Origin of the sequence: Lachnospira pectinoschiza, assembly GCF_900103815.1 — a bacterium.
Lineage (GTDB): Bacteria > Bacillota > Clostridia > Lachnospirales > Lachnospiraceae > Lachnospira > Lachnospira pectinoschiza_B.
Window position 1 is genome coordinate 115,344 of record NZ_FNHZ01000002.1, and the last position, 57,496, is coordinate 172,839.

Below are 57,496 nucleotides of genomic sequence, written 5' to 3' on the forward strand. Positions count from 1 at the left end.
TATTAACGGAGACGAGATTCCAACTGCCTTTCTTAGACATGCCACTAGTAAGATAAAGTCTATTGAAGATTTAATTAGCGTATCTTCTCTTGGCTTTAGAGGTGAGGCTCTTGCAAGTATTGCAGCGGTTGCCCAAGTGGAACTAATTACAAAGACTAAGGATAAGTTAAATGGTTATCGTTATGTAATTGAAGGCGGTAAGGAGAAGAGTCTAGAGGAGGTTGGCGCCCCTGATGGTACAACTATTGTTGTAAGAAATTTATTCTACAATACTCCAGTTCGTCGTAAATTTTTAAAATCTGCCAACACAGAAGGGGGCTATATTAACTCTCTTATGCAGTACCTAGCCCTTTCACATCCAGATGTTTCTTTTAGATTTATTGCTAATAATAACAATAAATTGCACACTTCTGGTAACACTAATTTAAAGGACATTATTTATAGTGTTTATGGCAGGGAGATTACTGCAAACCTTTATGAAATTAATGCAAAGACTATGGATATTTCCATGAAGGGTTTTATATGTAAGCCTTTTATTTGTAGAGGTAATAGAAGCTACGAGAATTATTACATCAACGGCCGTTACATTAAAAGTAACATTATTAATAAGGCCATTGAGGATGCTTATAAGGGCTTTGTAATGCCAAAGAATTATCCATTTACAGCGATACATTTTACAATTAATTCTGAAATTATTGATGTAAATGTGCATCCTTCAAAGATGGAGCTTCGCTTTGCAAACAATGATTATGTCTATAATTTTGTATATGCAAGCGTGCTTTCTTGCTTAAAGGATCAGGAGCTTGCAGCAAATGTTTCTGTGGGTCCTAATAGTGAGAAGGAAGAAAGGACTGTGGCACAGCCAAGTCTTACAGCACAAGCAACAAATCCTACTGATAGAAGACCTGAGCCTGCTAGTCTAAATCAGCATGATAAGAAGGATACTGAAGTTAAATTTGGTATGGCAAGCTATAATGGACTTAGTTCACAAAATTCAGCTCCTAAATATCAAGAGAGAAGAATCGATAAGGTATCTGCTGCAGAGATTGAAAATCAGGTTAAGCCAAACATTAATAAGGAAAGACTTCCTGAGCCTTTTGAAATCAAGCGTTCTAATGAAATGATTAAAGAGGACTTAAAGGAGTATGAGGCTGTTAATGATAAGCTAAAGACTTCAGAGCAGATGTCCATTTTTGATGATAAATTATTAGCCCAGACTAATAAGCCAAAGTATAGGATTATTGGCCAGCTCTTTGAGACTTACTGGTTATTTGAGCTAGGAGATAAGTTTTATATGATGGATCAGCACGCAGCTCACGAGAAGGTGCTATATGAGCGTTTTATGAAACATTTGCATGAAAAGGAAATGTCTTCACAGATGATTATGCCTCCGGTTATTCTTACTCTTAACATGAGAGAAGAGGAGTTATTAAAAGAAAATATGAAGCGCTTTAAGGATTTGGGCTATGAAATTGAGGAGTTTGGTGGCAATGAATATAAGCTTACAGGAATTCCTGCAGGCCTTCCAACTCTTGATTATAAGGCGCTTTTTATAGAAATTTTGGATAACTTAACTGAGGATTATAAGTCTGGTGAGGCAGAAATTTTTACGGATAGAGTGGCGACCATGTCTTGTAAGGCGGCAGTTAAGGGTAATAATAAGTTGTCTATTAATGAGGTTGAGGAGCTTATGCAAGAGCTTATGACTCTTGATAATCCTTACAATTGTCCTCATGGCAGACCAACTTTGATTATTATGACTAAGTATGATATTGAAAGAAAGTTTAAGAGAATAGTAGGTTAATAAATTTATGGAAAATAAAGACAAACAACCTTTAATAATTATATCTGGACCAACAGCGGTTGGTAAAACTTCTAGTTCTATAAAGCTTGCAAAGGCCATTAACGGTTCTATTATTAGTGCTGATTCCATGCAGGTTTATAAGGGCATGGATATTGGTACTGCAAAGATTACAAAGGAAGAGATGGAGGGAGTTAAGCACTACTTAATTGACTGTCTTGATCCTAAGGATGAGTTTAATGTTATGGTTTTTAAGGAAATGGCTCTAAAGGCGATTGAAGAAATCAGACATGAAGGAAAGATTCCTATTGTAGTTGGTGGTACTGGCTTTTATGTGCAGGCTCTTTTATATGACGTGGAATTTACTAAGACGGAGGATGATAATAGTGAGTATAGAAATTCTTTATATGAATATGCTGATAAATTTGGTAATGAGGCTCTTCATGATAGGTTAAAAGAGGTGGATCCAGATTCTGCGGCGACTATACATGCTAATAATGTAAAGAGAGTTGCTAGGGCTTTGGAATATTTTCATCAGACAGGGGAGCTTTTCTCTAAGCATAATGAGACTCAAAAGCAGAGATCTTCTCCTTTTAATTATGTTTATTTCGTATTAAATGATGATAGAGATGCTCTTTATGAAAGAATTGACAAAAGAGTGGACAAGATGTTTTTAGATGGCCTTGTTGGTGAAGTTGAAAAATTAGCTAAAATGGGGTACACTAAAGACCTTGTGTCTATGCAGGGCATAGGTTACAAAGAGATTCTTGACTATTTAGATGGCAAGTATTCTTTGGAGGAAGCTAAGGAAATAATTAAGCGTGATACAAGAAGATTTGCAAAGAGACAGCTTACTTGGTTTAGACGAGAGAAGGACTGTCTTTGGCTAGATATTGGAAAGCTTGATTACGACTTTAGTAGAATAATTGATTTTATGATGCTTGAAATTAAGAATAGAGAATTAATTTAAAGGCATTAGTTGGAGGAATATCGTGAAATTAGCATATTGTAATGAATTTAACATCGACCCAAAGGTCTATGACTTTTGCGAAAGTGTAGAAAAATGTTTAAAGGCTAGATTTGAGAAAATCGATAAGGTCGCAGAATTTAACCAGTTAAAGGTTATTAGTGCTATGCAAAAGGCAAAGGTTTCAGAGGCACATTTATCTGGAACAACAGGTTATGGCTATAATGACTTAGGTAGAGATACATTAGAGGAGATTTATGCTGACATTTTCAAAGCAGAAGATGCTCTTGTAAGACCACAGATTACTTGCGGTACACATGCCTTAAATGTAGCACTTGCTTCCCAGCTTCGTCCAGGAGATGAGCTTTTATCACCTGTTGGAAAGCCTTATGATACTATGGATGAAATCATTGGTATTAGAGAATCTAAGGGAAGTCTTGCTGAATACGGCATTAGCTATAGACAGGTGGATCTACTCGAGGATGGTAGTTTTGATTTTGATGGAATTAAGGCCGCAATTAATGAAAAGACTAAGTTAGTTACAATTCAGCGTTCAAAGGGCTATGCTACAAGACCTACATTATCTGTTGAGCAAATCGGCGAGCTTATTAGCTTTATTAAGTCTATTAAGCCAGAGCTTATTTGTATGGTAGATAACTGTTATGGTGAATTTGTAGAAGAGATTGAGCCAACTGAGGTTGGAGCTGATATGTGCGTTGGTTCTTTAATTAAGAACCCAGGTGGCGGACTTGCTCCTTGTGGCGGTTATATCGTTGGTAAGAAGGAATGCATCGAGCAGGCAGCTTACAGATTAACTAGTCCGGGTCTTGGTAAGGAAGTTGGTGCTTCCCTTACTCTTAATCAAAGCTTCTATCAGGGCTTATTCCTTGCTCCAACAGTAGTAGCAGGCGCTCTTAAAGGTGCGATTTTTGCTGCAAATGTTTACGAGAAGGCAGGCTTTAAGTGTAGACCGACAGCAAGCGAAGATAGATACGATATTATTCAGAATGTAGAGCTTGGTTCTAAGGAAGGCTTACTTGCTTTCTGTAAGGGTATTCAGATGGCTGCTCCAGTAGATAGCTTCTTAACACCAGAGCCATGGGCAATGCCAGGTTATGATTCAGATGTTATTATGGCTGCCGGCGCTTTCGTTCAGGGTTCATCTATTGAACTTAGTGCAGATGGCCCATTAAAGGAACCATACCTTGTATTTTTCCAGGGTGGCTTAACATGGTATCATGCTAAACTTGGTATTATGATGAGTGCTAATGAGATGTTTAAGGCTGGTCTTTTTAACATTTAAATAAGTTTTAAATTAGTATTGTGCTTGAAAATCCCCCTATTTATGCTAAAATAGTTCTGTGCTATAATTTTAAGTGATTTTGTAATCAAGAAAATTATTCTAAAGAGGGGGATATAATGGCTAAGTATAAAAATGGCTGGTTATTGTTACTGTTTATTATTATTGGGATAGTACTTGGCGGTTTGGTAGCTGAAGCTGCAAAAGGGGTTTCTGGAATTTCTTGGCTAAGCTACGGACAAACAATTGGAACAGTAGATGGAAATTTAACTACTATTGATTTAGGGGTTATAATTTTTACTATTGCTCTTCAGATTAAACTGACAGTTGCAAGTATTATTGGCATTATTCTTGCAATTATTGTTTTTAAGGTTATTTAAGACGGGGTATTCTGTAATTTAATTACATGAATAGTATGTTTAACAACGGGGGCATTGACATTGAATTGATGCCTTATGAGAAGGCTTTAAGATATGGAATAGAGACTTTAACGGATGTGGAGATTTTAGCAGTGATTTTACGAACGGGAGTTGGTAAGATTAAGGTGCTAGACTTAGCTAAGTTATTATATGAGACAGCGGGAAATAAGGGCTTAGTTGGCCTTGCTTCTCTTGAAATTGATGATTTAGTTAAGATAAAGGGCATTGGTAGAGTTAAGGCTATTCAGATTAAATCTATAATAGAGCTTTCAAAGAGACTAGCTAAGTTAAAGGCCAATGAGAAGTTAGATTTTTCTAGGTCTGAGACGGTGGCTAAGTTTTATATGCAGGATTTAAGACATTTACAGCAGGAGCATCTAATTCTTGTTTTATTAGATAGTAAGTGCTGTTTAATTAAAGATATGGTCTTGACAGTTGGCACGGTTAATAGTTCCTTAATAGATACGAGAGACATTTTCATTAAGGCACTTAAAAGCGGGGCTGTACAGATTATGTTAATCCATAATCATCCAAGTGGAGATCCTACACCTAGCAAGGCAGACATTAATGTGACTAAAGAGATTTATGAGGCTGGTAAAATTCTTGGAGTTAATTTAACTGACCATATTGTTATAGGTGACAATACCTATGTTAGTCTCAAGGCTATTGGGATTTTTTAATTAAAGGAAAGGGTTTTATAACCTAAAGGAAAGGAATACGACATGTCTAACGTATACGGAATTGATATTGGAACAAGTAATTTTAAAATGTGCACTAAGGATAACGAGATTCTTAATGAGAAGAACATTATTGCCATCGTTAATAAGAACGAATTATTAGCTTTTGGTGATGAAGCATACGAGATGTATGAGAAGACACCTGAGAATATTGAGGTTTCTTTCCCAGTTAAGTTTGGCGTAATCGCTGACATCGAGAATATGCAGACACTTCTTTATAGTTTCTATGAGAAGATTAATAAGGAAAAGAAAACTGGTAATACAGAATTTTATATAGCAGTACCAACTGATGTTACAGAAGTTGAGAAGAGAGCTTTCTATGAATTAGTAGTAGAGTCTAAGGTTAAGGCTAAGAACGTATTCGTAGTGGACAAGCCAGTAGCTGATGCAATCGGTGCAGGTATTGACGTTACAAAGTCAAAGGGTGTTATGGTTGTTAACATCGGTGCTGAGACAACAGAAATTTCAGTATTATCTCTTGGTGGTATTGTAATTTCTAAGTCAGTTAAGATTGGTGGTAATAAGCTTGATGAGTGCATTATTTCTGCAGTAAGAAAGGCTTATAACTTAGTAATTGGTTCTAAGACTGCTGAAGGTTTAAAGAAGGAACTTGGTAGTGCGGTTAAGACAGAGGAGAAGTTTGCTCCTGGCTTTGGTCGTAACATTTTATCAGGTCTTCCAGTAAGCGTTCAGATTTCTTCAGATGTTATCTATGATGCTATTGTTGATCCGCTTCATTCAATTATGGATTCAATAAAAGTTATCTTAGAGAGAACTCCACCAGAACTTGCTGCTGATATTATTAAGGATGGCGTATACTTCACAGGTGGTACATCTATGATTAATAATTTAGAGAATTTCATTAAGAGCGAGACAAATCTTAATGTTACAATAGTAGAAAATCCTTCAGAATCTGTTGTAAGAGGTCTTATGGGAGTTGTAACAAATCCTGATTTTGCTAAGATTCCTTATACTCCTCAGGATAGAACTTTTGAGTAAATATAAGAAACGAGGTAATAAGGTATATGAGAAAGAAATTTGAATCTTTTCTTACATCTAAATATATTCTTATTGGCTTAACTGTTATTTGTTTATTCTTTATTGGAACTTCCTTTTTTACGGATTCCCTAACAAAGCCTTTACAGACTGCAGTTTCTTATGTTGTCGTTCCTTTACAAAAGGGTATGAACAATTTAGGACTTTGGGTTTCTGATAAGCTTGATAACCTACAGGAAATTTCTGATGTTTTGGCAAAGAATGAAGAATTACAAAGTCAAGTTGATGCATTGACAGAAGAGAACAATTTACTTAAGCAAGAGACATATGAATTAGACAGACTAAGAGAACTTTATGAACTTGATAATCAGTATTCTCAATATTCAAAAGTAGGTGCTAATGTTATTGGTATTTCATCAGATAACTGGTATTCTTCACTTACTATAGATAAGGGATCAGATGATGGAATTCAAGTAGATATGAACGTAGTTGCTAGCGGTGGTTTAGTTGGAATTGTAACTGAGGTGGGATCTAATTACGCTATTGTAAAGACTATTGTTGAAGATAATAGTTATGTAAGTGGCATGATTATTGATACTAACGAAACTTGTATAGTTCAGGGTGATGTGGAACTTATGGATTCTGGCATGGTACATCTTGGATATTTTGCAAGTGATGTTACAGTTAATGATGGCGATAAGATCGTTACATCAAACGTTAGCGATAAATATTTGCAAGGTATATTAATTGGATATGCAACAAATGTAACAGCTGACTCAAATAACCTAACTCAGTCAGGTTATTTAATACCTGCAGTTGATTTTAATAACTTACAGGAAGTTTTAGTTATTACTGATTTAAAAACAACTACGGATTAATTTGTACTTTAAAAGGGGGAAGGCTTTTATAGTCTTTCCCTATTTTGCATGAGGTGGACATATGAAAAGAAAAGTTTGTGAACTTGTATTAATAGTTATTTTTTATTTATTACAAGTGTCAGTTGGTAGAGTAATCGCAGTTGCAAATATAGTACCGAATTTTCTTATTATTTTACCAATCATTTTTGGTTTCTTAAAGGGAAGAAACGAAGGTATGTTTGTTGGATTCTTTGCTGGAGTTATGTACGATTTATATTTCTCTAGCTTATTTGGATTTACTGCTTTGTGCTTTGTTTATATTGGTTATTATGCAGGATTTTTCTATGAGAAATATGAAAAATACGAAATCCTAATCCCAATGGCTATGGTCTTGGTTTTTGATTTTGTCTATGAATTTTTATGTTATATAGGTAACTTCTTGTTACATAATAGATTAAATGCAGGATTTTTTATTTCGCGAATTATAATACCAGAAGTGGTTTATACTTGCCTTTGTACTTTAATTTTGTATAAATTATTAGCTTATATAAATGACAAACTAGACACTGTTAAAACAAAGAAAAGGGGCGTGAATTTCGATGAAGGAAGTATTTGATTATATTTTAAGTATTATTAAATCAAGAATCTTTCCTGTAGTTTTAATCTTTATTATTTTAATTTGTGTTCTTGTAAACAGATTGTTTAGTTTACAGATTATGAATGGATCAAGTTATGCTACTAATCTTAATAGTTCCATTCAAAAGAAGATGAGTGTAACTGCAACTAGAGGTAGAATTTTTGATAAGAATGGTGTATTGCTTGCTTATAATGATTTAGCGTACGCTGTAACAATTAGTGATAGCGGTACATATTCTAGTAATGATGTTAAAAATGCTACAATTAATGAAAGTATAGATAAGACTTTAAATATTATTGAAGAGAATGGTGATACATATTCTAACGATTTTCCAATCATTTATGAAAATGGCACATACTCTTATAATATTGAGTCAACTACACTTTTAAGATTTATTAGAGATAGCTACGGTGTTAGTAGTATTGCAGAATTAACTGATGAACAAAAGGATGTTTCAGCAGAGGAATTATTTAATTATTATCTTGATAAATACGCTGTTTCTCTTGATGACTACTCAGTTGAGCATGCTTTAATGATTGTAAATTTAAGACGTTATATGTCAGCTAATTCATATAACAGATACTTATCTTTTACAATCGCTAATGAAGTTTCAGATGCTACAATGGCAGCTATTTTAGAGAATTCTGGAGATTTAGTAGGTGTTCAGGTAGAAGAGAAGTATATTAGAAGATACACTTATGGAAAATATATGTCACAGATTCTTGGCTACACAGGTACGGTTTCTTCTTCAGAGCTTGAAGAGCTTGGAGATTCTTATGAAAGTAATGATGTAGTTGGTAAGTCTGGTATTGAGTCTTCTATGGAAAGCGTTTTAGCTGGTACTAAGGGCTCTCAGACAGTTTATGTTGATACTGTTGGCCGAATTACTGAAGTGATTTCAGAGGAAGAGGCAACAGCTGGTTACGATGTATATTTGACTATTGATGTAAATCTTCAAAAGACTATCTATGATGATATTGAAGATGAGCTTGTAACAATTCTTGCAAGTCACCTTACATCTGGCTCTACAAAATATACTTATGACTCTGACGGTGATGTAGATGATATTTATATTACAGCCCAAGAGGTTTATTATGCATTTATTGATAACAATTTGTTGTCTTTAAGCCAGATAGCAAGTTCAGATAGTTCGGTAGCTCAAAGCGTTTATCAGTCTTTCTTAGCTAAGAAGAGTGAAGTTCTTGACTGGGTTAAGGAGGAATTGGTTTCTGGTAATACAGGCTATAGTTCTTTGACTTCTGAACAGCAGGTTTACATTTGGTACATTTACACCTTACTTAAAACTGAAGGTATTTTTGATACTTCAAATGTAGACACATCAGATGAGACTTATGCAAACTGGACAGGTACGGATAGTACTGTAAGTTTACAGACACTCCTTACATATGGTATTTCTCAAAACTGGATTGATATGTCATCTCTTACAGATGAGCAGTATACTTCTTTACAGGAGTCCTACGATGTTTTAGTCGACTATATCATTTCTGCACTTGATACAGATTCTTCATTTTTTAAGAAAATCTACAAATACCTTATAGAGGATGGCTCGGTTTCAGGTTCACAGCTCTGCATTCTTTTATATGAGCAGGGTTATCTTGATCCTAATGCTGAGAATTCAAAGTACACAGAGCTTGTAAACGGTAGCATGGGTGCTTATGAATTTATAAATTATGTAATCACTAATAAGATTATTACACCGGGTGAGTTAGCGCTTGAGCCTTGTTCTGGTTCAGCAGTAGTAACAGATCCAAACTCTGGTGATATCCTAGCTTTGGTTTCTTATCCAAGTTATGATAACAACAAGTTATCTGGTTCTATTGATGCGACTTACTATAGTCAGTTGGTTTCAGATAATGCTAGTCCGCTTCTTAATAGAGCGACTCAGTCATTTATTGCGCCAGGTTCAACATATAAGCCTTGTTCAGCAATTGCTGGTTTAAGTACTGGTATTATTTCTACATCAACAGGCTTTTATTGTTCTGGTTCTTTTGATTTGGTTACTCCATCTCCTAAGTGTTGGAAAACTTCAGGACATGGTACTGAAACAGTAACAACTGCCATTAGAGATTCATGTAACGTTTATTTTTATAATGTTGGTTATCAGTTGGCTATGAAAAATGGATCTTACAACAGTACCTATGGCACAAGCATTTTACAAAACTACTCAGATATGCTAGGTCTTTCAACAACGGTGGGTGTTGAGATTGAAGAGGGTACACCACAGGCTTCAACAACTAATGCTATTGCATCTGCAATTGGACAGGGTACTCACAAGTATTCAACTCTAAATCTTGCTCGTTATGTAACAACTCTTGCAACATCTGGTACTGTTTATAATTTAACTTTAATTGATAAGATTACAGATTCTGATGGAAATGTAATCGAGGACAATTCAGCAGAGGTTAACAACCAGGTTGAGCTTGATTCAAGTATTTGGGATGCAGTTCATACTGGTATGCAGCTTGCCGGTTCTACTTATTCAGCAGTTAATGCACTTAACTTAAAGATTGCTGCAAAAACTGGTACAGCGCAGGAAAAAACAACTTCTCCTGACCACGCTCAGATGATAAGTTACGCACCTTATGATAATCCTGAGGTTTGCGTGGCAGTTACAATTCAAAATGGTTATACTTCATCTAATGCCATTGCGTTATCGGCTGAGATTTATAAGTGTTACTATGGAGTGGAGTAAACATACGAAGTATAAAATATATAAAACTTTAAAAGATTATAAATTAGCTGGGAGACTGGCTAATTTATAATTTTTTTTCTTAATTATTTTAAAAATCTATGGTTATTTAATGGTTTTTAGAATATAATATTTAATTGTGGGGATTTATTGATAACAGTTATTTTGCTTTTATTTGGCGCATTTGTTATCGTTTTGATCTAATATGATTTATGAGGTGAGACATTGGATAATTCAGTAATTATTAAAGGTGGAAAGAAGGGCATCACTGTAGTTTTAGATAAGGACTGCGCATTTTTAGAATTAAAAAAGAAGCTTGAGGAGAAGTTTGAAGCTTCTGCTAAGTTCTTTAATGATGCTAATTTAGCTTTAACATTTGAAGGTAGAAACCTTAGTTCAAGAGAGGAAAACGAACTTATTGAAGTTATTAACAAGGTTTCTGATTTAAACATTCTTTGTGTCATCAACAATAACCAAACAAGAGTTATGGAAGATAAAATTGATGAAATCGTGGAATCACAGATTGCATCAAGACTTAATTCTATTGATAAGCCTTGTCATTTCTATAAGGGAACACTTCGTTCCGGACAGGTTTTTGAGACAGAAGGCAGTGCCGTCATTTTAGGGGATGTTAATCCAGGCGGTAAGGTTATTGCAGGTGACAATGTTGTTATTCTTGGTAGTTTAAAGGGTTATATTACAGCTGGTTGTAATGATAATTCTAATGCTTTTGTATATGCGCTTGAAATGAAGCCTATGCAGATTCAGATTGGTGATATTATTGCTAGAAGTCAGGATTCTGAACCTAGTCCTAAGAGAAGATTCAGAAAAGATGAGGCAACAATAGAGCCAAAGATTGCTTATGTTTATGATAATAACATTTATATTGAGGACTTTTCCCAGGACGTTTTAGCTGATATTAATCTTTAAAAAAATAGATAAAATGCTTGAAAAATAGCGGATTTTCATACATAATTATATATGTTAAGTTTGTGGTTAATTGAACATTTTAGCTTTTTAGAGGGGCGTGTGAAAAGTTACACAGATTAATTTTTAATAATTTTCTAGGGAGGAAATAATAAAATGAGCGAAGTTATCGTTGTTACATCAGGTAAGGGTGGAGTAGGTAAAACTACTACAACTGCTAATGTAGGTACAGGCCTTGCAAAGTTAGGCAAGAAAGTTGTTATGATTGATACAGATACAGGACTTAGAAATCTTGACGTTGTATTAGGTTTGGAGAATAGAATTGTTTATAATTTAGTAGATGTTGCTGAAGGTAGCGTATCCGCAAGAAAGGCTATGATTAGTGATAAGAGATGTCCTAATCTTTACCTTTTACCAACAGCACAGACAAGAGATAAGGATGCTGTAACACCTGAACAGATGCTTAAGGTGTTAGATGAGATTAAGAAGGATCCAGAGAATTTCGATTATATTATTCTTGATTGTCCTGCTGGTATTGAACAGGGCTTTAAGAATGCTATTGTTGGTGCAGATAGAGCATTAGTTGTAACTACACCAGAGATTTCAGCTATTCGTGATGCTGATAGAATCGTTGGTTTATTAGATGCTAATGGATTAAGAGATAAGGAAGACTTAATCGTTAACAGAATCAGAGTTGACATGGTTAAAAGTGGAGATATGATGTCAATTGATGATGTAAATGATATTTTACACCTTAATTTAATTGGTGCAGTTCCAGATGATGAGAACATTGTTGTTGCTACTAACAAGGGACAGCCACTTGTAGGTGATGAATCATTACCAGGTCAGGCTTATCTTAATATCTGTAAGAGAATTTTAGGTGAGCAGGTTCCTTTCCTTGACCTTACTAAGCAAAGTGGTTTCTTTAAGAAGTTGGTTTCAGCATTCAAGAAGTAATTACTTTAAAAAATAATAGTGGGAGGGAATATTATGAGTTTATTAGATTTATTTAAGAAAAAAGGATCTTCTGAAGTCGCTAAGGATAGATTACAGTTTTTATTAGTTTCTGATAGAACTAACTGTTCTCCAGAGACAATGGAAAAAATCAAAAACGAAATTATTGCAGTTATATCTAAATATATGGATATTGATACAGATGGTTTGGATATTCAGATTACTTCAACACCACTTGAGGGCGATGCTGGTAATGTTCCAACTTTATTTGCCAATATTCCAATTAAGGATATGAGAGGCGGCTCAAGAGAAGTTAAATAAGAGGTATATTTATGATTTTTAAAAAATATCAACTTCGATCTTATAATTTCAGACTTGTAGCTTTAATTATAATAACATGCGTTTACGCTATATTAATTGTTAATAGTGCGAATTCGGCATATACATTAAGACAGGGCGCTGGTATGCTTCTGTCTTTTGTTATGATGATAGTAATATCATTTATTGATTACAATTGGATATTAAAATATTATTGGCTTTGGTATGCTATATCAACAATCCTTTTACTTGCTGTAAAGCTTGTTGGTTCAAGCGCTAAGGGTGCGCAAAGATGGATTTCTTTTGGTGGATTTTCAGTGCAGCCTTCAGAGTTTACAAAGTTGATATTAATTTTAGTGCTTTCAAAGATGATTTCTATGTATAAGGATAGACTTAATACATTTAAATTCTTAGGAGTTTTAGCAGTTACAGTAGGTTTCCAGCTCTTACTTATTTTGGCTCAGCCTGACCTTTCTACAACACTTCTTACCTTTGTAATTTGTGTTGTTATCATTTACTGTGCGGGTCTTGAGTATAAGATGATTGGTAAGATTTTAATGGTTGTAATCCCAGTAATTGTGGTTTTACTTGCCTATGTTATTCTTGATGAGAATCAGGTAATTTTAAAGAAATATCAAAGAAATCGTATTATGACTTACATCGATAGTAATTATTCAACAGACGATGATGACGAGGACGATGGCTCTGATGATGACACATATCAGCAGTATTATGCTGTTCAGGCTATTGGATCAGGTCAGCTAACGGGTAAGGGCTTAAATAATGATGATTCTTCTTCTTTAAAAAATGCAGGCTATATCGCCGAGGCACAAAATGACTTTATTTTTGCTGTTATCGGTGAGGAACTTGGATTTGTAGGTTCGGTATTTACTATATTCTTAATTTTTGCCATAGTGGCAGAGTGCCTAATAACGGCTGTGAAAGCGCAAAATTTCGCCGGGCGACTGATTTGCTGCGGTGTAGCTGCCTATATAGGTTTCCAGTCCTTTTTTAATATAGGTGTTGTTACTTGGATTTTGCCTAATACAGGTATTCCACTTCCTTTCTTTAGTTGTGGTATTACATCGCTTATTACGGTATTTACATCAATGGGTATAGTACTTAATGTTGGCTTACATACTAAGGTAGAAAGAGACGAGGATTTATTTGCCCCAGACTTTAAAGGTTAATATTAATTGAACGCAGTGTAAGCAATCCCCCGCTTCAAAAGCGTAAGCTTTAAGCGGGGGTATAAAGCTTACTAGTGTCAGAAGGGGTTAAAGCCCCTTCTGACAGGTGGCACAAAGTGCCACTGCGTTCATGAGGAAGTAGCGAAGCGGATTCCGAATGTCCGCTTTACCATCAATAATTTTTTAATTACAAATTAATGTATAATTTTAAATTTAGGGATGAAATATCTTTAAAAAATTGGTATAATGTATATAAAATAAAAAGTCATGAGGTAGTAGTATGAATATTGGATTAATAGCACACAATTCCAAGAAAAAGTTAATGCAGAATTTTTGTATTGCATATAAGGGAATCTTAAATAAGAATCAGTTATTTGCGACAGGTACAACGGGAAGATTAATAGAAGAAGCTACTAACCTTTCGGTTCATAAATTTTTAGCTGGACACTTAGGTGGTGATCAGCAGCTATGTTCTCAGATAGAACATAATCAGTTGGACTTAGTTATTTTCTTAAGAGAAGTAGAAGGTCCTTTAATGCATGAACCAGATCCTAATAATATATGCGAATTGTGCGATATGTATAACATTCCTTTAGCAACTAATCTTGCAACAGCAGAGTTGCTTATTAAGTCACTTGAACGAGGTGATATGGAATGGAGACAGATTTATCAATAAGAGAATATTAAAATTAAAGGCTTGCTAGGAAACTAGCAAGCCTTTTTATTTGTTTAGTTCATGAGTTTATGTATATGTTTAGTTATAGCAACTATTTAGCATTACTAAATAGTTGCTTTTATTATAGATCATTGTATTGGCTATATTAGCTTTATAATCTTATTTTTCTTTACGTAATCTTACCATATTCCTTGCAGCACGTTTATTTTCGTCAATAAGGTCTGCATAATGCTTACGTGTAGTATTTACGTCCTTATGACCTAAAACGTCCGCTACGAGGTAAATATCGCCGCTTTCCTGGTAAAGGTTTGTACCGTAAGTACTTCTAAGTTTATGAGGAGTAATATGCTTTACTGTTGTAACAGTACGAGAGTACTTCTTTACAAGCAGCTCCACAGAACGGACGCAAAGGCGACTGTTCTTACTTGAGATAAACAGTGCATTTTCATGGCCCTCCTTAGGAGTTAATTGCTTTCTTTCCTCCATATAATCAAGGAGAGCTTCTCTAGCCTCATCACCAAAGTAAACAAAGCTTTCAGCGCCACCTTTTCGGTAAATGTGGATTCTGTCATTGTCAAAATCTACATCGTCTATATCTAAGCCAACACACTCAGATACACGGATTCCCGTGCCAAGCATGAGAGTAAGAAGAGCTAAATCTCTTGTCTTTAGCTTTTCATGTTTAGCAAGCTGGTTCTTAGTTAATTTATTACCTGATTCCACGTTATCAAGGAATTCTGCAACCTCGTTTGGCTCCATTCGAACAATTGGTTTGTCGTGGATTACAGGCATGTCTACTTTAAGGCTTGGATTAGTCTTAATAAACTCATATCGGAAGTAGTAGTTGTAGAAGCGGCGTAGGGCGCAGAGCTTTCTCTTAGCTGAGGAAGCTGAGTTTGAAACATCCTTGCCGTGTCTATTGTAGGATTTAATATATCTAAGGTAATTAGAAATGTCCTGACCAGTTATCTTATCAAGATCTTCAACCCTAAAATCCTTTATATCATAATTTGCAAATTTCTTTGTATCGTCAATTAAATATTCAAAGAAGCCTTTAATATCAAGAGCATATGCAATCTTAGTTCTTGCCTGCTTATTAAATTCTAAGCTATCAAAATACTCAACACAAAAGTCTGGCATCTCATCTAAAAGACCCTTTAATTGCTTTGCATATTTATTATTCATTTGCTCAACGTAATTCTTATTAGTAGCCATAAAAACCTCCTTTAAATCTAATTAGAATCTGTATAAAATTAGCTGTTAGATTAATACTTCAGGCTTAAATACAGAAAAGAGCACTAGTTATCTTCATAGTTATCTATTCGCTAAAGTCCAGTTTAACGAAGTTAACCCCTTAAAATAATTATATCAAAGCTCAGTTCTTATTGCAAGTAAAATAAAAGAAAAAGCTGATAAAATCTAGATTCCAGGATAATTCATATCCTGATCTTCATTTACCAGCTAATCTTTCTTTTATATTTATTTCGTAATTTAAATCTGTAATCACTTCATCAGTAATTAGTTTATTTATAATTACTTTGCAACAATCTTACCTTGATATAATTTCTTTGCTATAAAGTTTATGTTAAAGGCCTTCTGATACTTTTTAATTTTAGAGACTTCATTCTCTGTAATTATAGATATGCATGTGCCCTTATTGCCATTACGGCCACATCTTCCAGCTCTATGGATGTATTCTTCATTCTCCTCTGGTAGATTAACATTAATAACTGTATCTATATTATCAATCTGTAAACCACGTGCTGCAATGTCTGTTGCAATTAAAATGTTGTATTTACCAGTTTTAAAGCCTTCAATTGTGTTCTTCTTTTGAAGTGAATCCTGATTACTTGATAAACAAGCTACATTGTAATTATGATATTGAAGCTTCTGGTAGCTTTCATCTAGATCATACTTTGTATTAATGAAAATAATGCATTTCTCTGGTTTTGCAGCCTTAATGATTTTTCTCAAATTCTCAATTCTTTCTCTACGATCTGAGAAAAAGTAAAAATGTTTAATAGTTTTAGGTACCTGAGATTCATTGGCTGTATTGGCATTAATATCTAGATAAATTGGGTTAAAGCAAAGTTCCTTAGCTTCATTCTTAGTCTTCTTATTAATGCTTGCAGAAAGTAATAAAACCTGAGTTCTCTTCATTAAAGACTTACGAATATTCTTAATTGTAGTTTCAAAAGTCTTATTAAGAAGTCTATCTGATTCATCAAGTACAAAAGTCTTTACCTCATGAACCTTAATCTTTTTAGAAGAAATAAGTTCTAGCGCTCTAGCTGGTGTAGCAACTAAAATAGCAGGCTTCGTCTTCTTTAAATGCTCAATCTGACGCTTAATATTAGCCTCTCCCACTACAAACTGCGCATTAAGCTTCTCATCATACTCTAAAAGCTCATTAGCAACCTTTGCAATCTGAGAAGCAAGTTCTCCAGTAGGTGCTAAAATTAAGGCCTGTATATTGTTAGATTTAGCGTCTAATCTAGCAATTATAGGTAAAAGATATGCTAAAGTCTTACCTGTAGCTGTATTAGAGCAAATAATCATATCCTTATTGTTGTAAATGTGTTTAAATGACTGTGCCTGGACAGCTGTCATATCAGTAATCTTATTGCTATTTAAATAGCTAACAATATGCTCATTGATTTCTTTAATTTCGTTGAATTTCATACTATAACCTTCTTATAATTTTATCTAGTTTATTATATCAATCCCCTAGGGAAAAGTCCATATAACAAAGGCGTTAAAACTGGCTTAAAGCTAGAATTTAAGCTAATTTCCAATGCATAATCTAATCTAATTATGCATTGGAAATAGTTTGGAAAATAAGTAGAAATTATATATCTTAGAAAGTGAAAAACACTTACTAGGGCTATGTAAAAATTATTCGTTATGGTTACTGCCATAATAATACACAATTAAACTCTCACCAGAATAAATTGTCTCTGAGTTTAGGTTGTTGAGTTCCATAATGTTGTTAATGTAGTTTTTCTTGCTTTCATTGCCATTATTATACTGGTCTTCAAGATTCCATAAAGTATCATTGTTCTTAATTTCAATGCTTGTATAGTACTTAGTTGTCATCTTAGCTTCATTAGTTTCTGAAGCCTTAGCATTGATATTAAAAAATGCTACGATAGTAACAACAGTTATCATAAGAACAGCAAAGGATATTAAAGAAAGCTTAATACCAAAGATAGTTCTTAATCTTCTAGCTCTTCTCTTTCTTCTTTCTATAGTTCTTTTCGATAATGCTGCCTCTCTAGTATTGATATAATTATTAGGTCTAATTTTCTTTAAGTTTCTTCTTGTCATATTCATAAATTTAACCCCCATTTAGATCGATTAAAACGCTTGTTTGGAACAACTGTTCTGTTGTTCTATAATTGGATTATATTATTCGAACAGTCGTTTGTCAATAAAATTCGAACAAAAATTTCGAACATTTTTTCCGAATTTCTGTTTGTAATTTTTATGAACGTGTGATACAATTATTTAAAAGATTAATGAAAACTATTAGATAGGAGGCTTATTATGGCATACGGGAGAATAACTGCTAAGCAGACAGAGATACTTGAGTATATCAAGAGCCAGATACTTAATAAGGGATATCCACCTTCAGTACGTGATATATGTGCTGCGGTTAATTTAAAGTCAACATCATCAGTACATGCTCATTTAGAGACATTAGAGAAGAACGGTTATATTAGACGAGATCCATCTAAATCAAGAACTATTGAGATTATTGATGACAATTTTAATTTAGTTAGACGTGAGGTTGTTAACGTTCCAATTCTTGGACAGGTAGCTGCAGGTCAGCCATTACTTGCTGTTGAGAATGTATCTAATTACTTCCCTATTCCATCTGAATATTTGCCTAACGAAGAGACATTTATGCTCACTGTTAAGGGTGAAAGTATGGTTAATATGGGAATTTATGAAGGGGATCAGATTATTGTTAAGAAGCAAAGCACAGCTGCTAATGGAGAAGTTGTTGTTGCTTTAGTAGATGATTCTGCTACAGTTAAGAGATTTTATAAGGAGTACGGCCATATAAGACTTCAGCCAGAGAATGATTTTATGGATCCAATTATTGTTGATGATTGCGAAATTCTTGGTAAAGTAATTGGCCTTATTAGAATGAATATAGTTTAATGATTATTGATTATTAATTGATTATTCTTTATATTCTTTAGATTGTTTTGTAACTTAAAGGAGACTATTTAGTAATACTAAATAGTCTCCTTTTTATTCATATTAAATTTATCAAGAATTATAAACTAGCAGGATCTAATTCCTTGCCGTCCTTCCAAATTCTCTCAAGATTATAGAAAGCTCTATCCTCTTCTGAGAAAACGTGAACGATAATATCATCAAAATCCATTAAAACCCATGTTGAATTACCATGACCTTCAACTCTTGGGTCCTTGTAGTTAGCTAAATGCATCTGTTCTTCTACATTATCAACTAAAGCCTGAACCTGGTTGATGTTTGTGGCACTACCAATTACAAAGTAATCAGCAATTACAGAAACATTACTTATATCAATGATTTTTACATCGCTAGCCTTCTTATCAGCTAAGGCATTAGCAGCGATTTTAGCCATTTCTTTAGAACTATTTGAACTCATAATTACCTCTCTTTTATTCTCTAATTTAACTCATATAAGTTACTATTAATCTTCCACTCTATTACTAGCATAGAAAGCATAAGCTTTGCTTGTCATTTCATCAATTGTCTTATTCTTGCTTTCAAGATATTCTAGTGTGTCCTTTAAGCAAAAATATACTGCTTCATTAATATCTTCAAAGGCAAGGCCTCTAATTATATCCACATCCCAAGCCTTATTTCTATAAGGTTCAATGTAATCAGCAATAAATACAATCTTTTCTAGTAAAGACATATTAGGCTTTCCTGTAGTATGAAATTCAATGGCAGAGCATATCTCTGGATCTTCTATTCCATATTTAGTTCTAGCATAAAGTGCACCAAGTTTAGAGTGCAATAAATAAGGGCTTTCAAGCTCAGTCTGACTAACACTTAGATTAGCCTCCCTGCACTCTTTTATCTTTAAATCGTCATCTACACATTTTGCGCAATCATGTAATAAGCCTGTGATATAAGCCTTCTCCATGTCAGAGTTATAGCGCATAGCAAGGCAAGCTGCAGTATCTGCAACTCCTATAGAATGTTTAAAACGCATAGGATCCTTTTCAAGTGCTATTTCTACTTTGTTTCTGATTTCTTCGATATAAGCATTATTCATTTATACTCCAATCTAGTCTAAATATACAAGTTGTTATCTTTAATGTAATTTTCAACTTCGCGACCAACCATATCAGTAATTGATTTGTTTTCCTTAACTCTATTTCTGATTTCTGTTGAACTAAAAGGAATAGAATCACATTTTATAAAGTCAATTTTAGCATCGTATTTAGAAACTAATAATTTCTTTTGACGATTAAGCTCTTCCACCTCATATTCATCTCTGTTGGCACATAATAGATGGCAATGTGCGCAAATGTACTGAGGCTTATACCAATCAGTTATGGCAAATAAAGAATCTGCCCCGATAATAAAATAAATCTTATCGTAATCTGAGGCAATTTCTCGTAATGTATCAGCGGTATAAGTATTACCCTTTCTATCGATTTCGATAGTAGATAATTCCATATAATCATAATCCTTAATTGCAAGCTCTACCATATTGCAACGGTGCTTTGCATCCACAATTTCAGATTGATTCTTATAAACTGGTGTGCCGCTAGGCATAACTAAAATCTTATCAAGATTGAACTGCTCATGTGCAGCCTTAATTAATTCTAGATGTCCAAGATGAATTGGATTAAAAGTTCCACCCATTATACCAATAACATTATCAGTTGCCATTATTTTGCCTCTTTTCTTGCCTTTGGAAGCTCAATTTTTTTGTGATCCTTAGATTCCTTGTAAAGAACAATCTTCTTTCCAATAACCTGAACAACTTCAGATCTAGTTCTTTCAGCAACAATAGCTGCAATGGCCTTAGGGTCATCAGCACAGTTTTGAAGAACATGAATCTTAATTAATTCACGCTTTTCAAGGGCTTCAGCAATAGCTGCTGTATTCTCAGGTGTAAGGCTATTCTTACCAAACTGGAAAATAGGATCGATATTCATAGCAAGACCTTTAAGGTAAGCTCTTTGTTTACTTGTCATAATCATTTTAACTAAGATAATCTTAGCTAATCCTCCTAATTTAAATATAGTCTATTAAAAATGTATTAGTTACTTAAGCTCTATAATAATCAAATTGTAGGTAATCGCCGACTCTTACAGTCTCGCCTTCTTCAATACCTAATTCCTCTAACTTATCAATAGCGCCGCTTGTCTTCATAAACTTCTGGAAGAAGTCGAAGCCCTTTTCAGATTCAAGGTTAGTATAACCAAGCATCTTATCAATACGTGGGCCTTCAATGATGTACATATTCTCTTCCTCGTTAAAGTATACTTCAAATGCTTCATTAGGATTATCAAACATTTCTTCTTCAGAGATTTCTCTTTCAAATACAACTGGTTCATCCTTGAAGTTATCAAGTAATTCTCTAACAGCCCAGAGAAGGTCCTTAACACCCTTACCAGTTACTGCAGACATAGGATACACCTTAATACCTGCCGGTTCGAATTCATCCTTTAAAGTCTTGATTGGGTCATTCTCACCATCATCAAAGATAACATCAATCTTATTAGCAGCAATAACCTGTGGACGCTTTAAAAGATCTGGATTGTAGTTCTCTAATTCCTTATTAATTGCCTTAATATCAGCAATAGGATCACGTCCTTCAGTAGATGCAGCATCTACGATGTGAATAATAACCTTAGTTCTTTCAATGTGACGTAAGAACTCATGACCTAAACCAATACCCTCTGAAGCTCCTTCAATAAGTCCAGGAATATCAGCGATTACAAAACCACGACCACCCTCTACATCAACAACACCAAGGTTTGGATTAAGAGTTGTGAAATGGTAATTAGCAATCTTTGGTCTAGCATTAGTTACTCTTGAAAGGAATGTAGACTTACCTACATTAGGGAAACCTACTAAACCTACATCAGCAATACACTTAAGCTCAAGTCTTACCCATAATTCCTGGGCATCCTGACCTGGCTGAGCGTACTGAGGAGCCTGCATTGTAGCAGTTGCGTAATTCATATTACCCTTACCGCCACGACCACCTCTAAGAATAGTCTCACATTGATTATCACCTGACATATCAGCAATTACCTTGCCTGATGCGTCATCATATATTACAGTACCTTCTGGAACCTTGATTACTAAATTCTCTCCGTCCTTTCCAGTACATCTTTTCTTTCCACCTTCTTGACCACTTTCAGCCACGTATTTAGCATTGTGTCTGAAATCACCAAGAGTATTTAAACCCTTGTCAACTTGAAAAATAATGTCTCCACCATGGCCGCCGTTACCACCATCTGGTCCGCCGGCAGGAACGTATAACTCACGTCTAAAAGAAACGTGACCATCGCCACCCTTACCTGATTTGATGAAGATTCTAACTCTGTCAGCAAACATATATAACCTCCACGTGCATTCAATTAATAAGAATGCTTACTGGCTTAAAACCTGATATAAAAATACCACGTTACAAACAATATATCAAATGTATAAAAATCAAATAAAAAGCTCCAAATCCGAAGACTTGGAGCCACTTTATTTACGCTTATAATAATAATATTATTCAGCAACTGGGTAAACAGAAACCTGCTTCTTATCTCTACCCTTTCTTTCGAACTTAACACGTCCATCAACAAGTGCGAATAATGTATCATCGTTACCACGACCTACGTTAACACCTGGATGAATCTTAGTTCCGCGCTGTCTGTAAAGAATATTACCAGCTAAAACAAACTGTCCATCAGCTCTCTTAGCACCTAATCTCTTAGATTCTGAATCTCTACCGTTCTTTGTAGAACCAACACCCTTTTTATGAGCGAAGTACTGAAGGTTCAAATTCATCATAGTCATTACACCTCCTTGATATTAATCAATAAGTATTGGGCATTGTCACTAGCTATTGAATTCATACCTAACTCAAATGCCTGTAATAAAATTCTTGTCTCATTACTGATAGAGGACATCTTTAATTCAATTAAAGCACCGTCTTCATCAGTATTTAAATCGAATTTATCAGTAGTAAATGCCTCAATGGAATTTACTGTATTAATTGTAAGTGTTGAAATTGCTGCACAAACTATATCTTCACCTGCATCGGCAAAACCAGCATGTCCAGAAACCTTAAAACCTACAATCTCCTGAGATTTACCATCTCTGTATAAGTCTACTAAAGTCATGGATAAACACCCTCAACTAATTAAGCATTGATCTTTTCGATCTTAACCTTAGTAAATGGCTGTCTGTGACCATTCTTCTTGTGATATCCAGTCTTTCTCTTGTACTTGTAAACTACGACCTTAGCTTCTTTACCTTCTTCAATAACTGAAGCAGTAACTGTAGCGCCTGCTACTGTTGGCTCGCCAACCTTAGCCTCACCGTTGTTAACGAAAAGAACCTGGTCAAATGTTACAGTATCACCAGCGTTAACTGAAAGCTTCTCAACGTTGATTACGTCACCTTCAGAAACTGTATACTGCTTACCACCTGTTGCGATAATTGCGTACATATGGCACCTCCTAATAAATTACTCGCCAGTTTTGGAGGGATATTCATAAAGAAAAAATCCACTTGTATCCTAACTGAGCGGCATACTATAATAATATATATCAAATATAGTGGTATGTCAACATATTTTCTTTACAATAACTTTAATTCTTCTAAATTATAGTATTCTTCCAAATATTTAGAGGTATTAAGGCACATTTCCTTAAATAAATCCTTACCAGAAGCCAAATCAAGATTAGAACAAAGTCCCTGATTCATAAAGGAAGCAAAGATTGTTTTAAAGTCACGATTTTTAATGCCCTCATATAAAGTCTCTACATTTTCAGAGGCACGCTCCACAAGGCTAATTACTGAGTTGTTTAGAGGCTTTGCCATAATTGGTCTAACGCTATCATGAGTAAATATAGCATTAGTCTCTACTACTGCTCCAAGCTTTAACTGTGGCATCTGTCCCTCATTAATTAGGTTTACATTACTAATCTTTTTGCCATAGCCAAGAATTGCACTCATAATATCTACGGCCTCTTCGCTAGACTTCTTAACCTCAATTGGATGCTCACCCTTAGCAATCTTAATGGATTCCTCAATCTTTTCATTGGCCTGATTAATTCTAAAGTCAATGCTTGTTAGGGCAAATTTCCAATCATTAACCCATTCTGGATTTTTTAGATACCAGTTGTTATTAACAAATTCCACTAGATGGCGGTCTCCTGCTGCCCCTAATGTTCTATATCTTTTATAGAGATCCATTTTCACCTTATTGGCATAGGCAAAAGGGTCAGTCTTATACTGGTTTGCATCCCCATGCTCGTAGTGGCCCTCCTCAAAGTGCTTATTAATAAAATCATCAAGATAGTCCATAATCTCAATGTCCTTATACTTTGCAGAGCTAATCCAAGTAAAGTGATTAATGCCAGAAACCTCAGTGTAGATCTCGTCTCTATTTGGGCGAATTCCCTTAGCCTCTTTTAAAACGTCACATAGGAAGTCCTGTGTATGGAAAACCTCATGACAGCAGCCAAAAGCCTTGATTTCAGGGAAAACATCATAAAGAGTCTTTGTGCAAATTGTCATTGGATTAGTAAAATTAATAACCCAAGCCTTTGGACAAATCTCTTTAATAGCCTTTGCAAAGCCCTCATAAATAGGCACTGTTCTCATAGCACGAAGTACGCCACCAGGACCCGCAGTATCCCCTACAGACTGATAGATTCCATATTTTTCAGGCAAATGTACATCTGATCGCATCTCATTAAAAGTACCAGGAAGTATAGAAATCACTACAAAATCAGCAGCCTTTAGGCAGTCCTTAAGATTATCATAAATCTTATAATCCCATTTATTAATACAATCCTTAGATTCATTAATTCTTGCACCAATTTCCTTGTTTCTCTTTGCAGCCTCTAAATCAATATCGTAGAGGCCGATTTCTCCAGTAAAATCCTTTACTAGAGCTAAATCATACATAAACACTCTTGCCCAAAGCTTTGAGCCACCGCCAATATAGGCAATTTTCACATTTTTCATAAAATCCCCCTTATTCAAGTAATCCTAAGTAAGTCTTAAAAGCTTAGCTTCTAGCTAAAACTTTTTGCAGCGCTAATTTTATTAATTAGTTAATTAGCCCGCTATTTATAAAATCCAAAGTCCTATATAAGAACTTAGAATTCCAATAATAATTGCTACGACTACATCCTTTATAAAATGTACCCCTGCCAAAACTCTTGTAATGGCCATAATAACTGTAAGTATAATTAAGGTAATACCAAGAAATGGGTTAATATACATAGCGCAGCCTGCAATAAGTGTGGCACTAAGCACATGTCTACTTGGCATTGACTGTCTCTTCTTTTTCTTCTCAATAATTGGCTTAATGTCATAGATTTCGTAAGGTCTTCTAGCATCAAGGGCAAGTCTTAAAATTGAAATCACCACAAAAGTTGTAGCTGGCACAATAATAAGCTTTGCAATCACAAGATAAGAAGCCTTTGTATAAATAGAATTAAACAAAAGGAAAAAGTAGGCGATTACAAAAGGTATAATCAAAAATCGATATAGGAATATAAGCGCCTTCTTTGCCCATTCATGCTTGTCAAAATAATCAGTAATTTTTTTGTAGTTAGTCTCGTAATTCTTCATTTCTTTCTAGTCCCATTCTTTCTTTTAATGTTTGACCCTGCTTAGTTCTTGTAATTTCCACAAGCCCAAGCTTAGTCATATCGACGATTCTTACCCCCACTTCATCGTCTTTAGCTTCCTTTTTAAGGTATTTTAATAAGTCCTCATTTAGGGCCTCATCCTTCATATTAATAAAATCCACAATAATAATGCCGGAGATATTTCTTAACCTTAACTGAGTAAGAGTAGCCCTCGCAGCCTCAATATTAACATTATAATTTGATAAATCTTTGTCCTTACCCTTTTTTTGAACAAATTTACCAGAGTTAACATCCACCACCGTTAAGGCTTCCGTCTCCTCAATTACAAGGTATGCCCCAGATTTTAACCAAACCTGACGCCTTAAGGCCTCATCAATATTGTGTTTTATAGAATATAAGCTATAAAGTGGCAGCAGCTTATCCTCATAAAAGCGAAGTCTTGTATCAGATAGATTGCAGTTATTCTTAATAAGGCTGAAAGCCTCTTTATTATCCGTTACAAGTTCAAAATCTTCTTCTGCCACTAAGTGGTTAACCTCAGTAATGTAGCTAGGTAGCGCCTCATAAACTTTTGTATAAAAAAGACCATGTATTGCTGTCTTTAGGATTTCCTTATAAGTATTATGCAAATGTTTCGCCTCATCTATTAGCTCCGTGAGACTTGCATTAACCGCATTAGATCTAATAATAAAGCCGTAACTAAGCTTAGACCTTGTGTCCTTAAAGTCAGCCCCAAGTTCCCTAACTAGCTCTTCATTCATAAGCTTTAGTTCATAGGCTAGACTAGCTGCCCAGTTAGAAACATTTTCATCATTCTTAATCTTTTTTGAAACTAAAACCCCATCTACGTCCCTTGATAAAACCAGATATTTATAAGGAATCTCAAGCTTAGAACTAAGCGTGTGAGGCTTTGTCTTATGAGGTGGATTCTTTACCTGAACTAGAATCTTGTCCCCGATGTTTGGCAAGTCGTTATTCTTATTGTTTAGAAAGATGTGATCTTTGTTTTCTGAAAATGCATAATAGCCCTTCTGCTTATTGCTAAATTCAATAAAGCAAGCGTTAATGGACTTTACAACATTTTCCACACGACCAATAAAAATATCGGAGATGTTATGCTCATTGTCGCATACCCTTAGACTCTTAATCTCATCATCTACGTATTTCGCACTGATTAATTTATTATTGTAACTAGTAATAATTAATTTAGTAGACATAAAAATACCACCTAGATTTAAATAAATTCACTCTAGATGGTATTATAACTCATATTTTATTGCAATTAAAGGGAAGTTTCTAAAATTTTAGTCAAGACTCGCTCGCGAGTCTTGCGCGCCGGATTCGGGTCTGCTTTGGCAGACAAATTCCTATCCGAATCCGTGCGCATCCTCGCGGAGCGTTTAACTCAGTCGGAGCTTGTACTCCGACTGAGTTAAATATTTCTTATAAAGAAGTTTCTGTAAAAACAAGACTTATTTCCAGTGTGGCAAGCTGCTCCAACCTGTCTTACCTTAGCAAGAATTGTGTCGCAATCGCAGTCAATATCAAGAGAACTTACATACTGAAGGTGACCTGATGTTAGACCCTTAGTCCAGAGCTCATCACGGCTTCTTGAATAGTAAGTCATAAGGCCAGTCTCTAAAGTCTTATTAAAGGCCTCTTCGTTCATATAGGCAAGCATTAAGACCTCGTTATTAACGTAATCCTGCACTACTACTGGAATTAAACCCTTATCATCAAGCTTACAATCTGACCAGCTTAAGTTACTAATTACTTCCTTTTTGCTTTCCTTTGAAAATGCATCAAAAGACTCATACTTTGCCACAGCCTCGGCAAGGTCAATTCTCTTTTCATAGATTGCTTTTCCAATGATTGCTCCATGGATGCCGGCATTAGATACATTTTCTAAATCCTCCATACAAGACATACCGCCGGAAGCGATAATGTTAATACCAGTCTTGTCAGATAAAAGCTTAGTCTGTTCTACATTAGGACCTACAAGCATGCCATCCTTTGAAATGTCAGTATAGACAATATTCTCAACACCCATCTCCTTCATTGAAAGGCAAAGGCTAAGGGCTGTTTGATCTGATAACTTCTCCCAGCCTTCAATAGCTACTAAACCGTCTTTAGCATCTACCCCAACTACGATTCTATCAGGGCCAAATTCCTTGATGGCCTCTCTAATAAACTCAGGATTTTCTACAGCCTTAGTACCAATGATAACTCTGTAAACTCCTAAATCAAGCACTTCCTTGATGTTTTCAAGGCTTCTAACGCCACCACCAAGCTCTACAGGAATACTAACGCTATCAACGATTTCCTTAATAGCCTTGGCATTGACTCTATAGCCCTTTAAGGCACCGTCTAGGTCAACAACATGTATAAACTTTGCACCAGCCTTCTCAAATTCCTTAGCAATTGTGTAAGGCTTATCAGAATAAACTGTAACCTCGTTAAAAAGGCCCTTCTTTAAGCGGACACATTTGCCATCCTTAATATCTATTGCTGGGTATAATCTCATTTTAAAATCCTCGCTATATTTTCATTATTTAGTAATACTAAGTAGTTTGTAACGCTAAAGCACTAGCTTCATAAATAAGCACTTATAATTACAAACTTCCCTTAGTAGATAATACATTAGTTATACGGCTATCCTTTGAAACCGCCTCATCTAGGGCTTTTGCAAAGGCCTTAAACATAGCCTCAATAATGTGGTGGTCGTTCTCGCCCCACATCTTCTTTAGGTGGAGGTTCATACTAGCTGAGTAAGAAATTGCATAGAAGAACTCCTTAACCATCTGTGTATCAAAATAACCAACTGAATCGCTCTTAAACTCTGATTCAAAGACTAAATATGGGCGATTTGATAAATCAATGGCGCAAAGAATTAAAGTCTCATCCATTGGAAGGAAGAAATTACCGTATCTTTTAATACCTACCTTGTCTCCAAGTGCCTTCTTTATAGCCTCTCCTAAGACAATTCCCACATCCTCAATGGTGTGGTGGCAATCAACGATTAAGTCTCCCTGAACTCTTAGTTTTAAGTCAAAGAGGCCGTGTTTTGCAAAGCTTTTAAGCATGTGATCAAAAAATCCAATGCCAGTATCCACGTCTGCATTTCCTTTGCCATCTAAATTAAGATAGAGGCTGATGTCTGTTTCGCTAGTTTTTCTATTAATTGTTGCAGTTCTAGCAGATTGATTATTTGCCATATTTCCCTCCTATATTTATTAAATCTTACTCAAATCTTACCTTTATAGAATTTGCATGAGCTGTTAAGTGCTCTGCTGTTGCGAATTTCTCAATGTCTAGGTGTACATTTTCAAGGGCTTCCTTAGAGTAAGAAATAATGCTTGATTTCTTAATAAAGTCATCCACTGATAAAGCTGAGAAGAACTTAGCTGTTCCATTAGTTGGAAGTACGTGGTTTGGTCCTGCAAAATAGTCTCCAAGAGGCTCTGATGAGTACTCTCCAAGGAAGATTGCACCTGCGTTTCTAATCTTAGTCATAGTATCAAATGGATTCTTTGTTACGATTTCTAAGTGCTCAGAGGCAATTTCATTAGCTACATCAATAGCTTCATCTAAAGTATTTGCAAGTAAGATATATCCGTAGTTATCAAGGGATTTCTGAATGATTTCCTTACGACTAAGTTTAGCCACAAAACCATCAACTTCCTTTGAAACTGCTTCTGCAACGTCTTTTGATGTTGTAATTAATATAGCTGATGCCATCTCGTCGTGTTCTGCCTGTGATAAGAGGTCTGCTGCCACGAAACGAGGATTAGCACTCTCATCAGCAATAACTAAGATTTCTGATGGGCCTGCAACGGAGTCGATACTTACATAGCCAAAGACTGCCTTTTTTGCAAGAGCTACGAAAATGTTACCAGGTCCCACAATCTTATCAACCTTTGGAATTGACTGTGTTCCGTAAGCCATAGCTGCAATAGCCTGAGCTCCACCAACCTTAAAAATCTTATCAACCCCTGCTTCATTAGCGGCAACTAAAGTTGTAGGATAAACTTTACCTTCGCTATCGCAAGGAGTACACATAATGATTTCATCAACTCCAGCAACCTTAGCTGGCATTACATTCATTAAAACTGAAGATGGATAAGCAGCCTTACCACCTGGTACATAAACACCAACACGCTCTAAGGCAGTAACCTTTTGACCAAGGATAGTTCCATCTGGCTTTGAATCAAACCAGCTGTACTGCTTCTGCTTTTCGTGGTAGTCCTTAATATTAACTAAGGCCTTTCTAATAACTGCTACTAATTCCTCATCTACTTCCTTATAGGCAGCAGCGATTTCTTCCTTAGTAACTAATACATTGTCTGCATTAATATTTGCTTTATCGAATTGTTTAGTATAACTAAATACTGCTTCATCCTTTTTAACCTTTACATTAAGTAAAATCTCAGCTACGGCATCCTCAAACTTGCCGTAGTTACTTGGACTTCTCTTTAAAAGGTTATTTAATATATCATTTTTTGTATTCTCATTTAATTCTACGATTCTCATAACTTCCTCCTAATTAAATCATAATCCTAAGACTATAATATGCTCTAATTCTGGCTTTCTGCAAGATAATTCTTAATATCATTTATGAATTTATTAATACGCTCGTTCTCCATCTTCATGCTAACCTGATTTACTACGATTCTAGCTGATAAAGGAGCGATTTCTTCTAATACTTCAAGACCATTTTCACGAAGAGTTGCACCTGTTTCAACAATATCTACAATAACTTCTGATAAGCCAACAATAGGGGCTAATTCAACAGAACCATTAAGCTTAATAATCTCTACTGTCTGGTGCTTCTTATTGTAGAAGTAATCCTTTGCAATATTAGGATACTTTGAGGCTACTCTAATAAGTTCGTGATGTTGTAGCTTTTCACGAGCGGATGCAGGACCGCAGACGCACATTTTACATTTTCCAATGTTTAAATCATAAACCTCATAAAGGTTTCTTTGCTCTTCAAGGATTGTATCCTTACCTACAATACCGATGTCTGCTGCACCATATTCTACATAAGTTGGCACATCTGATGGCTTTGCAAGGAAGAACTTAAAGGCAATATCTTCGTTAGTAAAGATAAGCTTTCTAGTTTTCTCGTCCTTCATTTCCTCACAGGTAACGCCAACATTTTCAAAAATCTCTAAGGCTTTCTTAGCTAATCTACCCTTAGCAAGGGCTACTGTTATATATCTCATAAATAATTCCTTCCTGATTTAATCTATTTACAAAGGTTTTCGCATCCATTTTCATCAATCATAATAAGGTCTAGCAAATATGAATTCTTTGCGTAAGACTTATAAGTTTCAAGATCTTTACCGCAATCCTTAATAAGGCAAACTCTTTGACCGTTTGCTCTTAGAGCATTGGCCTTTTCAAGGGCTTTTTTAAGGGCTGCCTCCTTGTAGCAAATAAGTGCACCAGAGTAATTTCCAGTAAACTCAAGGCCTTGTCTATCAATGGCAGCCATGAGTCTATCAATTACAAGGGAGAAACCAATTGATGCCTTATCTGAACCAAACTGGCCCATTAACTTATCGTATCTACCACCTGTTGCTACTGCCTGGCCTGTGCCAAAAGTATAGGCTGAGAAAATAATGCCTGTGTAGTATGAGTGGATTGAAAGTGAGCCTAAATCAAAGCTAATGTATTTATCATAATCTGAAATCTTTAATAATTCGTAGAGATCCTCTAATCTCTTAATTGCCTCAAGACAGTCCTTATTAGTTGTAAGGCTCTTTGCTCTATCAAGAATTTCCACAGAACCAAAAAGCTGTGGAAGTTCAAGTAAAATCTTCTTTATATCCTCTTTAATGTTTAGGGAATTAAGCAATTCCTCCTCACCAAAGTAGTTCTTCTCTCTAATTAAAGTTGTAAGCTCTTCTGCCACTTCCCCAGAAATTCCAGCTTCATTAAGTAATCCGTTGTAAAATGCAACATTTCCCACTTCTACCTGGAACTCCTTAAGGCCTGAGGCTTTCATGCACTCTACAAGCATGCTTAAAACTTCTAAATCTGCCTCAATTGAAGAATCATCAATAAGCTCAGCGCCAATAACTGTGTTCTCCTTTAATCTACCCTGATAGTACTTGTTATCGTTAATAAAAGTATTACCCTGATAGCAAAGCTTAATTGGAAGGCTGTGCTCCTCAAAATACTTTGCTGCAAGTCTAGAAATAGATGGAGTAAAATCAGGTCTAAGAACTAAAGTGTTACCATATTTATCAAAGAGCTTAAACATCTCATTAGATGGAATTGAGCCCCTTTCCTTATTAAAAACATCAAAGAACTCCATACTTGGTGTTTCAATATCGTTATATCCATAAGAGAGGCAAACCTGATGAAGACTAGTTTCAAGTATCTTCTTTTGATTGCATTCGCCATTATAAATGTCTCTAAAACCTTCCGGTGTATGTAGTAAATCTTTCTTCATAGTATCCTCAACTTTCTTTATTATTATTAATATCTTATTTGAATTCCAACGATTTAATACAGTAAAGTTTTACTGTGCTAATTTGCTACTAAGATAAAATGATTATATATAATAATCCTTTTCTTGTCAATTAAAATACTAGCAATATAAGTAAAAAAGCCACCTCCTAAGTCACATGGTAGTGCTTAAGAAGTGGCTTTAAAAAACGCGAACGTTTTATTTAATTGTATTCTCTAGAATATCTTCTATATCTGTAAGGCAATCTTTTCCGCTTACATCCCCTGAAAAGGAATCGACCAAGTTTCCTTTAGTATCAAAATAGGTGATGTACCAAGAGATACCATATTCTTCTGTAACTTCACAATCTTCAAATTCATTCATCTCTGTGATAAGAGTATAGAGAGTCTTTAAATCTTCCTCAGATAAGTCATACATAGATTCAGCAAGGGCACCAGAAATATTATAATTAGAGCTGTACTCTACTACTCCATCATAATAAACTGTCCAAGAGCTGTACTCCCAATAATCGTCATTAGCATCAAATTCCCCAACGCTATTAGAAGTTGCTGTCATCATAACAATATGCTTATCCGTAGGCAATCCCTCATCATTTTTCTTACAGCTTACAAGGCCTGTACTAGTTACAAAAACTAGAATAAGGATTAAGAGCTTACTGCAAAGGTTTTTAAAAGCTTTCATGATAAAACTCCTTTATATATTATTGCTATATACCCCTTATAAAGAAGTATTCAATTCAAATTGTAACTAATTTCTTGAGGTTAAGTCAATATTAATAGCCTCTAAAAAATGCACAATTACGCCATTTGCCTGTCCAATCTTGTAAGTTTTATCAACTTCATCATAGGTAAAGCTTTTTCTGCCTCCCTTTTCCATGCGCTCCCAGAAATATAGGATGTCTCTAAAGGGAAGGTAATAAAATTCATTTTTATGGCTGAAGTATAGAATAATAAAGGAAATTCCGTCTTGTTTCTCAAAATCCTTCATAAAATCTATCTGGTGCTGATGGATATTAGCTAGGGGAAATGTATCCGTCTGGCACTCTTTTGCATCAAAGCAAATTGGGATTCCTTGCACTACGCCAATGTAGTCCACCGTACTTTTCTGGTCAAAATAAGCAAGTGTAATCTGTCTCGTATTTTGATCCATTTTCACAGGTTTAATTGGTGTAGGTATCTTCTGAATCAGGGCCAGTCCCTTTTCCTTGTATTTATCTATGGATATGTTTATAAATTCTTCTAGTGCTTCGCCTCTAAGTCCTCTTGAATTCCAGGTTCCCATAGTCCCTCTCCTTTAAGTATAGATAAAAAGAGCTTTGGTATTTCACTCTTAATATTTATCTTTTTATCTTCTAAATCGCAATTAAGCTCAAAAGCCGTAAGTAGCTGACTCTTTAGCTTATACTTTGACTTAAAATACTCATTTGTCTTACTATCACCGTACTTGTAATCTCCAATAAGTGGGTGATTGATGGAAGCTAGGTGGGCTCTAATTTGATGAGTCTTACCAGTTATAAGTTCCACCTTAAGTAGGGTATATTTACCGTTATTAGCAATGGGAGTATATTTTGTAGAAATGTATTCCTCAAGCTCATTGCTATCTTTAACACTTACCTTATTTAACTTATTATCCTTAGTTAAGGAGCCAGAAATAGTCTCTTTCTTAGTTAAAACTCCCTTAACCACAGTGATATAGTATTTATCAAAAGTTCTATCTTTAAAGCCCTTTGAAAGCTCCTGCAAGCCCTTAATAGTCTTACCACAGGCAACAATTCCTGAAGTATTTCTATCAAGTCTATTGCAAACACTAGGCTTAAAAGTATCTAAATCTTCGATTTTTAAATCCCCCTTATGAATCAAATAAGCAATAAGAAGCTCGTTTAAGGATACATCATCATTCTTGGCTTTCTGAGTAAGAAGGCCTACTGGTTTGTCTATGAAAATGTAATCTTCATCCTCATATATCACCTTTAGCTCCTTATATATCTTCTTATAGTAGTCAGAAAGCTTGTTATCTACTTTAGCCTGCTCCCCCTTAGTAAACTTATCAAGGGTTTCATCGGCAAAAAAGATTTTAATGACATCATCTTTTTTAAGTAAATCCTTGCCATCACTTTTCTTACCATTAAGAGTTATATTCTTTTTTCTAAGCATCTTGTAAATAAAGCTAAGAGGCGCATTTGATAGGTATTTGGCTAGGTACTTATCAAGCCTCTGGTTAGCATTTTTATTGCTTATAATAATTTCTTTCATAGTTCTTCCTTGTAAATTTATTAATAAAAATGTTACGCATTACACGCACATATTTAAAATCTGCTTCTCTAAATACTTAGTTCTAGCGATTTCCTTTTCATCTCTATTCTTAAGATTTAAGCTCTTAAGTTCTTTTATGAATTTTTCTTCACTAGATATAAAGTTTACATTTGCATCAATCTTAACATTAGATAAGAATTCCTTTATGTTAGTTCTTAGGAAATTCTCATCAATTTTCTCTCTTGTATAAAGATAAAGAGTGTTATTATCAAGGGCTAGAGCCTCGATGGATACTGGGTTTTGCTTATTAGATAGTATTAAATCAAAATCCGTATGTGGGTAATTTGTAGCTCTTATTTTTTCATAAAAATCCTTATCTATAGCCTTAGCTCTAAAGCATATTATTAGGTTTACTAAGAATTTTGCAAAGGGTAAAACTAAGATAACAGCCACTAAAGTACAGTAGTTATTTCTTGTTTTAAACACTAATAAACCAATAACATATAGTAAAATTATTACAAAAACAAAGCCAATACAAATCCCTAAATTTAGCTTCTTCTTATGATCAATATATCCTTTTTGTCCCTTTTCCATTATTACATCCCCTTAGTTATAAATTATGTAAGAAAACTTTATACCAATGCCTTTAAATCCTCTAATTCTTTTTCTGTTAATTCCCTATATTCGCCTTCTGCTAAGTTAGGGTCTAACTCTAAATTTCCCATGGAAACTCTTTGTAAATAAAGAACCTCAGACTCCACAGCTCTAAACATTTTCTTAATCTGATGGTACTTGCCCTCTTTAATAGTTATCCTACAAGCGGTAACTAGTCCTTCATAGTGGCACTCTTCTCTACTATCTTCATCTATATAGTCTAGGCTTTCATTACTAGTCTCTAAGATTTCTAGTTTAGCTGGCAGAGTCTTAAAACTACCATCTTCTTTTGAAGAATCTTTTAAGATTATGCCTTCCATAAACTTAGTAGCAACGCTAGCTTCGATTGTTCCCCTAGCTTTAAGATAGTAGGTCTTTTCTACATGCTTTTTTGGAGATAACATTTTATGAGCTAAGTCTCCATCATTAGAGATAATTACAAGACCATGAGTATCCTTATCTAGTCTTCCAATAGGGAATAAATCCGCTCTTGTTTTATCTAGAATTAGGTCCACAACTGTCTTTGCATTCTTATCTCTACTTGCTGAAATTACTCCTGCTGGCTTATTAAGCATGAAATACTCAAATCTTTTTAGAATTATTTCTTGCCCATCAAAGAAAATTTTATCCTTTTCATTATCGATTTTTAACTCAGGCTTTAACTTATTATTACCATTAACAGAAATTCTGCCCTTCTTTATAAGCTCTTTAACCTGACTTCTTGTGCCCACAGAAGCTTCCACCAAGTGTTTATCTAGTCTTACTAACATATAATCTCCTACATCCATCTCCAACCAGCAAGATATTTATTCTTAACCTGGCCGTTGTTAAACTTACCCCAACCAAGAGGGTAACCAGAAACGCCAATTAATACCCAGCCGTTTTTAACATCTGTAAAGTCGTCGCAGTCAAGAGTTTCACCCTTTAAGTACTTAACGACTCTTTCATCATTTACATCCAAATCAATTACATTTGGATAATCCTTTAATTTAAGGGCCATAGCAAGAGCCTGGCTTGGTTCAAATCTATTCTTCTTGATTTCTCCAAGAAGTAAACCATTTCTAATAATACGAAGGCCCTTTTCTTCCTGCATATACTTTGAAACAAGATAACAATATGTACCACGGATATTGATATATTTGCTATCGTAATCAAAGTTAAAGAAATCAAGGAAATCAGTAACTTCCTTTGGCACCTTATTATTAAAGCCTGGATTTACAAAATGTATATTATTATCAGGGTCAAGTTCGCCCTTCTTTTTAAGCAATGCCACGAAGTGACCTTCACCTTCCATCTTGTGTGGGAAAATTCTTACGGTTTTAGAAATGTTCATTTCCTTGTCAGAATCACTTTCCTCAAAGCCGTGTGAAAAGCCTTCGTATGGCTTAATATCTACAAGTTCAAAGTCATCTCTATTAGTTAAGAGATACTTAATTGTCTCTTCATCTTCAAGCTTACTAAAAGTACATGTTGAATAAAGCATCATTCCGCCTGGCTTTAGCATTTCTGCACCTGACATAATAACGCTTCTTTGAATTTCAGCATAAACTTCAGGACCTGTCTTTTCCCAAGCCTTAATTAGCTTGTTGTCCTTTCTAAACATACCTTCACCAGAACATGGAGCATCAATTAAAATCTTATCGAAAAACTCAGAGAATCTATCCTTAATCTGCTTAGGATCTTCATTTAAGACGCAGATTTTATTATCTCCGTTAACTTCTACATTTTTCAAAAGAGCCTTAGTTCTTGAATTACTAATGTCGTTAGTAATAAGTAAGCCAGTGTTATCAAGCTTTGCAGCAAGTTCAGTAGACTTACCACCAGGAGCTGCACACATATCAAAAACTACGTCTCCCTTGTTTATAGGTAAGACGTTAGCTGGTGTCATAGCACTTGGCTCTTGTATATAGTAAAGACCTGCAAAGTAATATGGATGCTTTGCGGGTTTATCCTCTTCTTCATAATAAAAGCCATTTTCAATCCATGGAATTGGCTTTAGCTTAAATGGGGAAATCTTTAAGAAATCCTCAGTTGAAATCTTTAAATTATTAACTCTTAAACCATAAAGTCTTGTGTCATCAAAACTGTTAAGATAGCTTTCAAAATCATCGCCTAGCATTTCCTTCATGGAAGCTAGATATTTCTCTGGTAAATTCATAAGCTACTCCTTTAAATTACTTCTTAAAGCAGAGAATCCTAAATTCTACACTGCGGTAAAGCGGACATTCGGAATCCGCTTCGCTACTTCCTCATGAACGCAGTGGCACTTTGTGCCACTTGTCAGAAGGGGCTTAACCCCTTCTGACACTAGTAAGCTTTACACCCCGCTTAAAGCTTACGCTTTTGAAGCGGGGGATTGCTTACACTGCGTTCAAAAAAATACATATACCAAAGCTCATAGCTTAGCAATCGCTTTAGTATATGTATTATAATGTCTTATAAAATATTATAAATCTTCTTCAGATTCATCATCTAATTTCTGTGCCTTTGTCTCTGCTGTCTCTGCTGCTACTTCAGCAGTATCATCTGTGGCACCCTTAAGCTCGTTTCTATTGTTATTAACAACAGATAAAACGTCCTCTAAGCCATTAAGTAATGACTCATACTTCTGCTTATTATCTCTAATTGAGTGTTCAATAATAAACTGTAACTTAGCTAACATATCGTCTGTATACTGCATTGCGCCGTATCTAATGTCGTTAGCTTCGCCTGTTGCGCTATCAAGTATTTGTTGAGCTTGAGCTGTAGCAGTCTCAATAAGTTCATTAGCCTGAGCGTAAGCTCTCTGCATAATCTCATGTTCATTAACAAGTTCCTCTGTCTGAACCTGTGCTGTTCTTAAAATAGCCTCTGCCTGTTCCTTTGCATCTGCAATAATGGCATCCTTGTTATTAAGAATCTTTTGGTACTTCTTAACTTCTTCTGGAGTCTTTAATCGAAGCTCTTTTAACATCTCTTCCATCTCGCTTCTATCAACAATAATCTTGTTCTTTGATAAACCATAGAACTTACAGCTGTCGATATAACTTTCAATGTCGCTAATCATCTGTTCAATTCTGCTCATACTCTCTCTCCCTCAACTAATTATTTGATGCATTATATTTTTCATTTACTTTATCAATAACATATTCTGGAACAAATTTTGAGATGTCCCCATGATACATTGCCATCTCCTTTACAATGCTTGAACTTAAGTAAGCATATTCAAGACTTGTATTAAGGAATACAGTGTCAATGCTTGGTGCAGCCACTTTGTTTGTTTGTGACATTGCAAGTTCGTATTCAAAATCTGTTACAGCACGAAGGCCTCTAATAATAGCGTTAACCTCGTGTTCTTTAGCAAATTCCACTAAAAGTCCACTAAATGATAATACTTCTACATTTGGAATGTGCTTTGTTACTTCTTTTAACATATTAACACGTTCATCTACTGAAAACAATGGTGTTTTAGCCTTGTTATTTAGTACTCCTACAATAAGGTGGTCTACTAATTTTGCTGAACGTTCGATAATATCTAAGTGACCTAATGTTACCGGATCAAAGCTGCCCGGATAAATTGCTTTTTTCACTTTATTTGTCTCCCTTTAGTTTAAAAAATAAATGCTTATTTGTCTTATAAGTCTTAGCTCTAACTAATTCAAAGCCAAGCTCTTCTGCATAGTCTAAGTCAACATCAAGGGCCTCTTCAACAATAATAATTGAATATTCATCAACTATTCCTGCCTGCTTAATTGCCTTTAATGTTTCAAACTCATAGTCCTTTCCGTATGGAGGATCCATGAATACTATGTCAAATATTTCACCGCCCTTAAGACGATTTATTGCTGATAAACAATCGCATTCCATTAAGTTAGCCTTATCTGCTAATTTTGTAAATGCTAAATTGTCCTTAATAACCCCACAAGCATTTTTTGCATTTTCAACTAATGTAGCACTTTTAGCACCCCTGCTTAAAGCCTCGATTCCAATAGCCCCACTACCAGAATAGAGGTCTAGAAAATTTGATCCTACGATATCTGATTGTAGAATATTAAATAAGGTTTCCTTTATTCTATCAGTTGTAGGTCTTGTTCCTGGTCCCTCAATGGTTTTAAGAGGGAGGTGTCTAGCACTTCCTGCAATAACTCTCATATGTGTCCTTTCTTAGCATATCACTATTCAAAAAAGTTCTTTAAGTCGCCTCTTGAATTGATACCTAACTTATTAAATATAACCTTCATGTTAGATTTAACAGTACTTTCTGCAATAAATAACTGCTCTGCAATTTCTTTGTTTGTAAGACGCTGTGCGGCAAGCTTTGCAACATCAGCCTCTCTTACTGTTAGGCCGTAATCTGCTAACATTCTTCCGGCCTTCTTAACTGTCTTAACACCCTTTTCATAGTTCTTAGCATGCTTATTAATGCTCTTTACAAAAGGTGATAAAGTCTTGCTGATTGTGATTTCATCAAGCATATCGCCAATGTATGAATAGTTCTGAACGAATGGCATAATAATTCTATCATGAACAGCTAATTCCATAGCCTCAAGTAAGAATCTCTTAGCTTTTTCAGAATCATTAGTTTCGTTATTAGCGATTGCAAGGAAAATGTATGTGTAAATTCTTGGCACTATGTAAGAGAATAACTTACTTAAGCCGATTAACTGTCCACTAATTCCAAGGAAGTGATGATACTCCTCTGTAAGAATTAAGTATTTACACAATGCAACATTTACATAACTAAGGGAAATAAAGTTAGCATGATCTTCAATACTCTTCTCATCCTTTAGCCAGTTGCTTATCTTATCAACCTCATCTAAGTCAGTATAGATAAATGCCTTGCACACATCCACCATCTTAGATAAGTTGTTAGCTGCATCTTCATTAGATGTAAGTCTAAATTCAATATTGTTCATGTATTCCTTGTAGGCATCATTAGCTCCATGATAAATGGAAATACGTGCCATAAGGAAGTTAGCTGCAATATAGATATCATGCTGATTCCTACTATCTGCCATATAAATAACCTTATGACAAAGAATTTCAGCACCATCTATCTCGCCTCTATTGTAAAGACTTTCTGCCTTCATTAATGCTTCAAAGCCCTTACCGTGTCCATTAGTAATTCTATAATAATTAGGTGCGCAATCCTCAAGTGAGAACATCTCCACATCTAATCCGCCGATTCTTCTATGGTAAAGAGCCATAATAGAAGGGCTTTCAAAACTAAATGGATACTGTGATGAAATAAGATTTAGAGGTGACTTTGTAAGATATGTAACCTTTTTAAAGTCCTCATTCATCTTGTTAAAATCATTATAAGTAAAGAAAGCATTGATATACTGAATTTCAGCAAGGTATGAGTTCTTTTGAATCTCATCTACTAAATCATCGTTCTTGATATCATTTTCAATATCCTTAATTAAGGCCTCCATTGTGTTCTTCTCGTTATATAAGAACATGGCAAAGCACATAATAATTGAAAATTCATACTTTCCCTTCTTATCTACCTTCCAATACTGGTTGGCAACATTAAAGAACATATCCTTATTCTCGCGAATAATATAGCTATAAAGGCTACTAAGGCTTGCATCGCAAGTATAAATCTTTCCATACTCATTAGACTCATTATAAAGCTTAATTGCATAGAAATAATCGCTATTAGAGAGGTATGTATCCGCAGCTCTCATAGTGATTTCCTTAATTGTATCCTTTGGCTTTTCCTTAAAGACCTTCTGCATGAAGTTCTTAAATACAGGATTAAAGCTATAAGTTCTAGATAATTTATCATAGTCTATAAGTGAGACTCTTCTTAAATATTCTAGGCATGTTCTTTCATCTAGCTTAGTCTGTGCAACGCACTGGCTGATTGTAAATTTATGAAATACTGAGAGATTAATTAAGAAATCTCTTAGTGAATCGTCTAAGTTATACCATATGTTAGTTTCAATAAAATTATCAAGGTTCTCTCTTGATGAAGTCTTTGCCTTATCTCCATCATGATCCATATAGAGTTCTACAATATATGGCCAACCCATTGTTTTATTGTAAATGTCTTTAGCAATTTCAATATCAACTATAATTTCATTTAATCTAAAATAATCATAAATGTCCTCAGGCACGAAGCTTAAGTCACTCTTATCAATACATCCGATTTCATTCTTAGTAATTAAATTGATAATATCTTGATAGTGTAATTCATGTATAAGAAATACATACTTTAGACCTGGTGTAGTCGCAGCGTAGTTTATCTTAAAGAATGTTGCAAGATTATCGTCAAAGACTTTATCAAAGTTATCAATAACAACAACTGTCTGTGCTCTTTCGTTAGTTAAGTTAGACATTAATGAGCAAAGCTCGTTAACTTCTTCTTCTGTTGTAGGAAATCCTAAATTTGAAAATTGTGCTGCATGTGTTGGGCTAACAAGCTTAATAGCATTGCATAAATTGTTCCAGAAAATCTCCTTTGATGTGTCTGCATCAATCCAAAGGATTGTGTAGCCTGGGTAATTCTTAAAAAATGTACGGCAAACAATAGATTTACCATACCCTGTTGGCGCACAGATAAAATTGTATCTGTACTGCTCAAATGAGCTTAACTTATCCTTTAAACGATTAGAAATATAAGCTCTGTTTAGTAATTGTTTAATATGCGCCATGTATAACTATCCTCTCTTCATAACATTTCTTCCAATATATAAAGTATAAATCAAATTTTAGTATAAAAAAATGGGTAATCTATACCATTATACCTAAATGAATAGGACTAATGACACATTAGCCCTATTTCATAACCCACTTTTTTATTCCCATGAAATACTATCTGCTTCGATCTTTTTATCTCTAAGCATAAGCTCAGAAACTGCAAGAGAAGCATTCATATCTTCAAAGAGCACCTTGTTAATCTGCTCTACAATTGGCATTGAAACGTTATATTTTTTAGCAAGTAAAAGGGCTGCCTTAGCAGAATAAACGCCTTCTACCACCATCTTTACTTCTTCCATAGCCTGGTCTTTTGTGTAACCTTTACCGATTAAGATACCTGCACGTCTGTTACGAGAATGCATACTCTCACAAGTAACGATTAAGTCTCCAATACCTGATAAACCAGCAAATGTCTCAACCTTAGCTCCCATAGCAAGACCTAAACGGCTGATTTCAGCAATACCTCTAGTAATAAGGGCTGCCTTAGTATTATCACCATAGCCAAGGCCATCAGCGATACCTGCTGCAAGGGCGATAACATTTTTAAGTGAGCCTCCAAGGCAAATTCCTAGTACATCTGGACTAATATATACTCTAAATACATCACTCATGAAGATGTTCTGTAAGAAAATTGCATCCTCCTTCTTTGCAGTACCAATAACGCAAGTTGTAGGAATACCTCTACCAACTTCTTCTGCGTGGCTTGGTCCTGAAAGTACAGCTACTGTAGCCTGAGGAATTTCTTCCTTAATAACATCACATAAAGTCATTAGACTACTTTCTTCAATACCCTTACCAACATTAACGATATACTGTCCATTTTTTACAAAAGGTGCAAGTAACTTTGCAGTTGAACGAGTATAAGGTGAAGCAACTGCAAGCACTAAGATATCAGCAGATTCTACTGCTTCCTTAGTGTTACCGTTAAATTTAATAGTCTCTGGAATCTTAACTCCAGGAAGGCACTTTGTATTCTCGTGGTTCTTTCTTAATACATCAAGTTCCTCTTCAAATACAGACCAAACAGTTACCTCGTGTCCATTGTTGTTTAGTAAAATAGATAATCCTAAGCCCCAGCTTCCGGCGCCCATAATACTAATTTTAGCCATTCTTTTTCTCTCCCATCTTTCTTTCAGTTCCATTAATAAGTCGTTTTATGTTAGCTGCATGTCTAATAAAGCCAAGTGCAGCAAATAAGAATACTATAATGCATGCCTCTACATGTTCAGTTCCGTTTAATGGTAGGAAACCAACTAAATCCCAAATTACAAATTCAATAAAGAAACCTGCAATTCCAATAAGGGAAGCAAGGGATACATACTTTGTTGTAAATAACACTAATGGGAATGTAATAAGTCCAAAAAGTGTAAATGCAAAGCAATAATGAGGGAAAGGTATAAGTGCAATTACAAGTCCTGAAGTTGCTGCAATACCCTTACCACCCTTGAAGCCTAAATAGAATGGGAAGTTGTGTCCAAGTACTGTACCAAAGCCGGCATATAAGAATAATAATAATTCTGATATGTTAAAATGTGGCGCTATGCAGAAGTTAACAATGATTCCTGCAAGTATTACTTTGAAAATGTCTAAAAAGTAAGTTAAGAAGCCATATTTCTTACCTAAGGTACGCATAACATTTGTTGTACCAGCGTTTCCGCTACCATATTTTCTAATATCGATGTGATTAAATCTTCCAAGCCAATATCCGCCCTGGATTATAGAACCTAAAAGATATCCTAAAACTAAACATAATATTCGTGCTAACATTACAAGTCTTTCTCCTTACGCTCTCTGTTGATAAATCTTACTGGAGTTCCTCTAAAACCGAAGGATTCTCTAATTTTGTTCTCAATATATCTTGTATATGAGAAATGAGTTAATTCTTTGTCATTAACAAACATAACAAAGGTTGGTGGTTTAACAGAAACCTGAGTCATGTAATAAATCTTAAGTCTCTTACCCTTATCTGAAGGTGGCTGCTTCATAGCAACAGCCTCTGTTAAGATTTCGTTAAGTACACCAGTTGGTATACGCATTGTCTGATGGTCAATGATCTCATCTACTAACTCATAAATCTTAGCTAGACGTTGTCCTGTCAGTGCTGAAATAAACATAATTTCCGCATATGGCATAAATGACAATGTATCTTTAATCTTATTAGTAAATTCATAAATTGTCTTATCGTTCTTCTCAATGGCATCCCACTTGTTAACGGCAATAATAACACCCTTACCTCTTTCATGGGCAATACCAGCAATCTTTGCATCCTGTTCTGTAACGCCTTCAGTTGCATCAATAACTAAAATAGCTACATCACATCTCTCAACTGCTGCTACTGTTCTAATGATTGAGAAACGCTCAAGTTCTTCCTTGATCTTGCTCTTTCTTCTAAGACCCGCTGTATCAATAAATACATAGTCTTTCTTGTTGTACTTAATTACTGTATCAATAGCATCTCTTGTTGTACCTGCTATATTACTTACAATAACTCTGTTCTTTCCCATGAGCTTATTAATAAGGGAAGACTTACCAACATTTGGCTTACCAATAACAGCAATCTTAGGTCTGTCATCCTCTTCCTCAGTATCAGCATCCTCTGGGAAATGCTTAATAACCTCATCAAGTAGGTCACCAAGACCTAACTTACTAATTGCAGAAATTGGCATTGGATCGCCAATTCCAAGGTTATAAAATTCGTAGACATCAGGCATAAGCTTATCAAAGTTATCTACCTTGTTAACACAAAGTACAACTGGCTTATGTGAACGTCTAAGCATATCTGCCACCTTAGCATCTGAATCAACTAAGCCCTGCTTAACATCTGTCATAAATACAATGACATCTGCAGTATCAATGGCAATCTGAGCCTGTTCTCTCATCTGGGATAAAATAATATCCTTTGAATCTGGTTCGATACCACCTGTGTCAATAAGTGTAAATGATTTATCAAGCCAAGTAACCTCGGCATAAATTCTATCTCTTGTAACACCAGGAGTATCCTTAACAATAGAAATCTGTTGCCCACAAAGACAATTAAATAATGTTGATTTACCAACATTAGGTCTTCCGACAACAGCTACAATAGGTTTACTCATAATTATTCATCCTAATCTTATTAATAAATTTTTAATGTAAATATACTGATTTATAATATCAGTTTAATTGCTTTTTGTAAAGGTCTATGATATTATACCGATTATTGAAACTAGTTGATTTCTGGGAGGTTTTTGATGAAGTTTAACAAAATAAAAAGAAGAGTTTTATCATGTTTAATGGTTGGAATTTTTACGGTGTCCTTCTTAAATTTTAACAAAGTTACAAGCTTTGCTGATACAGACACGAAGAGCCTACAATTTTCCGCCATCAATTTAAAGATAGAAGTTCCAAGTGAGCTGATTTGCTTTACGCAGTCTACTACTAATAACAATTCCTATCTAGAATTAATTGGTGCCTCAGACGCCTCAGAAGTTCAGACTTCTATGATAGCCAATAATTGTTACTTAGAAGCTGTAGATGCAGATATGACCTATGAACTTGCAATTACTGGTGTTAAGGCAAATGAGTCTCTATCCGATTTTAACACTTTATCCGAAAGTGATTTAAATAGTCTATTTGATTCCTACATTGAATCAGAATCCAATTTAGAGACAGAATATAAGGAAGAAGAAATTTTAGATAGCGGCATAGAATACTTTAATGATCAGCCCTATTTTATGACATATAACATTTCAACTACTACTGAAGGTGTGGTTGTTTACGCAACAAAGTATTATACAGTAGCTAATGGCTACATTTACAATTTTGCAATCCAGACAAATACAGATTCTGTAACAGATGAGATGCTTGCTAATATGGCAGTTGTTTTAAACTCCGCTAAGTATACAGAAGTTAAATCTTCGATTTTAGAAAATGGAGTCGTTTCCGAAACTTTATCAGTAATCATTACTGCTGCCATTCCCGTAGCAATTTTGGCATTGCTTGTTTACTTTATAAGAGTTGGGAATAAGAAGAAACAGAATAAGTTGATAAAGGAAGAGCTAGAGATTAAGAAGCGTAGGGGGTTGTAGAGTCGAGAGTGTAGAAAAGTCGCGAGGTTTTGTGACGGACGTACATTGCAGCAAAGACACTAACTTCTCAAAGACACGCTTGCGCTAAGCTAATTACCTAGCGGATACTAAAAAAAGCCCGGGATTTTACAATCCTGGGCTTTTTAAGTACCGAGGTAATTAGAATTGTCTTTTCGAAGTTGTGTCTTTGCTTCCATTTACTTTGTCGCAAAACTCGCGCGAGTTTCACCGCGCTTGGAGATAGGTTTATTGTTTTATGTATATGAAGTTGCATAGTAACCCACGTTTACCCTGACTTCCTCTATGGGAGAAGAGTAAATCTTTATTACAGCAGGTGCATATATTAGTTACGTTTATGTTTTCTGGCTTTATGCCGGCGTTTAGCATGTTGTAGTAATTGGCTATGTGAAGGTTTAGTTGGTAGTGGCCATTTTTCTTATCAAGGAGGATGTGCTTTTGTTCTTCACTTGAATAGGCTTTTTTAAACTCTTCTGCCACATCTTCACTGATTTCATAACAATCCATGCAAATTGATGGGCCAATAAAGCTTACTAAGTCTTCTGGTTTTGTTCCAAACTTTTGTCCCATTTGTTCAACTACGTTTCTTGTAATATTTCCTACTGTACCCCTCCAACCAGAGTGGGCAGAGCCTATTACATGTCTTTTTTTATCAACGAAGATTACAGGAACACAATCTGCAAAGGAAGTTACAAGACATAGATTTTTCTTATCAGTAATAAGCCCATCGATATTGTCATAGTTACGTTCTTTTGTAACTCCCATGCCTGCATTTGACTCATCTACATATAAAACATTAGTTGTGTGAGTTTGTTTTGAATAGACTAGTCTGTCTGGGCTAATGTTAATGGCCTTAGAAAAAATTCTAAAATTTTCTAAAACATTTTCTCTACTATCTCCTCTATCATAGCAAAAGCTCATGCTTTCAGAGTAGCCAGTACTTACCCCACCAAGTCTAGTAGAAAAGGCACACTCAATAAAGTCTAAATCCTTAAAGGGCTTAAATCTAATAATACCAACCTTGTGATCTTTGTTAGATTTCGTAAAAGTTCCTGTCGTATTGGCAGTAGCCCCCTTAGAGTTTTCCTGAGTTTTGGCAGCAGATTCTAGATTAAAAGCCTCATTGGCTGCCACCTTGACTTCCTCAAATTCTGTGGAATCAATACAAGAGCCCACCTTTAGTCCGTCAAAAAAATCCTTGTTATTAATTAATTTAAATTCCATATTTTTTAAAAGCCATTCTCTATGTGTGTTATTTTGTCCTTATCAATTCCAATTACATCAAAACTTATGGGGATTTCCAAACTGTGATAGTTTGTTAAAAGATAGTAGCGAGCTACCTGCCTTATGACTTGTTGCTTGCGTTTATTTACCGCCTCAATAGAATTTCCGTAGCGGCTATTAGATCTATATTTAACCTCGATAAAAATTATTCTATTATTTTTTTTAGCAATTAAATCTATTTCCCCTAATTTACATCTGTAATTCCTCTTAATAATTTTATACCCCTTGTCCGTTAGGTATTTGAGGGCTAAATACTCATTCTCCTGCCCTAGTTGTCTTTTGTTCATGGCTTAACCTTTCTATTTATTTTTTAATTTTCCTCTTATTCTATCACAGTCATCCACAAATACAAGTATTTCTGCAACAACTGTATATAATTCAGGAGGTATCATATCCCCTATATCTAGCTTAGATAGGGTATTTGCAAGGCCCGTGTCCTCATAGGTTGGCACGTTTACCTCCTTGGCCTTTTCAATAATGGTTTCTGCAAGATGCCCCTTACCACTAGCAATGATTTTTGGCGCATCTTCCCCAGGGACGTATTCAAGAGCAACTGCAATTTTTTGCTTATTGTCCCCGTCCTTATTCTTACTGCTGTCTTTATTTACATTTTCCTTATTAAAATGAAACTTATTCTCCGCCATAATTTTACCCCCGTAAAATTAGTAAATCCAAAAGTGTTATAGCTAGGCCTTGGTATCAAATATATAGGTCTCAATTGGACTAGTCTTATTTAAATCGCGCTCAATAAAATCTCTTACAAAGTCGAAACTCTTTGCCGCCTCGTCATTGGTCTTCATTTCAAAATGTGTATCGTAACCAAGCTCTGATAGCCTCTTTTCAAGCTTATCAATATGCTCATAGATAAAATCTAGCATCTCATCGGACTCTAGAACAAAGTTGGTACTTAGATTAGTCTTATTAGTTAGCTTTACGTAAATGTCTAGAGGCCCTAAGTTTTCCATGTCTAGATGCAGCATAGCGCTAATATTATCTGGGTCGTATTTTAAATTTTTCTTATTACTAAAAACGTAGAGCTCCCCGTTTCCCTCGCTATCACTAAACTTAATTGGCATCTGCATAAACATAAGATTTCTATTAAGCTCGTTCATAAAGTTAATGTTATTCTTTAGATTGTCTACGTTTTTCTCGGTCTGTGGGCTAATATTTAGGTTCTTTAAATCCTTAGATAGCTCGTCCACATTTTTCTTTAATTTATTGTAAAATTCATTAATAGCGTCCTCAGACTCCCCTACTTCCTTAGGGCTAAGCTTCATGGTCTCATTAATTAATTCATGGAAAAGACTCTTAAAGTCTTTGTCGCCAATAAGCTTTGCAAGATTTTCGTTTGATAATGCATTTTCAGAATTAAAAAGCTTAGTAAACAGGTCTCTTGTAGTAATTGAGCCCTCTTTAATCTGGCTTGCTAACTCCTTATCGCTTACGAGGCTCGCTAGATTATTTAAACTTTCTTTTGATAAAAATGTATCTAGTGTATTATCCTTTGAATCTGCTACACCATTGTATAGATTATTTATAGTTGATTTGAGAATATCTCGGGCGTTAGCTAGATTATCATTTTGTAAATTTTGGACATTCTCTCCTAAGGCTGAGGCATTAGCCTCATTAGGATTTCCCACTAGATTGCTAGGATTATTTCCTTGCGCATCGCCCTTAGTGGCAAGATTTCCTGCCTGATCCTTATTATTTATAAGCCCTTCTAAGTCTTTGAAAAAATCTGACTCTAGTGTATTTAGGCTTTGTTCTATCTTTGCGTCGAATTGCTTATAGGCTTCAAATTGTCCGATATTTTCTTTATTAATTGGAATATTTAGTCTTGTTAGATTAGCTAGGCTGTTTAAATTAGCCTCTGGGAATTTTGCCATTTGACGAGCCAAGTTAGTGATGGTTTCTTTATTAATTGGCATATTTAGGGATAAAAGCTCTTTTACAATGTTTATATTCTTCTCGTTCACAGGAAGATTTGCAGCCTCAAGAGCTCTGTTAATTACAGTGTTTGCCTGACCGTTAGAATCAAGCGGTCTTATATGAACCTTGCCATTTTGATTATCTTCAACCATAAAGGTTAGGTTCTCTCCTTTAGAGATATTAACACCTTTTGAGAGACTGGCGTTTATCTTTACATTTTGATTAAGGAGAATTTCAACGCTGCCTTCAGATACATTGGTTACAAGCCCTGAAAATGTATCTCCAGCTAGCATATTTTTAAGCACAGTTATAGCGTTCTCAGAATTATTGCTATTAACAACATTCTTTAAAAGGTTGGCAGACTCCCTAAGAGAAGTGCTTGAAACCTCTCCTTCGGGATTCTGATTAGTATTTATATTTTGGTTATTAAATAGCTTTGAAAGATTAATCTCCATAATTCCCCCACTATACTAATTATTAGTTTCTAGTAACGGTAAATCTTTTGCCAACTTTATAGCTTGCTTAACTAACTTAAAAATTTAATTTCAAATCAATTTAATCCACAAAATTCTTTATGAAAGTTCTTCTGTGAATTTCACATGGGCCAAGCTTTCTTAGGGCATCTGTGTGTTCCTTTGTGCCATAACCCATATTTTTTGCAAAGCCGTAGCCTGGATATTTCTTGTCGTATTCTTCCATCATTCTATCTCTTGTAACCTTAGCAATGATACTTGCACAGGCAATGGTAAAGCTTTTAGCGTCACCCTTAATGATTGGAACCTGAGGAATATCTATCTCAGGAATATTAACTGCATCGTTTAATAATATATCGGGTTTTACTTCTAAATTGTTAATAGCTTTACGCATAGCTTCATAAGTTGCCTGTAAAATGTTAATCTCATCAATTCTCTTCTCATCATTGACACCAATGGAAACGGCAATTGCCTTCTCCATAATTATATCATATAACATTTCACGTCTTTTTTTAGTAACCTTTTTAGAATCATTTACATAAGGGATTCTTACATCCTTTGGCATAATGATGCAGCAAGTAACCACAGGACCTGCAAGAGGGCCACGGCCTACTTCATCGATACCTGCGATATACTCACAATCAGGATGCTGCTTTTCATATTCAAACATGGCCTCAACTCTGGCCATTTCTTCTTCCATTTTTTTCTTCTTTTTTAATTCGCGTTCTTCTTTTAATGTCATATAATGCTCCATTTTCCTAAACTTTAGTTAAGCTTAGATAAATTAAGGTCTTTCAAGAGAAACGAGACCAAGTCTAGCACTTCTAAAGTCATCTAAAATAATATTAGATACCTTTTCAAAATCAGCTTGTGCCCCCTTCTTTATACAACCTCTCTTTAAGGCAATAACTTCCATAATTGCAAGGCTAGTTGCAGTTTCTTCATTAATTGCCATTTCATAATTTGCCTTAGCCTCTTCAATCTCGCTATCTTCAAGCTCATAGCGCTTCTTTAGGTTATTGGCATAATACTTATTTAAGTACTTAATAACCTCAAGGGCTAAGTCATCCTTATTTAAAATGTTGTCGTTAATTGAACCTATCATGGCAAGTCTAAGTCCTGTTGTCTGGTCTTCAAACTTAGGCCAGAGAATACCAGGAGTATCAAGAAGCTCGATATTACCCTTGATCTTAATCCACTGCTTACCCTTTGTTACACCAGGCTTGTTACCAGTTTTAGCTGAAGCCTTACCGGAGTAGGCATTGATAAATGTAGACTTACCCACATTAGGAATACCAACAATCATGGCTCTAATAGGTCTACCAACAATACCCTTTGCTTTGTCCTTTTCAATCTTCTCACTACAAGATTCAAGGATAATCTCGTTTAATTCCTTAAAGCCGTTATTCTTTCTTGAATCCATCTTTAGGCAGTAAAAGCCCTTTTCCTTAAAATAGCTAATCCAAGCATTAGTTAGCTTATCATCAGCTAAATCTGCCTTATTTAGAATAACGATTCTTGCTTTATTATTAGCTAATTCATCAATATCAGGATTTCTTGAACTGTTTGGTACTCTTGCATCAACGATTTCAATTACAAGGTCGATAAGCTTAATATCTTCCTGCATCTGACGCTTTGCCTTAGTCATATGACCTGGATACCAGTTAAAAGTTGCAAGCTTGTTATTATCTCCTGCTGCTTCCTTAGCTTCCATTTTCTTCTTCTTTTCAAGTTTACGTTCTTGAATTTTTCTATCGTGTTCCTTTTTATCAAAAGTCTTGCTAGCCTTTCTGGCAGCTCTTCCCTTAGAAGCTGACTTTCCAAAATTTTTCTTAATTTCTTTACTCATATAGAATCACCTTTCAATGATAGTTATGATTGATTATGATACAAATTTAATACGTTTAACAGGGCTTAAAATGAACCAAACCTTGCCAACTATATTGTCTTCCTTTACTGTTCCTATAGATGAGAAACGACTGTCTTCACTATTGTTTCTATTATCACCTAGAACAAAATATTCATCCTTGTCCAGGGTAATGCTTGTGCTTGCAAGACCTGCAGTTAAAATCTCTGTATCCACCACATCGTCTTCTAACTCTTCACCATTAATATAGACCTTGCCGTCTTTAATAAGCACTGTCTCTCCTGGAAGACCAATTACTCTTTTAATATAAATCTTAGATGAGTTAACACCATCTACGCTAAAAGCAATAACGTCGTATCTTTTAGGGTTAGCTAAAGAATAGGCATAACGGTTAACTAAAACTGTATCTCCATCCTTTAAAATAGAGTTCATGGAGTTACCCACATTAGTATCTCTATAGGCTATAAAGCTCACTAAAACGTAAGCTGCCACAATCACCATTATTACATCAACAATATATTTACACACGAATAGCAATTGCTTGTTTTCGTGGTATCTTCTTCTAAATGCTACCATATCACCATATTCTCTCCCAACTTTATTAATTTACAAACAAACTAGATTATATCAAAAAAATGTAGAAAAAAAAAGCCCACAACATAAGTTGCGGGCTTTATAGATCCACTAACGTAAATTAATTATCTAACTAATTCCTTAACCTTAGCAGCCTTACCTGTTCTCTGTCTTAAGTAATAAAGCTTAGCACGTCTAGCCTTACCACGTCTAGTAACTTCTACCTTCTCTACGATAGGTGAATGAAGTGGCCATGTCTTCTCAACGCCAACTCCGTTAGAAATCTTTCTTACAGTGAAAGTAGCACGTACGCCTGTACCCTGCTTCTTAATTACTGTACCTTCGAAAACCTGAATTCTTTCACGGTTTCCTTCTTTAATCTTAGCTGATACCTTAACTGTATCACCTGTTCTGAACTCAGGTGCCTGAGCCTTAAGCTGTGCATCTTCGATGCTCTTAATAATACTATTAGCCATGTGTGACCTCCTATTAATCTGGATGTTCTTAATACAGGAATTGTAACAGAGGACCATCTCGTTATCTCACAACTTTATTAATTTATCATAAATCCTCGCTTTATGCAAGCTTTATTTTTTATTTAAATCCAATAAGCCATCAAGTAGGTGAACAGTGATTGTGCCAGCCTCTAGGTCATGGCCTAAAATGCACTGATCTATAACAGGAATAAGGATTTCATCCCCATCCTCATCTTCTACAATATAGACATTGTTGGCAGCAGTCTCAAGGACATCCTTTAACTTACCAATCTTTTGGCCTTCATCTGTAATAACCTCAAGGCCTACTAAATCGCAGATAAAATATTCTCCTTCTTCGAGCTTAACTGCATTTTCTCTAGTAACCATTAAATCGCACTTAGTATAGATTTCAATATCGTTGATATTAGAAAATTCCTTGAATTTAACTATAACATACTGCTTAAAAAACTTCACAGATTCCACTGTAACATTAATATTCTCTCTTTTTGCAGCAATGATGCATTCCTTTAAATCTTTAAATCTTTGTGGATCATCTGTTGTAGGAAAAACCTTAACTTCACCACGAATTCCATGAGTAGATGTAATAACACCGACTCTTAATAAATCATTCTTCATAGTCTACTCCAATCTAAAATCGTATTCGTATTATAAACTAGGTCCTACTTATTGAGCAAGTAAAATAAATAATCTGATAATCCTTTGAGATGATATTTAGCGTATTAAGGCAAGGAGCTAGTGTGTTATCATCCACATTTACAAAAGGGTCATCCAGGATAATAAAAGGTTTTTCCTTAGTAAAGGCGCTCTCAATAAAGGCAAGACGAAGGGCAAGGCCAATTACGTCTCTAAAGGCCTTACTTAGCATTCTCACATCCCTTAAATCTCCGGCATCCTTAATTCTTAATTCATTATTTATATTTAAAATGTAGTCATCCGTCTCATCAAGCATATAGCCAAGGAACTTATCAAAGCTCTTTTTTACTGGCTTATTGTAGCGCTTAGCAAAATTTTCCTTAGCCAAGCTTAGATAATCTCTAGCTTTTAGAGTATATTCATACTTTTCCTTAAGCTCGCTTATCTCTTCCTTGATTTCTGTTAGTCTAGTAATATTTTCTTCCTGCTTTAAAATCTCCTTTGTAAGCTCCTCAATCTCGCGATTTAGGCGGTAGAGCTCACCTGTGTGCTCATCAATTTTTTTATCATTAAGCTTCATCTTCTCAATTAAAGCCTGATACTTGCTTGAAGAGCTGTTAAACTCGGCATCCTCAGCGGATTTAAAAGGTTCGTAGGTCTTAGCTTCTTCCCTTTTCTTAGAAGCATTTTCCTTATCCTCTTCTTTTTCCTCCTCATCTTCCGTATCATCGGCCCTTTTAAAGAAGGTCCTAGACACATAGAAAATCACAATGATAATTCCAATAAAGGTCAGTGGATAAGCGTATCCGTGGTATCTATTATTATTTTGTAAAAATACACCTAGTACCGTTAGGAAAAAGCCAAAGAAAAGTATAAAAAGTCCGATAACATCAGTCTTTTCATTGATGGCAAGCTTATTAAAGTTAAAAATGTCCTTCTTTAACTTTTCTGCTCGCTCATCTTTTGGCGCCTCTTCCTTTTTCTCCTCTTTCTTTTCCTCGCCCTTATTTGATAGTTCCTCAAAGATTAGCCCCTGTAGCTCTGACTTAGCCCTTCTTTCCTTATTTAGAAAATGTTCCAAAGACTTAGCTCTTTCAACTAACTTAGAAACTCGTGTTTTATTAGCGTCAAAAGATAGATTTTCAAATTCAAGATTATCAAGCTGTCTAGATAGCTTGTAGAGTCTGCCAGTCTTTCTATCAGGGCTTAAACTATTAATAAGGCCGTTAATGGTGCCAAGGGCGTCGTCGTAGTTATTAATATCAAGTTCTTCTAGGCTTACATTGCCAAGCAAGCTCTCAATATCCCTTGTAGACTTGGTTTCTAGCTCGTCCTGTCCCACAAAGATGGTATTTTTAAAGGATTCGTGATTAATCTTAAAGATTTCCTCCCCAATGTTTTTACTAAAGTCTGTAGTCTCAAGTAAAGTGTGGGCGTCCCTTATGGAAAATGTATCTTCCTTTTCTCTATCAAAAAAGACACGGTTAATTATATATTCCTTGTTATTAACGCTAAAGCTTAGGCTGCCGCCATAAACTCCGCCTTTCCAAGGTTTAAATCTCTTTCTTTCATTTTCATATTCATCCTTTTTTAGAGGGTTTGCAAAACCGTAAAACATGACACGAATAAAGGCTGCAAGTGTTGTCTTTCCCCAGCCGTTGTCCTCTAGGATGATATTTTTAGTTTTGTTAAAATTGTAATCAAAATTTGACAGCTTACCAAAATTCTCAATATGACAGCTAATTAATCTCATAGTCCTGCTTTCCTAAATCGTTAGTTAACGCTTTAATTCCAATATTAATTATTTGCATCTTGTCCTTATTTGAAAGTTCCTTATCTGTAGCAATAAGCCTTACAAATTCACCTTTCAAGGACTCTTCATGGGCGTAGTCGCTAATATTTAGCTTAAATCGGCTGTCGTTTACGATTTTAACGTAGAAGAAGTCGTTTTCAAAATGGCGCTTGATTACATTTTCATTAATATCAGCCTCCACAAGGACTTCTCCCACAAGGACTAGCTTAATAAGAGAGCTTTCAGGGATATTGGCTTCATTAATAGCTTCTGTTGCAAGCTCAATAACATCAAGGCTTGTATATGCATCTGTAATGTCCACCCAAACCTCCTCAAGGGTTCTTTTAGCAAAGGGAATAAATTCGTGAGTAAAGCTGTGATTTTCCTCATCAATATTTAGTAAAATAAATCCCTTCTCCCCAAGCTCATCAAAGCCGCGGCCCTCTAGCGCTCCAGAATAGGCATAAATGCCCCTAGAATCGATTTCTCCAACGCTTTCTTTATGAATATGGCCAAGGGCTAAATAGTCGATATTCTTCCCTACAAGGCCATTTAAAGGAATGTTTATGTCATCCTTTTTAGATTCGTAGCCAGTTAGCTGGCCATGTAGGCAGACTATGTTAAAGTCAGAAGCTTCAAGCTCAAGGTCCTCTAAGTCTAGATTAGAATCTCTGCTAGTTAGCTCTTTTCCTGAAATTGTTATATCATAATAATCCGAAGAAAATGCTGTATAGGTCTGCCATTCATTATTAAATAAATGCAAATTCTCCGGTAAGTTTCTTAGTTGATCAAGGGAATTAAACTCGTCATGATTTCCCTTTAAGTAGTAAAAATCTATATCTTTTAATCTAGTAATTCCATCAAGAACAATATTCTTTGTGGTCTTACTAACGATTGGCTTATCAAATAAATCCCCAGCGATAATAACAGCATCTACAAGATTCTCATCGGCATAGCGAAGTAATCTTTCGAAGCTATTTATCAGTTCTAGTTTTCTTTCCTTAGTCTGTCCTGCATTAAAATTAGATGTTAAGGACGAATCTAGGTGCAAATCTGCACAATGTATAATTTTCAATGTATTCCTCCCAATGTCTTTTAGTTTCTTAAAAAACATAAATATTGTAATAAACTTTGAAGCACATGTAAAGTGAGCCAAGTAAACTAAGCTACAAAAAAAGAGAGAAACTAAGCTAAACTTAATCTCTCTCAAATAGTTCTCCATTAACTAGTTGTCAATTTCGACTATAACCTTTTTGTCGGTTTTCTGTGCAGCAGCTGAAACAACTGCTCTAATAGACTTTGCAATTCTACCTGATTTACCGATTACTTTACCCATATCAGAAGAAGCAACCTTTAAATCAATTACAATTGCCTTGTCCTTCTCAGTTTCAGTTACTACAACTTCATCGGGATTATCAACTAGCGCTTTAGCGATAATTTCTACTAATTCTTTCATAGACCACACCTCCACTACTAGTCAATTACTTTTCGATACCAGCAGCCTTGAAAAGCTTGCTAACTACCTCAGTTGGCTGAGCACCGTTAGCTAACCACTTCTTAGCAGCTTCTGCATCGATGTTAATCTTAGCTGGTTCATAATTAGGATCATAAGTACCAATCTGATCAATGAATCTACCGTTTCTTGGAGATCTTGAATCTGCTACGATTACTCTATAGAAAGGAGACTTCTTCTCACCTAATCTCTTTAATCTAATCTTTACCATGTTAAATTTCACCTCCTAAATTATTTGCTGATATATGTTAAAAAGGTAATCTGAATCGACCCTTTTTACCACCTTTCATCATTCCAGGCATCTGCTTCATCATCTTCTTCATCTGCTCAAACTGCTTAACAAGACGATTGACTTCTGCAATATCAACACCTGCACCTCTTGCAATTCTATTCTTTCTTGATGGATTAAGAATATCTGGATGAGATCTTTCTTTCTCTGTCATAGATTGAATAATTGCTCTTGTCTTTTTTAAATTAGCTTCTGCTTCATTCTCATCGATTGAAACATCTTTCATTTTGTTGCCAAGTCCCATACCCGGTAACATACCAAGTATTGAACAGATACCACCCATGTTACTAATCTGATCCATGGAATCAAGGAAATCGTTAAAGTCAAACTCTGCTTTCTTTAACTTGTTCTCCATCTCTTTGGCCTTAGTGGCATCTATCTGAGCTTCTGCCTTCTCAATAAGAGTAAGGACATCGCCCATACCAAGGATTCGGCTTGCCATTCTATCTGGATAAAACTGTTCAAGGTCAGATAACTTCTCACCCATACCAACATAGAGAATTGGCTTACCAGTTACTGCCTTAATTGAAAGTGCAGCACCACCTCTTGTATCACCGTCAAGCTTTGTTAAGATAACTCCGTCAATGCCAATCTTCTCATCAAAGGAAGCAGAAACATTAACTGCATCCTGACCTGTCATGGAATCCACAACTAAGATTGTCTGATCAACTTCTACGTTCTTCTTAATTTCAATAAGCTCGTTCATCATGTCTTCATCAACATGAAGTCTACCGGCTGTATCTAAAATAACAACATTAAAGTTATTATCCTTAGCATGATTAATAGCAGCTTTGGCAATATCAATTGGGCTGTTATTAGTTCCCATTGAGAAAACTTCAACCTCTTGCTTCTTACCATTTATCTGTAACTGCTCAACAGCTGCAGGTCTATAAACATCACAGGCAACTAGTAAAGGTTTCTTACCCTTAGCTTTAAACTTTCCAGCTAACTTAGCTGTTGTAGTTGTTTTACCAGCACCCTGAAGACCGACCATCATAATTACGGTAATTTCATTACCGGACTTTAGCTTTATCTCAGTAGTTTCAGATCCCATTAAGTTAACCATTTCTTCGTTAACTATCTTAATGACCATCTGTCCAGGAGTTAAACTTGTTAAAACGTCCTGACCTACTGCTCTCTCCTCTACTGACTTAACA

Annotated in this window: 62 protein-coding genes (2 of these 62 only partly in view); 16 read left to right on the top strand and 46 right to left on the bottom strand. The window is 35.2% G+C overall.

Going from position 1 to position 57,496, the window contains the following annotated elements:
• From mutL to BLQ66_RS04615, 14 genes are all read left to right on the top strand, one after another.
• On the top strand, positions 1–1,804 hold the 3' portion of the coding sequence (gene mutL / locus BLQ66_RS04550; RefSeq protein WP_074521156.1) for a DNA mismatch repair endonuclease MutL. 185 nt of this gene lie to the left of the window's left edge; the window shows 1,804 of its 1,989 coding nt (coding positions 186–1,989); its start codon lies beyond the left edge, outside the window; its stop codon occupies positions 1,802–1,804.
• Positions 1,805–1,811: 7 nt separating this feature from the next.
• Positions 1,812–2,771, top strand: a complete 960-nt coding sequence (miaA, locus tag BLQ66_RS04555; RefSeq protein ID WP_074521157.1) for a tRNA (adenosine(37)-N6)-dimethylallyltransferase MiaA — start codon at positions 1,812–1,814, stop codon at positions 2,769–2,771.
• Positions 2,772–2,823: 52 nt separating this feature from the next.
• Entirely contained in the window at positions 2,824–4,071 is a 1,248-nt protein-coding gene (locus tag BLQ66_RS04560) for a methionine gamma-lyase family protein (RefSeq protein WP_242869327.1), read from the top strand.
• Between the two features lie 116 nt (positions 4,072–4,187).
• On the top strand, positions 4,188–4,448 hold the full coding sequence (locus BLQ66_RS04565) for a DUF4321 domain-containing protein (RefSeq protein WP_074521159.1): 261 nt from the start codon (positions 4,188–4,190) through the stop codon (positions 4,446–4,448).
• A gap of 35 nt (positions 4,449–4,483) precedes the next feature.
• The gene (radC, locus tag BLQ66_RS04570; protein ID WP_074521357.1) at positions 4,484–5,167 is read left to right on the top strand and encodes a RadC family protein; all 684 of its coding nucleotides are present in this window, start codon (positions 4,484–4,486) and stop codon (positions 5,165–5,167) included.
• Between the two features lie 42 nt (positions 5,168–5,209).
• Entirely contained in the window at positions 5,210–6,223 is a 1,014-nt protein-coding gene (locus tag BLQ66_RS04575; RefSeq protein ID WP_074521160.1) for a rod shape-determining protein, read from the top strand.
• 26 nt (positions 6,224–6,249) lie between these two features.
• A complete protein-coding gene (gene mreC / locus BLQ66_RS04580; RefSeq protein ID WP_074521161.1) occupies positions 6,250–7,098 on the top strand; it encodes a rod shape-determining protein MreC in 849 nt (282 codons plus the stop codon).
• Positions 7,099–7,159: 61 nt separating this feature from the next.
• Positions 7,160–7,693: a rod shape-determining protein MreD gene (gene mreD / locus BLQ66_RS04585; RefSeq protein WP_027430773.1), complete on the top strand. Its 534-nt coding sequence runs from the start codon at positions 7,160–7,162 to the stop codon at positions 7,691–7,693.
• Positions 7,677–10,427, top strand: a complete 2,751-nt coding sequence (locus BLQ66_RS04590; RefSeq protein WP_074521162.1) for a penicillin-binding transpeptidase domain-containing protein — start codon at positions 7,677–7,679, stop codon at positions 10,425–10,427. The genes mreD and BLQ66_RS04590 overlap by 17 nt, the downstream gene beginning before the upstream one ends.
• Before the next feature lie 222 nt (positions 10,428–10,649).
• Positions 10,650–11,354: a septum site-determining protein MinC gene (locus BLQ66_RS04595; protein WP_027430771.1), complete on the top strand. Its 705-nt coding sequence runs from the start codon at positions 10,650–10,652 to the stop codon at positions 11,352–11,354.
• Positions 11,355–11,507: 153 nt separating this feature from the next.
• Positions 11,508–12,308, top strand: a complete 801-nt coding sequence (gene minD, locus BLQ66_RS04600) for a septum site-determining protein MinD (RefSeq protein ID WP_074521163.1) — start codon at positions 11,508–11,510, stop codon at positions 12,306–12,308.
• Between the two features lie 33 nt (positions 12,309–12,341).
• Positions 12,342–12,626, top strand: coding sequence for a cell division topological specificity factor MinE (minE, locus tag BLQ66_RS04605; protein WP_027430769.1), 285 nt, complete (start codon positions 12,342–12,344; stop codon positions 12,624–12,626).
• A gap of 11 nt (positions 12,627–12,637) precedes the next feature.
• Positions 12,638–13,813, top strand: coding sequence for an FtsW/RodA/SpoVE family cell cycle protein (locus tag BLQ66_RS04610; RefSeq protein WP_074521164.1), 1,176 nt, complete (start codon positions 12,638–12,640; stop codon positions 13,811–13,813).
• 280 nt (positions 13,814–14,093) lie between these two features.
• Positions 14,094–14,489 carry a methylglyoxal synthase gene (locus BLQ66_RS04615; RefSeq protein ID WP_027430767.1) on the top strand — a complete coding sequence of 132 codons (396 nt, stop codon included), beginning with the start codon at positions 14,094–14,096 and terminating at the stop codon, positions 14,487–14,489.
• A gap of 159 nt (positions 14,490–14,648) precedes the next feature.
• Here the strand turns inward: BLQ66_RS04615 and BLQ66_RS04620 are convergent, their stop codons facing one another.
• The 3 genes from BLQ66_RS04620 to BLQ66_RS04630 form a co-directional block, all read right to left on the bottom strand.
• Positions 14,649–15,704, bottom strand: a complete 1,056-nt coding sequence (locus BLQ66_RS04620; protein ID WP_074521165.1) for a tyrosine-type recombinase/integrase — start codon at positions 15,702–15,704, stop codon at positions 14,649–14,651.
• A gap of 318 nt (positions 15,705–16,022) precedes the next feature.
• The gene (locus BLQ66_RS04625; protein WP_074521166.1) at positions 16,023–17,171 is read right to left on the bottom strand and encodes a DEAD/DEAH box helicase; all 1,149 of its coding nucleotides are present in this window, start codon (positions 17,169–17,171) and stop codon (positions 16,023–16,025) included.
• Between the two features lie 213 nt (positions 17,172–17,384).
• The gene (locus BLQ66_RS04630; RefSeq protein ID WP_074521167.1) at positions 17,385–17,822 is read right to left on the bottom strand and encodes a LysM peptidoglycan-binding domain-containing protein; all 438 of its coding nucleotides are present in this window, start codon (positions 17,820–17,822) and stop codon (positions 17,385–17,387) included.
• A gap of 213 nt (positions 17,823–18,035) precedes the next feature.
• Here BLQ66_RS04630 and lexA point away from each other — a divergent pair, with 213 nt between their 5' ends.
• Complete coding sequence (gene lexA, locus BLQ66_RS04635) at positions 18,036–18,656, top strand: transcriptional repressor LexA (RefSeq protein ID WP_074521168.1); 621 nt, start codon at positions 18,036–18,038, stop codon at positions 18,654–18,656.
• Positions 18,657–18,774: 118 nt separating this feature from the next.
• Here the strand turns inward: lexA and rsfS are convergent, their stop codons facing one another.
• The 29 genes from rsfS to der form a co-directional block, all read right to left on the bottom strand.
• Positions 18,775–19,131: a ribosome silencing factor gene (rsfS, locus tag BLQ66_RS04640; protein WP_027430763.1), complete on the bottom strand. Its 357-nt coding sequence runs from the start codon at positions 19,129–19,131 to the stop codon at positions 18,775–18,777.
• 45 nt (positions 19,132–19,176) lie between these two features.
• Complete coding sequence (gene yqeK, locus BLQ66_RS04645) at positions 19,177–19,767, bottom strand: bis(5'-nucleosyl)-tetraphosphatase (symmetrical) YqeK (RefSeq protein WP_074521169.1); 591 nt, start codon at positions 19,765–19,767, stop codon at positions 19,177–19,179.
• A 17-nt stretch (positions 19,768–19,784) separates the two neighbouring features.
• Positions 19,785–20,390 carry a nicotinate-nucleotide adenylyltransferase gene (gene nadD, locus BLQ66_RS04650; protein ID WP_027430761.1) on the bottom strand — a complete coding sequence of 202 codons (606 nt, stop codon included), beginning with the start codon at positions 20,388–20,390 and terminating at the stop codon, positions 19,785–19,787.
• Entirely contained in the window at positions 20,390–20,698 is a 309-nt protein-coding gene (gene yhbY / locus BLQ66_RS04655; RefSeq protein WP_027430760.1) for a ribosome assembly RNA-binding protein YhbY, read from the bottom strand. The genes nadD and yhbY overlap by 1 nt, the downstream gene beginning before the upstream one ends.
• 73 nt (positions 20,699–20,771) lie before the next feature.
• Positions 20,772–22,070 carry a GTPase ObgE gene (gene obgE / locus BLQ66_RS04660; RefSeq protein ID WP_074521170.1) on the bottom strand — a complete coding sequence of 433 codons (1,299 nt, stop codon included), beginning with the start codon at positions 22,068–22,070 and terminating at the stop codon, positions 20,772–20,774.
• A gap of 162 nt (positions 22,071–22,232) precedes the next feature.
• Complete coding sequence (rpmA, locus tag BLQ66_RS04665; RefSeq protein WP_027430758.1) at positions 22,233–22,517, bottom strand: 50S ribosomal protein L27; 285 nt, start codon at positions 22,515–22,517, stop codon at positions 22,233–22,235.
• A gap of 5 nt (positions 22,518–22,522) precedes the next feature.
• Positions 22,523–22,849 carry a ribosomal-processing cysteine protease Prp gene (locus BLQ66_RS04670; RefSeq protein WP_027430757.1) on the bottom strand — a complete coding sequence of 109 codons (327 nt, stop codon included), beginning with the start codon at positions 22,847–22,849 and terminating at the stop codon, positions 22,523–22,525.
• A gap of 20 nt (positions 22,850–22,869) precedes the next feature.
• A complete protein-coding gene (gene rplU / locus BLQ66_RS04675) occupies positions 22,870–23,178 on the bottom strand; it encodes a 50S ribosomal protein L21 (RefSeq protein WP_027430756.1) in 309 nt (102 codons plus the stop codon).
• 131 nt (positions 23,179–23,309) lie between these two features.
• The gene (locus BLQ66_RS04680; RefSeq protein WP_074521171.1) at positions 23,310–24,704 is read right to left on the bottom strand and encodes a family 4 glycosyl hydrolase; all 1,395 of its coding nucleotides are present in this window, start codon (positions 24,702–24,704) and stop codon (positions 23,310–23,312) included.
• Positions 24,705–24,809: 105 nt separating this feature from the next.
• Positions 24,810–25,316, bottom strand: coding sequence for a phosphatase PAP2 family protein (locus BLQ66_RS04685; RefSeq protein WP_074521172.1), 507 nt, complete (start codon positions 25,314–25,316; stop codon positions 24,810–24,812).
• Entirely contained in the window at positions 25,297–26,553 is a 1,257-nt protein-coding gene (locus BLQ66_RS04690; RefSeq protein WP_074521173.1) for a ribonuclease E/G, read from the bottom strand. The genes BLQ66_RS04685 and BLQ66_RS04690 overlap by 20 nt, the downstream gene beginning before the upstream one ends.
• A gap of 215 nt (positions 26,554–26,768) precedes the next feature.
• Positions 26,769–27,860 carry a 1-(5-phosphoribosyl)-5-[(5-phosphoribosylamino)methylideneamino]imidazole-4-carboxamide isomerase gene (gene hisA / locus BLQ66_RS04695; RefSeq protein WP_074521174.1) on the bottom strand — a complete coding sequence of 364 codons (1,092 nt, stop codon included), beginning with the start codon at positions 27,858–27,860 and terminating at the stop codon, positions 26,769–26,771.
• An 88-nt stretch (positions 27,861–27,948) separates the two neighbouring features.
• Complete coding sequence (gene hisB / locus BLQ66_RS04700) at positions 27,949–28,551, bottom strand: imidazoleglycerol-phosphate dehydratase HisB (RefSeq protein ID WP_074521175.1); 603 nt, start codon at positions 28,549–28,551, stop codon at positions 27,949–27,951.
• A gap of 25 nt (positions 28,552–28,576) precedes the next feature.
• Complete coding sequence (gene hisD, locus BLQ66_RS04705) at positions 28,577–29,866, bottom strand: histidinol dehydrogenase (RefSeq protein ID WP_074521176.1); 1,290 nt, start codon at positions 29,864–29,866, stop codon at positions 28,577–28,579.
• 44 nt (positions 29,867–29,910) lie between these two features.
• Complete coding sequence (gene hisG / locus BLQ66_RS04710) at positions 29,911–30,561, bottom strand: ATP phosphoribosyltransferase (protein WP_027430750.1); 651 nt, start codon at positions 30,559–30,561, stop codon at positions 29,911–29,913.
• A gap of 23 nt (positions 30,562–30,584) precedes the next feature.
• Positions 30,585–31,796: an ATP phosphoribosyltransferase regulatory subunit gene (gene hisZ / locus BLQ66_RS04715; RefSeq protein ID WP_074521177.1), complete on the bottom strand. Its 1,212-nt coding sequence runs from the start codon at positions 31,794–31,796 to the stop codon at positions 30,585–30,587.
• A 216-nt stretch (positions 31,797–32,012) separates the two neighbouring features.
• Positions 32,013–32,495, bottom strand: a complete 483-nt coding sequence (locus tag BLQ66_RS04720) for a hypothetical protein (RefSeq protein ID WP_074521178.1) — start codon at positions 32,493–32,495, stop codon at positions 32,013–32,015.
• Positions 32,496–32,561: 66 nt separating this feature from the next.
• The gene (locus tag BLQ66_RS04725; protein WP_074521179.1) at positions 32,562–33,095 is read right to left on the bottom strand and encodes a Holliday junction resolvase RecU; all 534 of its coding nucleotides are present in this window, start codon (positions 33,093–33,095) and stop codon (positions 32,562–32,564) included.
• Complete coding sequence (locus tag BLQ66_RS04730; protein ID WP_074521180.1) at positions 33,053–34,066, bottom strand: RluA family pseudouridine synthase; 1,014 nt, start codon at positions 34,064–34,066, stop codon at positions 33,053–33,055. Before BLQ66_RS04730 ends, BLQ66_RS04725 begins: the two co-directional genes overlap by 43 nt.
• 39 nt (positions 34,067–34,105) lie before the next feature.
• Positions 34,106–34,660 carry a hypothetical protein gene (locus BLQ66_RS04735; protein WP_074521181.1) on the bottom strand — a complete coding sequence of 185 codons (555 nt, stop codon included), beginning with the start codon at positions 34,658–34,660 and terminating at the stop codon, positions 34,106–34,108.
• A 38-nt stretch (positions 34,661–34,698) separates the two neighbouring features.
• Positions 34,699–35,490, bottom strand: coding sequence for a pseudouridine synthase (locus BLQ66_RS04740; protein WP_074521182.1), 792 nt, complete (start codon positions 35,488–35,490; stop codon positions 34,699–34,701).
• A gap of 8 nt (positions 35,491–35,498) precedes the next feature.
• Positions 35,499–36,878, bottom strand: a complete 1,380-nt coding sequence (locus BLQ66_RS04745) for an RsmF rRNA methyltransferase first C-terminal domain-containing protein (protein WP_074521183.1) — start codon at positions 36,876–36,878, stop codon at positions 35,499–35,501.
• A gap of 288 nt (positions 36,879–37,166) precedes the next feature.
• Positions 37,167–37,784, bottom strand: coding sequence for a hypothetical protein (locus BLQ66_RS04750; protein WP_027430744.1), 618 nt, complete (start codon positions 37,782–37,784; stop codon positions 37,167–37,169).
• Between the two features lie 16 nt (positions 37,785–37,800).
• Positions 37,801–38,289, bottom strand: a complete 489-nt coding sequence (coaD, locus tag BLQ66_RS04755; protein ID WP_074521184.1) for a pantetheine-phosphate adenylyltransferase — start codon at positions 38,287–38,289, stop codon at positions 37,801–37,803.
• A gap of 1 nt (position 38,290) precedes the next feature.
• Positions 38,291–38,851, bottom strand: a complete 561-nt coding sequence (gene rsmD / locus BLQ66_RS04760) for a 16S rRNA (guanine(966)-N(2))-methyltransferase RsmD (protein ID WP_027430742.1) — start codon at positions 38,849–38,851, stop codon at positions 38,291–38,293.
• Between the two features lie 23 nt (positions 38,852–38,874).
• The gene (locus BLQ66_RS04765; protein ID WP_074521185.1) at positions 38,875–41,358 is read right to left on the bottom strand and encodes a LuxR C-terminal-related transcriptional regulator; all 2,484 of its coding nucleotides are present in this window, start codon (positions 41,356–41,358) and stop codon (positions 38,875–38,877) included.
• Positions 41,359–41,502: 144 nt separating this feature from the next.
• Positions 41,503–42,513 (bottom strand): NAD(P)H-dependent glycerol-3-phosphate dehydrogenase, encoded by a 1,011-nt coding sequence (locus BLQ66_RS04770; protein WP_074521186.1) that lies wholly within the window; start codon positions 42,511–42,513, stop codon positions 41,503–41,505.
• Positions 42,506–43,171: a glycerol-3-phosphate 1-O-acyltransferase PlsY gene (plsY, locus tag BLQ66_RS04775; protein WP_074521187.1), complete on the bottom strand. Its 666-nt coding sequence runs from the start codon at positions 43,169–43,171 to the stop codon at positions 42,506–42,508. The genes BLQ66_RS04770 and plsY overlap by 8 nt, the downstream gene beginning before the upstream one ends.
• On the bottom strand, positions 43,171–44,499 hold the full coding sequence (der, locus tag BLQ66_RS04780; protein ID WP_074521188.1) for a ribosome biogenesis GTPase Der: 1,329 nt from the start codon (positions 44,497–44,499) through the stop codon (positions 43,171–43,173). Before der ends, plsY begins: the two co-directional genes overlap by 1 nt.
• Before the next feature lie 135 nt (positions 44,500–44,634).
• On the opposite strand from der, the gene BLQ66_RS04785 reads away from it, so the two are divergent.
• Complete coding sequence (locus BLQ66_RS04785) at positions 44,635–45,471, top strand: hypothetical protein (protein ID WP_074521189.1); 837 nt, start codon at positions 44,635–44,637, stop codon at positions 45,469–45,471.
• 246 nt (positions 45,472–45,717) lie between these two features.
• Here the strand turns inward: BLQ66_RS04785 and pgeF are convergent, their stop codons facing one another.
• From pgeF to ffh, 14 genes are all read right to left on the bottom strand, one after another.
• Positions 45,718–46,713 carry a peptidoglycan editing factor PgeF gene (gene pgeF / locus BLQ66_RS04790; RefSeq protein ID WP_083330271.1) on the bottom strand — a complete coding sequence of 332 codons (996 nt, stop codon included), beginning with the start codon at positions 46,711–46,713 and terminating at the stop codon, positions 45,718–45,720.
• Positions 46,714–46,718: 5 nt separating this feature from the next.
• On the bottom strand, positions 46,719–47,060 hold the full coding sequence (locus tag BLQ66_RS04795; protein WP_027430735.1) for a YraN family protein: 342 nt from the start codon (positions 47,058–47,060) through the stop codon (positions 46,719–46,721).
• Between the two features lie 12 nt (positions 47,061–47,072).
• Positions 47,073–47,417, bottom strand: a complete 345-nt coding sequence (locus BLQ66_RS04800; protein ID WP_027430734.1) for an EscU/YscU/HrcU family type III secretion system export apparatus switch protein — start codon at positions 47,415–47,417, stop codon at positions 47,073–47,075.
• A gap of 42 nt (positions 47,418–47,459) precedes the next feature.
• Positions 47,460–49,157, bottom strand: a complete 1,698-nt coding sequence (gene fliK / locus BLQ66_RS04805) for a flagellar hook-length control protein FliK (RefSeq protein ID WP_074521190.1) — start codon at positions 49,155–49,157, stop codon at positions 47,460–47,462.
• A 100-nt stretch (positions 49,158–49,257) separates the two neighbouring features.
• A complete protein-coding gene (locus BLQ66_RS04810) occupies positions 49,258–49,917 on the bottom strand; it encodes a ribonuclease HII (RefSeq protein ID WP_074521191.1) in 660 nt (219 codons plus the stop codon).
• Positions 49,918–49,959: 42 nt separating this feature from the next.
• Complete coding sequence (ylqF, locus tag BLQ66_RS04815; RefSeq protein WP_074521359.1) at positions 49,960–50,889, bottom strand: ribosome biogenesis GTPase YlqF; 930 nt, start codon at positions 50,887–50,889, stop codon at positions 49,960–49,962.
• 168 nt (positions 50,890–51,057) lie between these two features.
• Positions 51,058–51,618 (bottom strand): signal peptidase I, encoded by a 561-nt coding sequence (gene lepB, locus BLQ66_RS04820; RefSeq protein WP_074521192.1) that lies wholly within the window; start codon positions 51,616–51,618, stop codon positions 51,058–51,060.
• A gap of 122 nt (positions 51,619–51,740) precedes the next feature.
• On the bottom strand, positions 51,741–52,091 hold the full coding sequence (gene rplS / locus BLQ66_RS04825; RefSeq protein WP_034245423.1) for a 50S ribosomal protein L19: 351 nt from the start codon (positions 52,089–52,091) through the stop codon (positions 51,741–51,743).
• A 111-nt stretch (positions 52,092–52,202) separates the two neighbouring features.
• Positions 52,203–52,727, bottom strand: a complete 525-nt coding sequence (gene rimM, locus BLQ66_RS04830; RefSeq protein WP_027430728.1) for a ribosome maturation factor RimM — start codon at positions 52,725–52,727, stop codon at positions 52,203–52,205.
• 37 nt (positions 52,728–52,764) lie between these two features.
• A complete protein-coding gene (locus BLQ66_RS04835; RefSeq protein WP_074521193.1) occupies positions 52,765–54,498 on the bottom strand; it encodes an ATP-binding protein in 1,734 nt (577 codons plus the stop codon).
• On the bottom strand, positions 54,485–55,612 hold the full coding sequence (locus BLQ66_RS04840) for a metallophosphoesterase family protein (protein ID WP_074521194.1): 1,128 nt from the start codon (positions 55,610–55,612) through the stop codon (positions 54,485–54,487). Before BLQ66_RS04840 ends, BLQ66_RS04835 begins: the two co-directional genes overlap by 14 nt.
• A gap of 150 nt (positions 55,613–55,762) precedes the next feature.
• Positions 55,763–55,993, bottom strand: coding sequence for a KH domain-containing protein (locus tag BLQ66_RS04845; protein ID WP_027430725.1), 231 nt, complete (start codon positions 55,991–55,993; stop codon positions 55,763–55,765).
• 25 nt (positions 55,994–56,018) lie between these two features.
• The gene (rpsP, locus tag BLQ66_RS04850; RefSeq protein WP_027430724.1) at positions 56,019–56,261 is read right to left on the bottom strand and encodes a 30S ribosomal protein S16; all 243 of its coding nucleotides are present in this window, start codon (positions 56,259–56,261) and stop codon (positions 56,019–56,021) included.
• 37 nt (positions 56,262–56,298) lie between these two features.
• Positions 56,299–57,496, bottom strand: partial view of a signal recognition particle protein gene (gene ffh, locus BLQ66_RS04855; RefSeq protein ID WP_074521195.1) — the 3' portion only. Its footprint extends 155 nt past the window's final position; 1,198 of the gene's 1,353 nt are visible here — the last part of the coding sequence; the start codon falls outside the window, past its right edge; the stop codon is at positions 56,299–56,301.

Bases quoted from the DNA above. Each gene is read 5' to 3' on its own strand.
- miaA (WP_074521157.1), top strand. From the start codon at position 1,812: ATGGAAAATAAAGACAAACAACCTTTAATAATTATATCTGGACCAACA.
- BLQ66_RS04565 (WP_074521159.1), top strand. From the start codon at position 4,188: ATGGCTAAGTATAAAAATGGCTGGTTATTGTTACTGTTTATTATTATT.
- radC (WP_074521357.1), top strand. From the start codon at position 4,484: ATGTTTAACAACGGGGGCATTGACATTGAATTGATGCCTTATGAGAAG.
- BLQ66_RS04575 (WP_074521160.1), top strand. From the start codon at position 5,210: ATGTCTAACGTATACGGAATTGATATTGGAACAAGTAATTTTAAAATG.
- mreC (WP_074521161.1), top strand. From the start codon at position 6,250: ATGAGAAAGAAATTTGAATCTTTTCTTACATCTAAATATATTCTTATT.
- mreD (WP_027430773.1), top strand. From the start codon at position 7,160: ATGAAAAGAAAAGTTTGTGAACTTGTATTAATAGTTATTTTTTATTTA.
- BLQ66_RS04590 (WP_074521162.1), top strand. From the start codon at position 7,677: ATGAAGGAAGTATTTGATTATATTTTAAGTATTATTAAATCAAGAATC.
- minD (WP_074521163.1), top strand. From the start codon at position 11,508: ATGAGCGAAGTTATCGTTGTTACATCAGGTAAGGGTGGAGTAGGTAAA.
- minE (WP_027430769.1), top strand. From the start codon at position 12,342: ATGAGTTTATTAGATTTATTTAAGAAAAAAGGATCTTCTGAAGTCGCT.
- BLQ66_RS04610 (WP_074521164.1), top strand. From the start codon at position 12,638: ATGATTTTTAAAAAATATCAACTTCGATCTTATAATTTCAGACTTGTA.
- BLQ66_RS04615 (WP_027430767.1), top strand. From the start codon at position 14,094: ATGAATATTGGATTAATAGCACACAATTCCAAGAAAAAGTTAATGCAG.
- BLQ66_RS04620 (WP_074521165.1), bottom strand. From the start codon at position 15,704: ATGGCTACTAATAAGAATTACGTTGAGCAAATGAATAATAAATATGCA.
- BLQ66_RS04625 (WP_074521166.1), bottom strand. From the start codon at position 17,171: ATGAAATTCAACGAAATTAAAGAAATCAATGAGCATATTGTTAGCTAT.
- BLQ66_RS04630 (WP_074521167.1), bottom strand. From the start codon at position 17,822: ATGAATATGACAAGAAGAAACTTAAAGAAAATTAGACCTAATAATTAT.
- lexA (WP_074521168.1), top strand. From the start codon at position 18,036: ATGGCATACGGGAGAATAACTGCTAAGCAGACAGAGATACTTGAGTAT.
- rsfS (WP_027430763.1), bottom strand. From the start codon at position 19,131: ATGAGTTCAAATAGTTCTAAAGAAATGGCTAAAATCGCTGCTAATGCC.
- yqeK (WP_074521169.1), bottom strand. From the start codon at position 19,767: ATGAATAATGCTTATATCGAAGAAATCAGAAACAAAGTAGAAATAGCA.
- nadD (WP_027430761.1), bottom strand. From the start codon at position 20,390: ATGGCAACTGATAATGTTATTGGTATAATGGGTGGAACTTTTAATCCA.
- yhbY (WP_027430760.1), bottom strand. From the start codon at position 20,698: ATGACAAGTAAACAAAGAGCTTACCTTAAAGGTCTTGCTATGAATATC.
- obgE (WP_074521170.1), bottom strand. From the start codon at position 22,070: ATGTTTGCTGACAGAGTTAGAATCTTCATCAAATCAGGTAAGGGTGGC.
- rpmA (WP_027430758.1), bottom strand. From the start codon at position 22,517: ATGATGAATTTGAACCTTCAGTACTTCGCTCATAAAAAGGGTGTTGGT.
- BLQ66_RS04670 (WP_027430757.1), bottom strand. From the start codon at position 22,849: ATGACTTTAGTAGACTTATACAGAGATGGTAAATCTCAGGAGATTGTA.
- rplU (WP_027430756.1), bottom strand. From the start codon at position 23,178: ATGTACGCAATTATCGCAACAGGTGGTAAGCAGTATACAGTTTCTGAA.
- BLQ66_RS04680 (WP_074521171.1), bottom strand. From the start codon at position 24,704: ATGAAAAATGTGAAAATTGCCTATATTGGCGGTGGCTCAAAGCTTTGG.
- BLQ66_RS04685 (WP_074521172.1), bottom strand. From the start codon at position 25,316: ATGAAGAATTACGAGACTAACTACAAAAAAATTACTGATTATTTTGAC.
- BLQ66_RS04690 (WP_074521173.1), bottom strand. From the start codon at position 26,553: ATGTCTACTAAATTAATTATTACTAGTTACAATAATAAATTAATCAGT.
- hisA (WP_074521174.1), bottom strand. From the start codon at position 27,860: ATGAGATTATACCCAGCAATAGATATTAAGGATGGCAAATGTGTCCGC.
- hisB (WP_074521175.1), bottom strand. From the start codon at position 28,551: ATGGCAAATAATCAATCTGCTAGAACTGCAACAATTAATAGAAAAACT.
- hisD (WP_074521176.1), bottom strand. From the start codon at position 29,866: ATGAGAATCGTAGAATTAAATGAGAATACAAAAAATGATATATTAAAT.
- hisG (WP_027430750.1), bottom strand. From the start codon at position 30,561: ATGAGATATATAACAGTAGCCCTTGCTAAGGGTAGATTAGCTAAGAAA.
- hisZ (WP_074521177.1), bottom strand. From the start codon at position 31,796: ATGAAGAAAGATTTACTACATACACCGGAAGGTTTTAGAGACATTTAT.
- BLQ66_RS04720 (WP_074521178.1), bottom strand. From the start codon at position 32,495: ATGAAAGCTTTTAAAAACCTTTGCAGTAAGCTCTTAATCCTTATTCTA.
- BLQ66_RS04725 (WP_074521179.1), bottom strand. From the start codon at position 33,095: ATGGGAACCTGGAATTCAAGAGGACTTAGAGGCGAAGCACTAGAAGAA.
- BLQ66_RS04730 (WP_074521180.1), bottom strand. From the start codon at position 34,066: ATGAAAGAAATTATTATAAGCAATAAAAATGCTAACCAGAGGCTTGAT.
- BLQ66_RS04735 (WP_074521181.1), bottom strand. From the start codon at position 34,660: ATGGAAAAGGGACAAAAAGGATATATTGATCATAAGAAGAAGCTAAAT.
- BLQ66_RS04740 (WP_074521182.1), bottom strand. From the start codon at position 35,490: ATGTTAGTAAGACTAGATAAACACTTGGTGGAAGCTTCTGTGGGCACA.
- BLQ66_RS04745 (WP_074521183.1), bottom strand. From the start codon at position 36,878: ATGAATTTACCAGAGAAATATCTAGCTTCCATGAAGGAAATGCTAGGC.
- BLQ66_RS04750 (WP_027430744.1), bottom strand. From the start codon at position 37,784: ATGAGCAGAATTGAACAGATGATTAGCGACATTGAAAGTTATATCGAC.
- rsmD (WP_027430742.1), bottom strand. From the start codon at position 38,851: ATGAGAGTTATTGCAGGAAGTGCTAGACACCTCCCTCTTAAAACCATT.
- BLQ66_RS04765 (WP_074521185.1), bottom strand. From the start codon at position 41,358: ATGGCGCATATTAAACAATTACTAAACAGAGCTTATATTTCTAATCGT.
- BLQ66_RS04770 (WP_074521186.1), bottom strand. From the start codon at position 42,513: ATGGCTAAAATTAGTATTATGGGCGCCGGAAGCTGGGGCTTAGGATTA.
- plsY (WP_074521187.1), bottom strand. From the start codon at position 43,171: ATGTTAGCACGAATATTATGTTTAGTTTTAGGATATCTTTTAGGTTCT.
- der (WP_074521188.1), bottom strand. From the start codon at position 44,499: ATGAGTAAACCTATTGTAGCTGTTGTCGGAAGACCTAATGTTGGTAAA.
- BLQ66_RS04785 (WP_074521189.1), top strand. From the start codon at position 44,635: ATGAAGTTTAACAAAATAAAAAGAAGAGTTTTATCATGTTTAATGGTT.
- pgeF (WP_083330271.1), bottom strand. From the start codon at position 46,713: ATGGAATTTAAATTAATTAATAACAAGGATTTTTTTGACGGACTAAAG.
- BLQ66_RS04795 (WP_027430735.1), bottom strand. From the start codon at position 47,060: ATGAACAAAAGACAACTAGGGCAGGAGAATGAGTATTTAGCCCTCAAA.
- BLQ66_RS04800 (WP_027430734.1), bottom strand. From the start codon at position 47,417: ATGGCGGAGAATAAGTTTCATTTTAATAAGGAAAATGTAAATAAAGAC.
- fliK (WP_074521190.1), bottom strand. From the start codon at position 49,157: ATGGAGATTAATCTTTCAAAGCTATTTAATAACCAAAATATAAATACT.
- BLQ66_RS04810 (WP_074521191.1), bottom strand. From the start codon at position 49,917: ATGACATTAAAAGAAGAACGCGAATTAAAAAAGAAGAAAAAAATGGAA.
- ylqF (WP_074521359.1), bottom strand. From the start codon at position 50,889: ATGGAAGCTAAGGAAGCAGCAGGAGATAATAACAAGCTTGCAACTTTT.
- lepB (WP_074521192.1), bottom strand. From the start codon at position 51,618: ATGGTAGCATTTAGAAGAAGATACCACGAAAACAAGCAATTGCTATTC.
- rplS (WP_034245423.1), bottom strand. From the start codon at position 52,091: ATGGCTAATAGTATTATTAAGAGCATCGAAGATGCACAGCTTAAGGCT.
- rimM (WP_027430728.1), bottom strand. From the start codon at position 52,727: ATGAAGAATGATTTATTAAGAGTCGGTGTTATTACATCTACTCATGGA.
- BLQ66_RS04835 (WP_074521193.1), bottom strand. From the start codon at position 54,498: ATGAGATTAATTAGCTGTCATATTGAGAATTTTGGTAAGCTGTCAAAT.
- BLQ66_RS04845 (WP_027430725.1), bottom strand. From the start codon at position 55,993: ATGAAAGAATTAGTAGAAATTATCGCTAAAGCGCTAGTTGATAATCCC.
- rpsP (WP_027430724.1), bottom strand. From the start codon at position 56,261: ATGGTAAAGATTAGATTAAAGAGATTAGGTGAGAAGAAGTCTCCTTTC.